The sequence below is a fragment of the Streptomyces sp. NPDC039609 genome (assembly GCF_055596705.1).
Window position 1 is genome coordinate 1 of the sequence record NZ_JBVIUJ010000022.1, and the last position, 55,586, is coordinate 55,586.

51 protein-coding genes and 1 tRNA gene are annotated in these 55,586 nt (G+C 71.3%); 23 read left to right on the forward strand and 29 right to left on the reverse strand.

What is annotated here, in order from left to right; translation table 11 throughout:
• On the reverse strand, window positions 1-200 hold a 200-nt coding region (locus ACZ561_RS38520; RefSeq protein ID WP_471004566.1), incomplete at its 3' end, for an acyl-CoA dehydrogenase family protein.
• 148 nt (window positions 201-348) lie between these two features.
• On the opposite strand from ACZ561_RS38520, the gene ACZ561_RS38525 reads away from it, so the two are divergent.
• Window positions 349-1,677, forward strand: a complete 1,329-nt coding sequence (locus ACZ561_RS38525) for a UDP-glucose dehydrogenase family protein (RefSeq protein WP_471004568.1) — start codon at window positions 349-351, stop codon at window positions 1,675-1,677.
• 423 nt (window positions 1,678-2,100) lie between these two features.
• Here the strand turns inward: ACZ561_RS38525 and ACZ561_RS38530 are convergent, their stop codons facing one another.
• From ACZ561_RS38530 to ACZ561_RS38540, 3 genes are read right to left on the reverse strand one after another with little or no spacing between them, the layout of a single operon-like run.
• On the reverse strand, window positions 2,101-3,273 hold the full coding sequence (locus ACZ561_RS38530) for a dipeptidase (protein WP_471004689.1): 1,173 nt from the start codon (window positions 3,271-3,273) through the stop codon (window positions 2,101-2,103).
• Window positions 3,274-3,311: 38 nt separating this feature from the next.
• Window positions 3,312-3,842, reverse strand: coding sequence for a 5-(carboxyamino)imidazole ribonucleotide mutase (gene purE, locus ACZ561_RS38535; protein WP_471004570.1), 531 nt, complete (start codon window positions 3,840-3,842; stop codon window positions 3,312-3,314).
• Complete coding sequence (locus ACZ561_RS38540) at window positions 3,839-4,957, reverse strand: 5-(carboxyamino)imidazole ribonucleotide synthase (RefSeq protein ID WP_471004691.1); 1,119 nt, start codon at window positions 4,955-4,957, stop codon at window positions 3,839-3,841. Before ACZ561_RS38540 ends, purE begins: the two co-directional genes overlap by 4 nt.
• A 184-nt stretch (window positions 4,958-5,141) precedes the next feature.
• Between ACZ561_RS38540 and ACZ561_RS38545 the strand changes: the two genes are divergently transcribed.
• The gene (locus ACZ561_RS38545; RefSeq protein ID WP_471004572.1) at window positions 5,142-5,663 is read left to right on the forward strand and encodes a GtrA family protein; all 522 of its coding nucleotides are present in this window, start codon (window positions 5,142-5,144) and stop codon (window positions 5,661-5,663) included.
• A gap of 134 nt (window positions 5,664-5,797) precedes the next feature.
• Here the strand turns inward: ACZ561_RS38545 and ACZ561_RS38550 are convergent, their stop codons facing one another.
• Both ACZ561_RS38550 and ACZ561_RS38555 read right to left on the reverse strand, forming a co-directional pair.
• Window positions 5,798-7,063, reverse strand: a complete 1,266-nt coding sequence (locus tag ACZ561_RS38550) for an ATP-binding protein (protein WP_471004574.1) — start codon at window positions 7,061-7,063, stop codon at window positions 5,798-5,800.
• A gap of 333 nt (window positions 7,064-7,396) precedes the next feature.
• Window positions 7,397-8,074, reverse strand: coding sequence for a response regulator transcription factor (locus tag ACZ561_RS38555; protein WP_376446148.1), 678 nt, complete (start codon window positions 8,072-8,074; stop codon window positions 7,397-7,399).
• Window positions 8,075-8,500: 426 nt separating this feature from the next.
• On the opposite strand from ACZ561_RS38555, the gene ACZ561_RS38560 reads away from it, so the two are divergent.
• Window positions 8,501-10,009 carry a peptide MFS transporter gene (locus tag ACZ561_RS38560; RefSeq protein ID WP_471004576.1) on the forward strand — a complete coding sequence of 503 codons (1,509 nt, stop codon included), beginning with the start codon at window positions 8,501-8,503 and terminating at the stop codon, window positions 10,007-10,009.
• Window positions 10,010-10,232: 223 nt separating this feature from the next.
• On the opposite strand, the gene ACZ561_RS38565 is transcribed toward ACZ561_RS38560, so the two are convergent.
• From ACZ561_RS38565 to ACZ561_RS38590, 6 genes are all read right to left on the reverse strand, one after another.
• Window positions 10,233-11,537, reverse strand: coding sequence for a hypothetical protein (locus tag ACZ561_RS38565; protein ID WP_471004578.1), 1,305 nt, complete (start codon window positions 11,535-11,537; stop codon window positions 10,233-10,235).
• A gap of 14 nt (window positions 11,538-11,551) precedes the next feature.
• Window positions 11,552-12,700, reverse strand: a complete 1,149-nt coding sequence (locus tag ACZ561_RS38570) for a hypothetical protein (protein WP_471004580.1) — start codon at window positions 12,698-12,700, stop codon at window positions 11,552-11,554.
• Window positions 12,697-13,575: a COG1470 family protein gene (locus ACZ561_RS38575; protein WP_471004582.1), complete on the reverse strand. Its 879-nt coding sequence runs from the start codon at window positions 13,573-13,575 to the stop codon at window positions 12,697-12,699. The genes ACZ561_RS38570 and ACZ561_RS38575 overlap by 4 nt, the downstream gene beginning before the upstream one ends.
• A complete protein-coding gene (locus ACZ561_RS38580; protein WP_471004584.1) occupies window positions 13,575-14,243 on the reverse strand; it encodes a peptidase in 669 nt (222 codons plus the stop codon). The genes ACZ561_RS38575 and ACZ561_RS38580 overlap by 1 nt, the downstream gene beginning before the upstream one ends.
• A 143-nt stretch (window positions 14,244-14,386) precedes the next feature.
• Window positions 14,387-14,860, reverse strand: coding sequence for an ATP-binding protein (locus ACZ561_RS38585; protein ID WP_376445285.1), 474 nt, complete (start codon window positions 14,858-14,860; stop codon window positions 14,387-14,389).
• Window positions 14,861-14,970: 110 nt separating this feature from the next.
• Window positions 14,971-15,339: an STAS domain-containing protein gene (locus ACZ561_RS38590; protein WP_329119816.1), complete on the reverse strand. Its 369-nt coding sequence runs from the start codon at window positions 15,337-15,339 to the stop codon at window positions 14,971-14,973.
• Between the two features lie 211 nt (window positions 15,340-15,550).
• Here ACZ561_RS38590 and ACZ561_RS38595 point away from each other — a divergent pair, with 211 nt between their 5' ends.
• From ACZ561_RS38595 to ACZ561_RS38605, 3 genes are all read left to right on the forward strand, one after another.
• On the forward strand, window positions 15,551-16,468 hold the full coding sequence (locus tag ACZ561_RS38595) for an RNA polymerase sigma factor SigF (protein WP_471004586.1): 918 nt from the start codon (window positions 15,551-15,553) through the stop codon (window positions 16,466-16,468).
• A gap of 122 nt (window positions 16,469-16,590) precedes the next feature.
• Window positions 16,591-17,814, forward strand: a complete 1,224-nt coding sequence (locus ACZ561_RS38600; RefSeq protein ID WP_471004588.1) for a DegT/DnrJ/EryC1/StrS family aminotransferase — start codon at window positions 16,591-16,593, stop codon at window positions 17,812-17,814.
• Window positions 17,807-19,864, forward strand: coding sequence for a lipopolysaccharide biosynthesis protein (locus tag ACZ561_RS38605; protein ID WP_471004590.1), 2,058 nt, complete (start codon window positions 17,807-17,809; stop codon window positions 19,862-19,864). The genes ACZ561_RS38600 and ACZ561_RS38605 overlap by 8 nt, the downstream gene beginning before the upstream one ends.
• 51 nt (window positions 19,865-19,915) lie before the next feature.
• On the opposite strand, the gene ACZ561_RS38610 is transcribed toward ACZ561_RS38605, so the two are convergent.
• The 7 genes from ACZ561_RS38610 to ACZ561_RS38640 all read right to left on the reverse strand — a co-directional run bounded on the left by ACZ561_RS38610 (window position 19,916) and on the right by ACZ561_RS38640 (window position 28,188).
• Window positions 19,916-21,343 carry a PQQ-binding-like beta-propeller repeat protein gene (locus ACZ561_RS38610; RefSeq protein ID WP_471004592.1) on the reverse strand — a complete coding sequence of 476 codons (1,428 nt, stop codon included), beginning with the start codon at window positions 21,341-21,343 and terminating at the stop codon, window positions 19,916-19,918.
• Window positions 21,344-21,430: 87 nt separating this feature from the next.
• On the reverse strand, window positions 21,431-22,492 hold the full coding sequence (locus ACZ561_RS38615; protein WP_471004594.1) for a glycoside hydrolase family 26 protein: 1,062 nt from the start codon (window positions 22,490-22,492) through the stop codon (window positions 21,431-21,433).
• Entirely contained in the window at window positions 22,489-22,905 is a 417-nt protein-coding gene (locus ACZ561_RS38620; RefSeq protein WP_471004596.1) for a hypothetical protein, read from the reverse strand. The genes ACZ561_RS38615 and ACZ561_RS38620 overlap by 4 nt, the downstream gene beginning before the upstream one ends.
• A 30-nt stretch (window positions 22,906-22,935) precedes the next feature.
• Entirely contained in the window at window positions 22,936-24,819 is a 1,884-nt protein-coding gene (locus ACZ561_RS38625; RefSeq protein WP_471004598.1) for a hypothetical protein, read from the reverse strand.
• 117 nt (window positions 24,820-24,936) lie between these two features.
• Window positions 24,937-25,743, reverse strand: a complete 807-nt coding sequence (locus ACZ561_RS38630; protein WP_471004600.1) for a polysaccharide deacetylase family protein — start codon at window positions 25,741-25,743, stop codon at window positions 24,937-24,939.
• Window positions 25,740-27,014: a glycosyltransferase gene (locus ACZ561_RS38635; RefSeq protein WP_471004602.1), complete on the reverse strand. Its 1,275-nt coding sequence runs from the start codon at window positions 27,012-27,014 to the stop codon at window positions 25,740-25,742. The genes ACZ561_RS38630 and ACZ561_RS38635 overlap by 4 nt, the downstream gene beginning before the upstream one ends.
• A 70-nt stretch (window positions 27,015-27,084) precedes the next feature.
• Window positions 27,085-28,188, reverse strand: coding sequence for a GNAT family N-acetyltransferase (locus ACZ561_RS38640; RefSeq protein ID WP_471004604.1), 1,104 nt, complete (start codon window positions 28,186-28,188; stop codon window positions 27,085-27,087).
• 272 nt (window positions 28,189-28,460) lie between these two features.
• Between ACZ561_RS38640 and ACZ561_RS38645 the strand changes: the two genes are divergently transcribed.
• Entirely contained in the window at window positions 28,461-29,108 is a 648-nt protein-coding gene (locus ACZ561_RS38645) for a phosphotransferase (protein WP_471004606.1), read from the forward strand.
• Here the strand turns inward: ACZ561_RS38645 and ACZ561_RS38650 are convergent.
• A complete protein-coding gene (locus ACZ561_RS38650) occupies window positions 29,089-30,117 on the reverse strand; it encodes a S66 family peptidase (protein ID WP_471004608.1) in 1,029 nt (342 codons plus the stop codon). The two genes, ACZ561_RS38645 and ACZ561_RS38650, sit on opposite strands and share 20 nt — an antisense overlap.
• Window positions 30,118-30,604: 487 nt before the next feature.
• Here ACZ561_RS38650 and ACZ561_RS38655 point away from each other — a divergent pair, with 487 nt between their 5' ends.
• Both ACZ561_RS38655 and ACZ561_RS38660 read left to right on the forward strand, forming a co-directional pair.
• The gene (locus tag ACZ561_RS38655; protein ID WP_471004610.1) at window positions 30,605-31,189 is read left to right on the forward strand and encodes an HD domain-containing protein; all 585 of its coding nucleotides are present in this window, start codon (window positions 30,605-30,607) and stop codon (window positions 31,187-31,189) included.
• A gap of 293 nt (window positions 31,190-31,482) precedes the next feature.
• A complete protein-coding gene (locus tag ACZ561_RS38660) occupies window positions 31,483-32,262 on the forward strand; it encodes a helix-turn-helix domain-containing protein (RefSeq protein ID WP_471004612.1) in 780 nt (259 codons plus the stop codon).
• 28 nt (window positions 32,263-32,290) lie between these two features.
• Here ACZ561_RS38660 and hutI read toward each other — a convergent pair whose 3' ends face one another.
• From hutI to hutU, 4 genes are read right to left on the reverse strand one after another with little or no spacing between them, the layout of a single operon-like run.
• Window positions 32,291-33,538 (reverse strand): imidazolonepropionase, encoded by a 1,248-nt coding sequence (gene hutI / locus ACZ561_RS38665; protein WP_471004614.1) that lies wholly within the window; start codon window positions 33,536-33,538, stop codon window positions 32,291-32,293.
• A gap of 26 nt (window positions 33,539-33,564) precedes the next feature.
• The gene (locus ACZ561_RS38670; RefSeq protein ID WP_471004616.1) at window positions 33,565-34,908 is read right to left on the reverse strand and encodes a formimidoylglutamate deiminase; all 1,344 of its coding nucleotides are present in this window, start codon (window positions 34,906-34,908) and stop codon (window positions 33,565-33,567) included.
• Window positions 34,899-36,089 (reverse strand): allantoate amidohydrolase, encoded by a 1,191-nt coding sequence (locus tag ACZ561_RS38675; protein ID WP_471004693.1) that lies wholly within the window; start codon window positions 36,087-36,089, stop codon window positions 34,899-34,901. The genes ACZ561_RS38670 and ACZ561_RS38675 overlap by 10 nt, the downstream gene beginning before the upstream one ends.
• 17 nt (window positions 36,090-36,106) lie before the next feature.
• Window positions 36,107-37,771 (reverse strand): urocanate hydratase, encoded by a 1,665-nt coding sequence (gene hutU, locus ACZ561_RS38680; RefSeq protein ID WP_471004618.1) that lies wholly within the window; start codon window positions 37,769-37,771, stop codon window positions 36,107-36,109.
• A 103-nt stretch (window positions 37,772-37,874) separates the two neighbouring features.
• Between hutU and ACZ561_RS38685 the strand changes: the two genes are divergently transcribed.
• The 6 genes from ACZ561_RS38685 (at window position 37,875) to ACZ561_RS38710 (ending at window position 42,195) form a co-directional block, all read left to right on the forward strand.
• A complete protein-coding gene (locus tag ACZ561_RS38685) occupies window positions 37,875-39,191 on the forward strand; it encodes a type III PLP-dependent enzyme domain-containing protein (RefSeq protein WP_471004620.1) in 1,317 nt (438 codons plus the stop codon).
• A gap of 55 nt (window positions 39,192-39,246) precedes the next feature.
• On the forward strand, window positions 39,247-39,711 hold the full coding sequence (locus ACZ561_RS38690) for an SRPBCC family protein (RefSeq protein ID WP_384523750.1): 465 nt from the start codon (window positions 39,247-39,249) through the stop codon (window positions 39,709-39,711).
• Window positions 39,712-40,196: 485 nt separating this feature from the next.
• Window positions 40,197-40,598, forward strand: a complete 402-nt coding sequence (locus ACZ561_RS38695) for a hypothetical protein (RefSeq protein ID WP_471004622.1) — start codon at window positions 40,197-40,199, stop codon at window positions 40,596-40,598.
• The gene (locus ACZ561_RS38700) at window positions 40,595-41,353 is read left to right on the forward strand and encodes a transcriptional regulator (RefSeq protein ID WP_471004624.1); all 759 of its coding nucleotides are present in this window, start codon (window positions 40,595-40,597) and stop codon (window positions 41,351-41,353) included. Before ACZ561_RS38695 ends, ACZ561_RS38700 begins: the two co-directional genes overlap by 4 nt.
• A 41-nt stretch (window positions 41,354-41,394) precedes the next feature.
• Entirely contained in the window at window positions 41,395-41,787 is a 393-nt protein-coding gene (locus tag ACZ561_RS38705; RefSeq protein ID WP_471004626.1) for a roadblock/LC7 domain-containing protein, read from the forward strand.
• Window positions 41,788-41,823: 36 nt separating this feature from the next.
• Window positions 41,824-42,195, forward strand: coding sequence for a hypothetical protein (locus ACZ561_RS38710; RefSeq protein ID WP_471004628.1), 372 nt, complete (start codon window positions 41,824-41,826; stop codon window positions 42,193-42,195).
• A gap of 28 nt (window positions 42,196-42,223) precedes the next feature.
• On the opposite strand, the gene ACZ561_RS38715 is transcribed toward ACZ561_RS38710, so the two are convergent.
• Entirely contained in the window at window positions 42,224-43,087 is an 864-nt protein-coding gene (locus tag ACZ561_RS38715) for a MurR/RpiR family transcriptional regulator (RefSeq protein ID WP_471004630.1), read from the reverse strand.
• Between the two features lie 96 nt (window positions 43,088-43,183).
• Here ACZ561_RS38715 and ACZ561_RS38720 point away from each other — a divergent pair, with 96 nt between their 5' ends.
• Entirely contained in the window at window positions 43,184-43,600 is a 417-nt protein-coding gene (locus tag ACZ561_RS38720; RefSeq protein ID WP_471004632.1) for a hypothetical protein, read from the forward strand.
• A gap of 252 nt (window positions 43,601-43,852) precedes the next feature.
• Here the strand turns inward: ACZ561_RS38720 and ACZ561_RS38725 are convergent, their stop codons facing one another.
• On the reverse strand, window positions 43,853-45,250 hold the full coding sequence (locus ACZ561_RS38725) for a cystathionine beta-synthase (protein WP_471004634.1): 1,398 nt from the start codon (window positions 45,248-45,250) through the stop codon (window positions 43,853-43,855).
• Window positions 45,251-45,369: 119 nt separating this feature from the next.
• On the opposite strand from ACZ561_RS38725, the gene ACZ561_RS38730 reads away from it, so the two are divergent.
• From ACZ561_RS38730 to ACZ561_RS38740, 3 genes are all read left to right on the forward strand, one after another.
• The gene (locus ACZ561_RS38730) at window positions 45,370-46,383 is read left to right on the forward strand and encodes an SGNH/GDSL hydrolase family protein (protein WP_471004695.1); all 1,014 of its coding nucleotides are present in this window, start codon (window positions 45,370-45,372) and stop codon (window positions 46,381-46,383) included.
• A gap of 310 nt (window positions 46,384-46,693) precedes the next feature.
• Window positions 46,694-47,914: an acetyl-CoA C-acetyltransferase gene (locus tag ACZ561_RS38735; RefSeq protein WP_471004636.1), complete on the forward strand. Its 1,221-nt coding sequence runs from the start codon at window positions 46,694-46,696 to the stop codon at window positions 47,912-47,914.
• A 444-nt stretch (window positions 47,915-48,358) separates the two neighbouring features.
• Window positions 48,359-49,201: a hypothetical protein gene (locus ACZ561_RS38740; protein ID WP_376445266.1), complete on the forward strand. Its 843-nt coding sequence runs from the start codon at window positions 48,359-48,361 to the stop codon at window positions 49,199-49,201.
• 14 nt (window positions 49,202-49,215) lie between these two features.
• Here the strand turns inward: ACZ561_RS38740 and ACZ561_RS38745 are convergent, their stop codons facing one another.
• Window positions 49,216-49,545 (reverse strand): hypothetical protein, encoded by a 330-nt coding sequence (locus tag ACZ561_RS38745; protein WP_471004638.1) that lies wholly within the window; start codon window positions 49,543-49,545, stop codon window positions 49,216-49,218.
• A 100-nt stretch (window positions 49,546-49,645) separates the two neighbouring features.
• Between ACZ561_RS38745 and ACZ561_RS38750 the strand changes: the two genes are divergently transcribed.
• Window positions 49,646-49,876 (forward strand): DUF4287 domain-containing protein, encoded by a 231-nt coding sequence (locus tag ACZ561_RS38750; protein WP_376445272.1) that lies wholly within the window; start codon window positions 49,646-49,648, stop codon window positions 49,874-49,876.
• 122 nt (window positions 49,877-49,998) lie between these two features.
• Window positions 49,999-50,562: a TetR/AcrR family transcriptional regulator gene (locus ACZ561_RS38755; RefSeq protein WP_471004640.1), complete on the forward strand. Its 564-nt coding sequence runs from the start codon at window positions 49,999-50,001 to the stop codon at window positions 50,560-50,562.
• A 71-nt stretch (window positions 50,563-50,633) separates the two neighbouring features.
• Here the strand turns inward: ACZ561_RS38755 and ACZ561_RS38760 are convergent, their stop codons facing one another.
• Both ACZ561_RS38760 and ACZ561_RS38765 read right to left on the reverse strand, forming a co-directional pair.
• The gene (locus tag ACZ561_RS38760; RefSeq protein ID WP_471004642.1) at window positions 50,634-51,512 is read right to left on the reverse strand and encodes a Bax inhibitor-1/YccA family protein; all 879 of its coding nucleotides are present in this window, start codon (window positions 51,510-51,512) and stop codon (window positions 50,634-50,636) included.
• A gap of 131 nt (window positions 51,513-51,643) precedes the next feature.
• Window positions 51,644-51,725: transfer RNA gene (locus ACZ561_RS38765), tRNA-Leu, on the reverse strand.
• Between the two features lie 398 nt (window positions 51,726-52,123).
• On the opposite strand from ACZ561_RS38765, the gene ACZ561_RS38770 reads away from it, so the two are divergent.
• Window positions 52,124-52,894, forward strand: a complete 771-nt coding sequence (locus tag ACZ561_RS38770) for an ABC transporter ATP-binding protein (RefSeq protein ID WP_471004644.1) — start codon at window positions 52,124-52,126, stop codon at window positions 52,892-52,894.
• Between the two features lie 160 nt (window positions 52,895-53,054).
• Window positions 53,055-55,586 (forward strand): ABC transporter permease, encoded by a 2,532-nt coding sequence (locus ACZ561_RS38775; protein ID WP_471004646.1) that lies wholly within the window; start codon window positions 53,055-53,057, stop codon window positions 55,584-55,586.

Sequence of the window (55,586 nt, forward strand, 5' to 3'; positions counted from 1 at the left end):
CCGTACGCCTCCGGCACGTGCACGGCCTGCAGGTCGGCCGCCACCAGCGCGTCCAGCGCCTCCTGGGGGAACCGGCCCTCCTCGTCGACCGCCGCAGCGAACGGCGTGATCTTCGCCTCCGCCAGCGCGCGGACCGTCTCCCGGAGCATCTCGTGCTCCTCGGACGGGCGATACAGGTCGAAATCAGCAGAACCCGCCATGCTCATTCGCTCCCACTCTTTGCTAACTACCGTTAAGTAACTCAAAGGGTAGGGCGTCACGGGGCACCGGACCAAGGCCCGGCCGAGGCAGGACCGAGGCCCGACTATGCTCGGGCAGGCATTCCGCCCGACGTCACTGGAGTCCCGTATGGCCCTCAAGATCACCGTGATCGGCACCGGCTACCTCGGCGCCACGCACGCAGCGGCCATGGCGGAACTCGGGTTCGAAGTGCTCGGCCTCGACGTCGTGCCCGAGAAGATCGAGCTGCTGGCCACCGGGCGCGTACCGATGTACGAGCCGGGTCTCGAGGAGCTGCTGGCCCGTCACGTCGCCGGGATCGAGGGGTCGACGGACCGACTGCGCTTCACCACCTCCTGGGAGGAGGTCGGCGCCTTCGGTGACGTCCACTTCGTCTGCGTGAACACTCCGCAGAAGCACGGCGAGTACGCGTGTGACATGAGCTACGTCGACGCCGCGTTCACCTCGCTCGCGGGCGTGGTGCAGGACGGCGCGCTCGTCGTCGGCAAGTCGACCGTGCCGGTCGGCTCGGCCGAGCGGCTCGCGGCGCTGCTGCCGGAGGGCGTCGAGCTGGCCTGGAACCCGGAGTTCCTCCGGGAGGGCTTCGCCGTCAAGGACACCCTGCACCCGGACCGGATCGTCGTCGGTGTGCGCGGCGAGCGGGCGGAGAAGCAGCTGCGCGAGGTGTACGCCGGGCCGGTCGCGGAGGGCTCGCCGTTCGTGGTGACGGACTTCCCGACGGCGGAGCTGGTGAAGACCGCTGCGAACTCCTTCCTCGCCACCAAGATCTCCTTCATCAACGCGATGGCCGAAGTGTGCGAGGCCGCCGGCGGTGACGTCGCGAAGCTTGCCGAGGCGATCGGCTACGACGAGCGGATCGGGTCCAAGTTCCTGCGGGCCGGGATCGGCTTCGGCGGTGGCTGTCTGCCGAAGGACATCCGCGCCTTCATGGCGCGAGCGGGCGAGCTGGGCGCGGACCAGGCGCTGACGTTCCTGCGGGAGATCGACTCGATCAACATGCGGCGGCGCGGCCAGATGGTCGAGATGGCACGTGAGGCGCTGGGCGGCGGTTCGTTCCTGGGCAAGCGGGTGGCGGTGCTCGGCGCCACGTTCAAGCCGGACTCCGACGACGTCCGTGACTCGCCCGCGCTGAACGTGGCCGGACAGATCCACCTCCAGGGCGGACAGGTCACGGTCTACGACCCCAAGGGCATCGAGAACGCTCGCCGCCTCTTCCCGACGCTGGGGTACGCGGACACGGCCCTGGCCGCCGTGCGCGGGGCGGATGTGGTGCTGCACCTGACGGAGTGGCGCGAGTTCCGCGACGAGCTCGACCCGGCGGAGCTGGGGGCGGCAGTGACCTCGCGGGTGATCCTGGACGGCCGCAACGCACTGGACGCGACGCGCTGGCGCGAGGCGGGCTGGACGTACCGCGCGATGGGCCGCCCGCGCGCCTGAGAACCTGCGCCGACGCCCGCGCGCCTGAGAGCGTGCGCCGGAGCCAGCCGACCGCGGGCCCGGGACAGATACGCGCGGTGCCCCCGACCCCAAGGTGCCCCGCCTCCCCCGTCGACCGGGGTGGCGGGGCACCGTCGTGTCAGGCCGCGCGGTGCGGGCGCGCGGTGCAGGCGCGCGGTGCAGGCGCGCGGTGCAGGCGCGCGGTGCAGGAGAGGAACTCGGTCTCGCGCAGCGCCCTGGTCGCGTCGGTGTGGGCCAGGGCGACCAGGTCCGGCGCTGGCCGGGCCGCGGCGGAGGAGCTCGGCGAAGATCGGTGCGTAACCGCTCGCCGGGTCCACGGCGCGGCGGAATGCTCCGTACGGGTGACCGCCGCCCGGGACGCGCGAAAGGCCCCGCCGAAGCGGGGCCTTCGATGATGCTCCGTCAGGAGGACGGGGAATCAAGCGAGTCGATCGTCGCGTTGGACGGCGTCCGGGTCTCCCGCAGCTCGCGCGAGACCGCCTCCGCGTCCCGCAGCGCGCGGACCGCGTTGGACCAGGTCAGCTTGGCGAGGTCGGCATGCGACCAGCCGCGGGCCAACAGCTCCGCGATCAGGTTCGGATAGCCCGCGACATCGTCGAGGCCGGCCGGGGTGAACGCCGTACCGTCGTAGTCGCCGCCGATGCCGATATGGTCGATGCCGGCGACCTCGCGCATGTGGTCGAGGTGGTCGGCGACGGTCGCCGCGGTGGCGATCGGGCGCGGGTTCTCCACCTCGAACGCCCGGTGGATCTTCATCGCCGCCGGCGTCGTGTCGAGGTGGTGCAGTCCGTGCGCCCGCATGTTCTCGTCGGCCCGGGCCGTCCACTCCACGGCCGCGGGGAGGATGAACTTCGGCACGAACGTCGCCATCGCCACTCCCCCGTTCGCGGGCAGCTGCGCCAGCACGTCGTCGGGGATGTTCCGCGGGTGGTCGCAGACCGCGCGCGAGGAGGAGTGCGAGAAGATCACCGGCGCGACGGCGGTGGCCAGCGCGTCCCGCATCGTCGTCGCGGCGACGTGCGAGAGGTCGACGAGCATCCCGACCCGGTTCATCTCCCGGACGACCTCGTGGCCGAAGGGGGAGAGACCGCCGACGCCCGGCTCGTCCGTCGCCGAGTCCGCCCACGCGGTGTTGTCGTTGTGGGTGAGCGTCATGTAGCGCACGCCCAGGGTGTGCAACGCGCGCAGCGTGGCGAGGGAGTTGTTGACGGAGTGGCCGCCCTCGGCGCCCTTCAGGGAGGCGATACGGCCCTCCTTCCGCGCCGACTCCATGTCGTCCGCGGTCAGGGCGGGGGCGAGATCCGCGGCGTACCGGTCGAGCAGCTGGTCGACGATGTCGATCTGCTCCAGGGTGGCGCTGACCGCGTCGTCACCGGTCAGCTCGCACGACACGTACACCGACCAGAACTGGGCGCCGACCCCGCCGGCCCGCAGCCGGGCCAGGTCGGTGTGGAGCGCGCCGGTCTGGTCGGCCGCGATGTCGAGCCGGTCCAGGTCGTAGCCCGCGTGCTTGCGCAGCGCCCACGGCAGGTCGTTGTGACCGTCGACGACAGGTGCGGAGGCCAGCAGCTCCATCGCCTCCGCCAGCCGGTCGGCCGCGTTCGCCGGGCGGCTCACTTGGCGAAGCCGAACGACTCCGAGCCCTCGACCTTGGCCCGCAGCCGCTTGCCCTTCTCGGTCGCCTGGTCGTTCAGCTCCTGCTGGAACTCCCGCATCCGGACCAGCAGTTCGGCGTCCTGCGTGGCGAGGATCCGGGCCGCGAGCAGACCGGCGTTGCGTGCCCCGCCGACGGAGACCGTGGCCACCGGCACACCGGCCGGCATCTGCACGATGGAGAGGAGCGAGTCCATGCCGTCGAGGTACTTCAGCGGGACCGGCACGCCGATGACCGGGAGCGGGGTCACCGAGGCGAGCATTCCCGGCAGATGGGCGGCGCCGCCGGCGCCCGCGATGATCGCCTTCAGACCGCGGTCGGCGGCCTCCTCGCCGTACGCGACCATCTCGCGCGGCATCCGGTGCGCGGAGACGACGTCGACCTCGTACGCGATCTCGAACTCGTCCAGGGCCTGCGCCGCGGCCTCCATGACGGGCCAGTCGGAGTCGGATCCCATGACGATGCCTACGACGGGGCTCACAGGGCTCATTCGGTGATCGTTCCTCGCAGATAGCCGGCGGCGTGACGGGCGCGCTCCAGCACGTCGTCCAGGTCGTCGCCGTAGGTGTTGACGTGCCCCACCTTGCGGCCGGGCTTCACGTCCTTGCCATACATGTGGATCTTGAGCTGCGGGTCCCGGGCCATGCAGTGCAGATAGGCGTAGTACATGTCCGGGTAGTCCCCGCCCAGCACATTGCACATGACCGTCCACGTGGCGCGCGGGCGCGGATCGCCCAGCGGCAGGTCGAGGACGGCCCGGACGTGGTTGGCGAACTGCGAGGTGATCGCGCCGTCCTGGGTCCAGTGGCCGGAGTTGTGGGGACGCATGGCGAGTTCGTTGACGAGGATCCGCCCGTCGGTGGTCTCGAAGAGCTCCACGGCCAGATGGCCGACGACGTCGAGCTCCTTGGCGATCCGCAGCGCCAGCTCCTGCGCCTGGCCGGCCAGCTCGGCCGACAGGTTCGGCGCGGGCGCGATCACCGTGTCGCAGACGCCGTCGACCTGCTGGGACTCGACGACCGGGTAGGCGACGGCCTGGCCGTGCGGGGAGCGGACGATGTTCGCGGCGAGCTCGCGCGCGAAGTCGACCTTCTCCTCGGCGAGCACCCGGACGCCCGCGAGGAACGGGTCCCGCGCGTCGGCCTCCGAACGGACGAACCAGACGCCCTTTCCGTCGTAGCCACCGCTCACGGTCTTGAGGATGATCGGGAAGCCGCCCACCTCCGCCGCGAAGGCCGCCGCGTCCGCCGGATCGGCGACGATGCGGTGGCGGGGGCTCGGCGCGCCGATCTCGTCGAGCTTCGCGCGCATCACCCCCTTGTCCTGGGCGTGCACCAGCGCGGCGAGCCCGGGACGGACGACGATGCCGTCCTCCTCCAGGGCTCGCAGATGCTCCGCGGGGACGTGCTCGTGATCGAAGGTGATCACGTCACAGCCGCGCGCGAAGTCACGCAGCGTAGCCAGGTCGCGATAGTCGCCGATGACGACCTCGCTCACCACCTGGGCCGCCGAGTCCTGCGGGGTGTCACTGAGCAGCTTGAACTTGATGCCGAGGGGGATACCCGCCTCGTGGGTCATACGGGCGAGCTGACCGCCACCGACCATGCCGACTACCGGGAACGTCACCCTCTTAGGGTATCCGCACCATGCGGGAACCCTTCCCCGCCTGTGCTTTACGACAGCCCGCCGGGGTTTCTCCGTGGTTTGCAATGTCCCCAGGCAGGTGCCAGACGCTCTGGTTAGCATGGCTGGGACGACGAAACCGAACGGACGGGGCTGAGCAATCACCATGAGTGAACCCAGCGCACTGCGTGTGCGGCTTGACCGGCTCACGCGTGAGTTCGCGAAGTTCGGTGCCGTCGGCGGTGTCGGCCTCCTGGTGGACCTCGGGGTCTTCAACCTCGTACGCCATCTCACGGAGGTCCCCGTCGTACGGGCGAGCATCATCGCCACCGTCGTCGCGATCGGCTTCAACTACCTGGGCTTCCGGTACTTCACCTACCGGGACCGCGACAAGAGCAGCCGGACGAAGGAGCTGACGCTCTTCCTGCTGTTCAGCGTCGCCGGCCTGGTGATCCAGAACGGCATCCTGTACGCGGCGACGTACGGATTCGGCTGGGACACCCCCCTTCAGAGCAACGTCTTCAAATTCCTTGGGATCGGCGTGGCGACGCTGTTCCGGTTCTGGTCGTACCGGACCTGGGTGTTCCGGACGCTGCCGGCGCGGGAGGCGGTCCAGACCGCCGAATCGTTCCTGGAGCAGGCGCCGCCGCAGCAGACGCCGAGGAAGCAGCCGGACCGGGTGCTGTAGGGCTCTTTGCCACCGGCCCGCTCGAACGGCCCCTCAGGGGCCCCCTGACGTCGCTCGGACGCCTCTCCGACGTCCCTCGGACGCCCTCCGGTCCCTACGGCGCCCTCTGACGCCCTCGGGAGCGCCCCGTTCGCCTAGCGGACCGGACGGTCCTGGTCCCGGCGGCTCCTGACCTCGCGGCCCAGGAAGAGCGCGAACACCGGAGGCTGCTGCTGGAGCAGCTCGAGCCGGCCTCCGTCCGCCTCCGCGAGGTCCCGGGCGACGGCGAGTCCGATGCCGGTGGAGTTACGGCCGCTGATGGTCCGCTCGAAGATCCGCGCGCCGAGATCGGCGGGGACGCCCGGGCCCTCGTCGGTGACCTCGATCACGGACTGGTTGCCGGTGACCCGGGTGCGCAGGGCGACAGTGCCACCGCCGTGCATGAGCGAGTTCTCGATCAGCGCGGCGAGCACCTGGGCCACGGCCCCGGGAGTGCCCACCGCGCGCATCCCCTGCTTGCCCGAATGGACGATGGCCCGGCCCGCGCTTCGGTAGGCGGGGCGCCACTCCTCGATCTGCTGCTTGATGACCTCGTCGAGGTCGAAGGCGATGGCGGAGCCCGTACGGGGGTCCCGCGAGTTGGTCAGCAGCCGCTCCACGACGTCGGTGAGCCGCTCCACCTGCGTGAGCGCGATCGTCGCCTCCTCCTTGACCGTGTCGAGGTCGTCGGCGACGGCGACCTCCTCCAGGCGCATGGAGAGCGCCGTGAGGGGTGTACGGAGCTGGTGCGAGGCGTCCGCGGCGAGCCGGCGCTCGGCGGTGAGCATCCGGGCGATCCGCTCGGCGGAGGCGTCCAGGACATCGGCGACCCGGTCCAGCTCGGGCACGCCGTACCGCTTGTGGCGCGGGCGGGGGTCGCCCGAGCCGAGGCGTTCGGCGGTCTCGGCGAGGTCGGTGAGCGGGGACGTCAGCCGGTTGGCCTGTCGTACGGCGAGCAGCACGGCGGCGATGACGGCCAGCAGGGCCACGGCGCCGATGATCAGGAGGGTGCGGCCCACTTCGGAGGTGATGGTGGAGCGGGACTCCTCGACGGTGACGGTCTCCCCGCGCTCGCCCTCGGCGGTACCGCGGATGACGCTGCCCTCGGGGCGGGCGCCGATCTCGATGGGGGCGCGGCCGGGGATCTCGATCAGGGCGTACCGCTTGGCGCCGCTCTGCTCGGCGAGGATGTCCGGGTTGACGGGCTCCCCGCCGATGAGCCGGCTGTCGACGATGGAGACCAGGCGCACGGCCTCGGAGTCCACGCTCTCCTGGGCGCTGGAGGAGATGGTCCGCGTCTCGACGATGACGAGGGACACCCCGAAGACGGCGATGACGACGAGGACGACGGCGAGCGTGGAGTTGATCAGACGGCGACGCACGGGGCGGTCCTCCGGGCGGGGGTGTGGGGCACGCCCCCGAGCCTACGGCGCGCGGGCTCTCGGCTCGCTCCTGCGGGGAAGCGCAGGCGCGTGCGGGAGAGCGCAGACTCCCGTCGGAGCGCGCAGGCTCCGGGAGCGCTCGGACTTTCGCCGGGGAAGCGCAGGCGCTTCCATCGGAGAGGTCCGGCGCCTGCCGGAGCGCGCAGGCCCCGGGGAAGCCAGGGCTCCCTGCCGGGGAAGCAGGCTCATGCCGGAGAAGCCCCGGCGCTCCCGCCGGAGCGCTCAAACTCCTGCCGGAGCCGCACGCCCCGCCGGGGCAGGGCCCCTTCCGGGCTAGCTCTTCTCGAAGCGGAAGCCGACGCCTCGGACCGTGGCGATGTAGCGGGGGTTCGCCGCGTCGTCGCCGAGCTTCTTGCGGAGCCAGGAGATGTGCATGTCGAGCGTCTTGGTCGACGACCACCAGGTGGTGTCCCAGACCTCACGCATCAGCTGGTCGCGGGTGACGACCCGGCCGGCGTCCCGGACGAGGACCCGGAGCAGGTCGAACTCCTTCGCCGTGAGCTGGAGCTCCTCGTCGCCCATCCAGGCACGGTGCGACTCGACGTCGATCCGGACGCCGTGCGTCGCGGGCGCGACGGCCGGCTCGGTGGCGCCGCGCCGGAGCAGGGCCCGGACACGGGCGAGGAGCTCGGCGAGGCGGAACGGCTTGGTGACGTAGTCGTCGGCGCCCGCGTCCAGCCCGACGACGGTGTCGACCTCGTCGGCGCGGGCGGTCAGCACCAGGATCGGAACCGTGTGGCCCTCGGCGCGCAGCCGCCGGGCGACCTCCAGGCCGTCCATGCCGGGCAGTCCGAGGTCGAGCACGACGAGATCGACTCCGCCCTGGAGTCCGGCGTCGAGGGCGGTGGGTCCGTCCTCCCGCACCTCGACCTCGTATCCCTCTCTCCGCAGCGCACGGGCCAGCGGTTCCGAGATGGATGCGTCGTCCTCGGCGAGCAGTACACGGGTCATGGGGTGATGGTAGTCCGCAGGGCGGACGCCCCGAGGCGTGATCCACAGGGCCGCGACCGCTCCTGCGGATCAAGGTGGGTAACCTGCACATGACCTTTGAATGAGGGTTGTTGGTTCCTAGATCACCTGTGATCCATCTCTCAAGTCCTTCCATATCCGGCACTGTCGTGTCGTATGGTGGCGAGGCATCAGTTGCGGTAATCGGGGACCTTTGGATCGCTTCGTGCGACAGAGGTCCTCTTTCTGCGTGAGGTCGGCTCCGGCAACCTCGATGACAGTGAACGACCTGTGGGCCGGGTCCTGAGACGCGATGCGGCGTCAGGGCGTGGATCCCGGCGGGGTGCGACCACTCCCCGCCGGTGCCGGCCTCCCCCACCGGGCGCACCACGCTCACAAGGCGCGCGTCCCGACAGAGCAAGGATCGACATGGCGTCCAGCCTGACGAAGGATTCCGCCGGAACCCCTGGTTCCGAGGAGAAGACCTTCTTCGGCCACCCCCGCGGCCTGGCCACTCTCTTCATGACCGAGATGTGGGAGCGCTTCTCCTGGTACGGAATGCGCGGCATCCTCGTCCTCTACCTGGTCGCGGGTGTACTCGACGGCCCCCTGGAGGGCCGTGAGGCGCTGGCCGCCTCCATCTACGGCGTGTACAACGCGGTCGTCTACATGGCCGCGATGCCCGGCGGCTGGGTGGCCGACCGACTCTGGGGCGCGCGCAAGGCCGTCCTCGTCGGCGGCATCGTCATCGCCCTGGGCCACTTCACCCTGGCGATCCCCTCGGACACGGCGTTCTTCGTCGGCCTCGCGCTCATCGCGGCCGGCACGGGTCTGCTGAAGCCGAACATCTCGGCCATGGTCGGCGGCCTCTACGAGGGCCAGCCGAGCGCCCGCCGTGACGCCGGCTTCACGCTCTTCTACATGGCGATCAACATCGGCGGCATGGCCGCTCCGCTGGTCGTCGGCTACCTGGGTGAGAACGTCAACTGGCACCTCGGCTTCGCCGTCGCCGGTCTCGGCATGACCCTCGCCGTCGCGCAGTACGTCGTCGGCTCCCGCCACCTCGGTGACGTGGGCAAGAACCCGGGCACCCCGGCGACGCCCGAGGAGAAGCGCAGCGCCCTGCGCAAGGTCCTGCTGTGGGGCGGACTGGCCGTCGGCGCCCTTCTGGTCGACATCGTGCTCGGCACGTACGACATCGAGCACGTCGTGAACGTCCTCGCGATCCTCGGCATCGTCGTACCGATCGTGTACTTCCTCGCGATGTACCGGAACCCGGCCCTCAGCGCCGCGGACAAGCCCAAGATCAAGGCCTTCGCCTGGTTCTTCGCCACCGCCGTGCTGTTCTGGATGATCTACGACCAGTCGGGCTCGCTCCTCACGCTCTTCGCGGACAACAAGACCGACCGTCTGATCGGCGGCTGGGAGTTCCCGGCCTCCTGGTACCAGTCGGTGAACCCGGCGATGGTCATCGTCCTCGCACCGGTCTTCGCCGCGCTGTGGGTCAAGCTCGCCAAGCGCAACCGTGAGCCCAGCGCCCCGATGAAGTTCGCCCTGGCGATGCTCCTCATCGGTGGCTCGTTCGCCATCATGGGTCTCGCGGGTGCCGCCGCGGCCAACAGCGAGACCGGCAAGGTCACCGTCTTCTGGCTGCTGAGCGTCTACCTCGTCCAGACCATCGGCGAGATGTGCCTCTCGCCGGTCGGCCTGTCGCTGTCGACGAAGCTGGCCCCGAAGCAGTTCGTCGGCCAGATCATGGGCCTGTGGTTCCTGGCGACCGCGACGGGCAACGCCCTGAACGGCTGGACCACCAAGCTCAACGAGCCGCTGGGCGACGCCATGTACTACTCCCTGTGGGCGGTCATCGCGGTCGCCGCGGGCCTCGCGTTCATGACGGCGGGCAAGAAGATCCGCGCCCTCATGGGCGACGTGAGCTGACGCCCGTTCACAGCACCATGGGTCTGGCCCGGTACGCGTTCCGCGTACCGGGCCAGACCCATGTCATGGGCGGAGTTCCCGCGCTACTTCGTCTGCGCGCTGAAGCCGCGGAGGAAGTTCTTCGTACCGCACCGGACGTTGGACTTCTGGCCCGGACCGACCCAGGGGCCGTAGAGCGTCCAGGTCATCACGTGCTCGCGGGCGCTAGCATCGCCTCGCCGCGTCAGCGCCGCAGCCGCGCCCACGGTGTGAACGTGAACACCGCGCCGCCGAGCAGGATCACCGTGCCCGCAACCAGGGCGAGGGCGCGCAGGGCGCCGTCGTCCTCGGCGCCCGTCTCGGCGAGGCCGCCGCCGGAGCCGGCCGAGCCGGAGCCGCCGCCGGACGCCGCGTCACCGCCGCCCGATGCGCCGCCCTCCTGCTTGGTGGTGTCGAGCTCCAGCGAGGCCTGGACGGCGCCCTTGACCTGACAGGGGATCACGATCGGCGAGCCGCCGAGCGAGACGTTGATGGTCAGGGTGCCGGGGCTGAGCGTGGCCTTGCCGCTCGCGCCGGGCTTGTACGTGCCCTTCATGTCCGGCAGGTCGACCGGCTTGCCCTGCTCCAGCGGGGCGGCGTTCGCGGGGCCGTCGACCTTGACCGTGCCGCTGTCCGCACCGCCGAGCTTGACCGCCATGGAGGGCTTGAGGGCTCCGGCGGGAAGCGGGGCGGGGCTGTCCATGACGCCCTTGGCGGTCTTGACCGTGAGGTCGTAGCTGCCGCCGTTCTTCTTGGCGTTGATGGTCACCTTGGAGGTGATGTTCGCCGGTCCGGGCGACTGGCAGGAGAACTGGACCGAGACCTCCTTGCCCGTGAAGTCGGTCTGCCCGCCGCCGCCTCCGGAGGTGCCTCCTGAGGTGCTGCTTCCGCCGGAGGTGCTGCCTCCTGAGGTGGTGCCACCCGACGTCGTGCCACCCGACGTCGTGCCACCGGACGTGGTGCCGCCCGAGGAGCTGCCGCCTCCGTCCGTCACCTTGATCGTCGCCCCGACCGCCACCGTCTCCTTCGGCGAACACTTCGTGTCCGTCGACATCGGCTTCGAGACGTTGATGTTGTACTTGTCCGGCGTCAGCGTGATCTCGCCCGCCTTCTCCAGCTTCAACTTGCCCTTCATGTCCGGCAGCACCATCGGGCTGTTCTTCGGGATCGGCGGGTTCTGCCGCGGTCCCTCCATGTTCAGCGTGCCGCTCGCCGCTCCGCCGACCTTGACGACACCGGTCGGCTTCACCGTGTCCTTCTCCAGGTCGAGGATGTCGGGGTTCTTGGACGCGGCCTCGACCGTCTTCCAGACGACCTCGACCTCGTCGCCGACCTTCGCCTCCGCCGGTGCGGTGATCTGCACCTTCGTGGTGCCCTGTACCGGCGGGAGGCCGGAGATGGACGGCGGAATGCACTCGGTCTTGTACGCGACCTCGGCGGCCTGAGCGGGGCTGGCGGCCAGCATGATCCCCGCGCCGCCGAGCATCAGCGCGACTCCCGCCGCGCTCATCCTCCGTTGCGTGCTCACTGATGTCCCTTCGTCGTCGGGCTGATCTCTGACGGTGCGGACGGTGCGGAGTCCGGGGTGAACCACGGCAGGACCGTGGTCGTGCTGGTGGGTTCGCCCCGCTCGGGGGCGGGGCCGTTTTCGGGTGTACGTACAAGGGCGCGGCGCCGGCGGTGCCCGGCGCGGGACCCGGCGGCGCCGCCCGGCCGGACGCGGTCCACGACCGCCATGCCGATCCGGAAGAGCGCGGCCGGGACGACCACGGCGAGCAGCAGCCAGAACAGCGACACGCCCCAGGGCCTGCCGACCCCCCACGGCTGGTCGACCAGGACCTTGCCGGCGTACTTCACCGACACCTCGTAGTCGCCGTGCGCGCCCGCCGACAGCTCGACGGGCAGCTTGATCTGGGCCTTTCTGCCGGGCTCGATCGTGCCGCGCCACTGCCGTTCCTCGTACTGCGGCGAGAAGACGCCATGGGCGGTGCCGACCTGGAAGACCGGGTCCTTGACGGGTGCCTGGCCGAGGTTGCCGACGGTGAAGACGATCTCGCGCCGGGCGGGTGCGCCGAACCAGACCAGGACCCCGCTGGAGCCTTCGAGGCGTACGGAGGCGAGGACGGCGAGCCTGCCGTCGCCGGTGGCCTCGGGCAGCGGGGCCGTCGGATGGCCGGCGACGGTGAAGGCGACGTCCACGACGTCCTGTTGACCGGTGACCCCGGCCACGTGCACGACGCACGGGCAGGGCTTGGGCGGCTCGGCCACCGGCATCTTCTGGCTGAAGGCGCCCTTGGCGTCGACGGTGGCGGCCCGGCCGAGGGTGTTGGCGCAGGAGTTGGTGCCACCGATGACACCCTTGCCGGGTGCGGACTGCCCGCACATCAGCAGCATGAGCAGCGCGCCCGGCTTCCAGCCGGTGCCGCTCACGGTGATCTCGCCGCCCTTGCCGCCCTCGGTCTGCGACAGGGCGACGGTGGGCCCGGGCGCGGCGGACGCCCGGGCGGCGGGCAGCAGAGCGAGCGCGAGCGTGGCGAGGACCAGCCCCACGACCGCCACCGCCCGAGGACGCACGCCGCGACCGGGGCCGAACGCGGCGCGCGCACGCGCCACCCCGGCCTCCGCCGCGAACAGAGCGCTCCCGTCCAGCCGCTCCGCACCGCTCGTACTCATCGGTCCGCTCCTGCCGTCGCGTCCACCAACTGGGGTTCCTCCACGGGGAATCCGGGACCTGCCGTGGTCCGGCCGACCCGGTCTGCCCGGCCGGCCCGGTCGCGGCGTCTTCGGGCCGCGAGGGCGGCCGCGCCGGCCGCCGCGAGCAGGGCGCACGCTCCGCCGGCGATCGCGCCCCCGGAGACGAAGACCCGCTCGGCACGGGCTGTCGCCGCCGGGGCACCCGGGGCGGTGGCTCGCACATGGAGCGTGATCGAGTCGAACGCGGGCGGGTCGGGCCAGGGTTCGCTGCGGGTGATGCGTTCGCCGGGGCCGAGGGTGAGCGGAAGGGCCCTGGAGGGGCGGTCGAGGACGGTGCCGTAGAGGCCGTCGGCGCGGAGGGAAAGGCTCGGGGCGAGCACCGTGTTGCCGCGGTTGACGAGGGTGTAGCGCACGGTGCCCGCGCCGTCGAGGCGTACGTTCTCGACGGTGAGCGCGGCCAGGCTCGGCCCGCCGACCCGCAGATGCACCGGCACCCGCACCTCGCGCCCGCCCGCCTCCGCGCTCACCGTTCCCCGGTGCTCGCCGGGGGTGGTGTCGGCCGTGACGGTGACGGCGAACGGCACGTCCGCCCGGGTCCGCGCCGGTACGGTCACCGTCCGCGCGGCGAAGGCGAGCGGGGTGCCCTGCCCGCTCAGCCGTACCGTGAGCGGCTTCGGGCCCGGGTTGGTCACGGAGAGGGTGTCCTCCAGGACGCTGCCGGCCGTGCCCTCCAGATAGACGTACGGCCGCCCTTCGGCCGCGCCCGCCGTCCATCCCGGCGGCGCGGGCGCCGCCGCCACCGCCCCGAGCAGCGCGGCGGCCGCGGTCGCCGTACCGGCCCACGCCCCCCGCATCAGCGTGCCGTGCGCCGCGTGAGCCAGAGCACGCCGGCCGCACCGGTCAGCAGCACCGTGCCGCCCAGGGTGGCGAGCGCCGTCGCGGAGTCGAGCGGCCCGGTCTTCGGCAGCTCGCCGCCGTTCGTGGACTGCGTCTCCCCGGAAGAGCCGCCGCCGGCTGCCGTCACATCGAGCTCGAGCGACGGCGCGGGGTTGTTCTTCGGGGTGCAGACCGCCGCGTCCATGCCGAGGGCGTGGACGGTGAGCACCCCTGCGGTGAAGGTGACCTTGCCGCTCTTCTTCGGCGTGTACGTGCCCGTCAACTGCCCGATCTTGATGGGGGTGTTGGGCGGGATGGCCGCCGTGTTCGGCGTGCCCTTGACCTTGATCGTGCCCGAGTCCGCGCCGCCGAGCTTCAGCTCGGCGCGCGGCGTCATCACACCCTTGGGCAGTTCGATGGGGCTGTCGGAGACGCCCTTCTCGAAGGACATGGTGATCGTGTAGCCGCTGCCGCTCTTGACGGCCTTGATGTCGACGGGCGAGACCGCGCCCTTGGGCCCGATCTTCGTCTCGCAGGCGTAGTTCACGTCGACGACGGCGGCCTGCGCGGCGGGGGCGGAGGCCAGCACCGCCGAGCCCGCCGCCGCCGCTGCCAGCGCGAAAGCTGTTCTCCTCCGGTACGGCACCTCAAGCACCCCTCACCGCGAAGTTACTGACGGCTTATCAGATTGGGCGTCAAGGTACGCCTGGGGCGTTGTAGAGGGAAGACAAAGGGAGGACCGAAGTGCGCGCCCGTCACCGGGCGCGCCACGGGCGTCGTACGGACGCACTAGGCGGGAGCCGCCAGTTCGGCCCAGACCGTCTTTCCGGGGGAGCCGGGCCGGCGCTCGATCCCCCAGTCCAGGCAGAGCCGCTGAACGATGAACATGCCGTGCCCGCCGGGCCGCCCGGCCCGGTGCGGGGTGCGTGGCGCGGGCTGCCCCGCGCCACGGTCGGCGACCTCGAGCCGCAGCACCTTGGCCCGCCTCAGCACGCGCAGCACCTCGGGGCCCTCGGCGTGCAGACAGGCGTTGGTGACCAGCTCGGAGACGACCAGCAGGACGTCCTCGGCGGCGGCCCTGGCGTCGGCGGTGGCGGCCGGCAGCCAGCCCCAGTCGTAGAGCGCCGTCCTCGTGAAATCGCGGGCGAGCGGAACGGTGCCGCTGGTGGCGCCGAGCGCGAGCGTACGCACGTCGAGATCGACGGCGCCCACGACGGGGTCCACCGACTCCTCGATCTCCCTGCCACCGGCAGCAGTGTCCATCAGCGCTTCACCTCACCGATTCAACCGACTCAACGGAATCAACCGATTCACCAGACAACGGACGAAACCGGGGCTCTCCTGCCCGGTCTTTTCCTGACGACACCCGTCGCTCAGTCGGACAGTGCCGCCGCGAGCGAGTCGTGCACGGTGAAGACGACGTCCGCACCGGTGATCTCGAAGACCCGGGCCACCACCGGCCGCATCCCCGCCAGATGGACCCCACCCCCTGCGGCGTCGGCCTTCAGCCGTGCTCCGAGGAGCACGTTGAGTCCGGTGGAGTCGCAGAAGTCGAGGCGCGAGCAGTCGACGACGAGCCGTGACCGGCCGGCGTCGAGCGCGTGGTCGAGTGGCGTACGCAACACGTCGGCCGTGTGGTGATCGAGCTCACCCACCGGGGTGAGGATCTCGGTCGCCCCCACGGTGCGGACCTCGACCCGCAGCCTCCCCGGCTGCGCGCTGCCGATGTTCTGGCGGTCCATGCCCGTGCCTCTTCTCGCTCTCGCGGATGCCGGTTGACGTGCCACGAACCATACAAGCGACGCGCCAAGGCTTGCACATGAACTCCACCACAAAGTGGAGCAAACCCGACAATTGACACTTGCAACCATGCGTGTCGAGCAGGTAGGCCTAGTAAGGCACATTCGAAACGGCCGGCTATGGAGGCGCCGCAAACCGCAGCAGGAAGAAACGATGGAGGAGACCATGTCACCCCGGCTCGACGCCCCGCGTACCCCCGACGCGCCGTCGGCAGATACAACTCCGCCCCCCACCCTCAGCCTTCCCCAGCAGCCCCACGGAGACCTGACCGAGGACCTTCCCGAGATCGGGCCCTTCGACCGGGTCGACCCGATCGACGCCCGGGCGCTCTCGAAGACGCTGTTCGCCCGGCTCGACGCCCTCGAAGAAGGCACGCACGAATACGCGTACGTCCGCAACACCCTGGTCGAGCTCAACCTCGCCCTGGTCAAGTTCGCCGCCTCCCGGTTCCGCTCCCGCAGCGAGCCGATGGAGGACATCATCCAGGTCGGCACGATCGGTCTCATCAAGGCCATCGACCGCTTCGAACTGGCCCGCGGCGTCGAGTTCCCCACCTTCGCGATGCCGACGATCGTCGGCGAGATCAAGCGCTTCTTCCGCGACACGTCGTGGTCGGTGCGCGTACCGCGCAGGCTTCAGGAGCTCCGCCTCGACCTCGCCAAGGCGGGTGACGAGCTGTCCCAGCGGCTCGACCGCGCGCCGACCGTCGGCGAACTCGCCGAGGAGCTCGACCTGAGCCGCGACGAGGTCGTCGAGGGCATGGCCGCCAGCAACGCGTACACCGCGAGTTCGCTGGACGCCCAGCCCGACGAGGACGACGGCGAGGGCGCGCTCGCCGACCGGATCGGCTACGAGGACCACGGCATCGAGGGCATCGAGTACGTGGAGTCCCTCAAGCCGATGATCGCCTCGCTGCCACCCCGCGACCGGCGCATCCTCTCCCTCCGCTTCGTCGCCGGCATGACCCAGTCGGAGATCGGCGAGGAGCTGGGCATCTCCCAGATGCACGTCTCCCGGCTGCTCTCCCGGACGCTGGGCAGGCTGCGCAAGGGGCTGACCCTGGAGGAGTGACCTTCACGCTCCCCGAAATGACGTGTGGAAAGGGCCCGTTCTTCACCGGACGGGCCCTTCCGCGTTATTGACGGACCACCCGGAATGGGACACATTGAGCCCGGGGTTCAGGGGGGAATCGCATGGTTTCTGCGTACGCGGAACTGGAAGAGCGGATGCGTGGCAGGCTCGGGGGCAGAGAGTGTCTCCATGTGCCGTCGTGCCGCTTCGGTCTCTATCTGGCGTTGCGTCACTGGTGCAGACCCGGCGGACGCGTGCTGATGTCCCCGGTCAACGACGACGTCATCTTCTTCGTGGTTCTCGCCGCCGGACTGCGTCCCGTCCAGGCGCCGCTCGACCCGCGCGACGGCTCGATCGACACGGCGGCCGTGCCCGATTCCGTATGGCGCGGACTCTCCGCCGTCCTGACCACCAATCTGTACGGGAATCCCGACCCGGCGCCCGAACTTCGGGCCCGTTGCGACGCCTTGGGAATCCCTCTCCTGGAGGACGCCGCCCACGCCATCGGCTCCGGGGTCGGCGGCAGACCGGTCGGCACCTGGGGCGAGGCGTCCGTGTTCAGCCTCTCCAAGCACACCGGCGCCAAGACCGGAGGCTTCCTCGCCCTCGCGGACCCCGCCCTGCGGGCAGAACTGGCCGCAGCGCGCGACGAGTTGCTGCACCCATCGCGTACGACCGCCGAACTCGCCTATCTCGTACGGCCGTACGCCGAGGCGACCGTACGCGGACTGCGCCTGGTCAGGGCGGCGCACGCCACGCTCCGGCTGCTCGGGCAGCAGGAGCGCGAGGAGATCCGGATGCCGCTGCGGGCCGGCGAGCTGAAGCAGGCCCTCGCCGCCGCGCCCGGGCTCGCGCCCTTCCACTCCTGGGTCCGCGTCGACATGCACGACTACCGCCTCGGTCCGGGGCCCGGCCGGCTGCGCCGCACCGGACGGCTCCTGGCCCGCCTCGACGCCACCCTCGCCACGCACCGGGCCGGCACGGAGCGGCTCCTCGCGAGCGAGTGGGGCGCGGGCACGGACCCGGGCACGGTCCAGCCGCTCTTCCGGGTGCCCCTGCTCGTCGAGGACCGGGACGCGGCCATCGCCGCCCTCGCCCGCCGCCGGATCGTCACCGGCTACCTCTACGACCCGCCGCTGGACACCTACGCGGGCGAGCTGTTCACCGACCCCTCCCCCGCCCCGGAGCCGGCGGCCTGGTTCGCCCGCCACGCCCTTCCGGTGGACCCGCGGCGGGCGGGCGAGGTGATCGAGGTGCTGCGCGCGGCGGGCGTCCGGCCGATCCGCCCCCCGGCCGGCCTCGCCGGACCGGACGACGCGCCGTCGCGGCGCGGCGACCGTGGCTGAGGCGGTCCGGCTGCACAAGCCGGAGGAGGGGGAGCGGGACCGAGAGCCGTCGGAGACCGACCCGCCCGAGACCGGCTCCGGTGGGGACTCCATGTTCCGCAACGCGTACGCCCTCATGCTGTCCACCGGCGTCTCGGCGGCGCTCGGGCTCGGCTTCTGGCTGGTCGCCGCCCGCTACTACACCGAGGAGGCCGTCGGGCAGGGCTCCGCCGCCATCGCCGCGCAGCGGCTGCTCGCCTCGATCACCGCGACCACGATGATCGGCGCCGTCGTCCGCTACGTGCCCCGGGCCGGCCGGACCACCGGCCTCCTGGTCCGCCGCATCTATCTGGTCAGCTCGGTCGTCGTCGCGCTGGCCTGCGGGGTCTTCCTGCTGACCATCGACTGGTGGGGCCCCTCGTACGCACCGCTCGGCACGCTCTCCGCCGGGCTCTTCTTCACCGCGTCCTGCGTCGGCTGGGCGCTGCTGACCCTCCAGGACGGGGTCCTCACCGGGCTCAGGCGCGCCTTCTGGGTGCCCGTGGGCAACGCCGGCTTCTCCATCGGCAAGCTGCTGCTGCTCGCCGCCTTCGCCACCACCATGCCGGTCCTCGGCGTCTTCGTCTCCTGGTCGGCGGCGATCGCCCTCTCCGTCGTCCCGCTCGGCTGGCTCGTCTTCAGCCGGCTCATCCCCCGGCAGGCCCGCGCCGACCGCGACCGCGAACCGCCCGCCATGCGCGAGATCGGCCGCTTCATGGCCGGGGACTCCGTCGGCGCGCTGTTCAGCCTCGCCATGATCAACCTGCTGCCGGTGATGGTCGCCGTCCGCTTCGACGCCGCCCACAACGCCTTCTTCTACACCGCGTACACCGTCGGCGGCACGATGGAGTTCATGGCCATCAACATGGCCTCCTCCCTCACCGCGCACGCCTCGCACAGCCCCGAGTCCCTCGCCGAGGGCGTCCGCGGCGCGCTGCGGCGCATGGCGCTGCTGCTCGTCCCCGTCGTGCTCGTGCTGGTCGTCTTCGCCCCGCAGATCCTCTCCCCGTTCGGCGCGGACTACGCCGACCACGGGACGATGGTGCTGCGGCTGCTCGCCGCCGCCGCGCTCCCCCGCGTCGCCGTCGAGCTGTACATCGGCGTGCTGCGCGTCCAGGGGCGTACGGGCGCGCTCGCCGTCCTCCAGGGCGCGATGTGCGTCCTCGTCCTGGGCAGCGCGGCGCTGCTCCTCGGCCCCGTCGGGATCTCCGGCGCCGGACTCGCCATGCTCGGTTCGATGACCCTGATGGCGGCGGCCTCCGCGCCCGGTCTGCGATCCGCGCTGAAGGGCGGGCGCAAGGAGGTCGAGTACGGCACGAACTGGGCCCGTCGCGCCGCCGAGCGGAGCGGTTACGAGGCGGAGTGGACGCGTGGGGGCGCGGCGGCGGACACGGTGACGCCCGCCTTCGGGCTGCCGGTGTACGTACCGCGTCCGGAGCCCGAGCCGGAGCGCGCGGCGGACCCTGGGGCCGCGGGGGACGACGGGCCCGCGACCTGGCTGTGGCTGCTCCTCGGCCTTGCCACCGGCCTCTTCTGGATCCCGCTCGCCGGTGCGGGCAGCCTGGGCCTGGACCACCTGTCCGGTACGCGGCTGATCACCGCGCTGCCCCCGGTCACCCTCACGGCGGGCATCCTGCTGATCGTGCTGCACGTGGCCGTGGTGTCGCTGCGCCGGATCCGTCCGCTGCTCGCCGCGACGATCCTGTTCGCCACCTTCCTCGCCCTGCACACCGCGCCGCCGCTGCTCGGCATCCATCCGGACGCGGCGGCGGGCCCGGGTACGGGCCTGGTCCCGGATCCCGCACTTCCGGTGCTGCCGATCGCGGCCCAGGGGCTGTGCCTGTTGCTGGTGGCGGTCCTGCTGCGGGTCCTCGGCGCCGGTGGGCGGATCACCCTCTGCGTGGTCTGGGTACTGGTCTGGACGGGCTGGGCGGCCCAGCACGCCTTCGCGGCGGCCCCGCTGCCCGTTCTGCTGGGGCTGTGCGGGGCCACCATGGCAGCGGTCGCGGTGCGCGGGCTCAGGCGCCGCTGACCGCGAGCGCCGCACCGCCCCGGAGCCGACCGGGCTCCGGGGCGGCAGGGATCACTGGCCGGCGGTGGGGAACACGAAGAAGCCGGCGTCGGTGCTGACGTAGCCGTAGCCGGACTGCTTGGAGAACAGCGGGACGTTGTCCGACGGCAGGTCCTTCACGAGGACGTTCTTCGTACGGGCGTCGACCGCGAGCACGGTGTCGTCGCTCTCCTCCGTCGTGCCGTACAGCACACCGCCGTTCGGGGAGAGGCGCAGCGGCGTCAGCAGCTTCTCGCCCTCCTTCTGCACCCAGACCTCCTTGCCGTCCGCGACCTGCCACACGGCGGTGCCCTTCTCGGTGGCGGCCGCGGCGAGCTGGTGGTCGGCGGAGAAGACCGACGAACCCTCCGTGTTGATCGTGTCGCCGGGGAAGTCCTCGTAGGCGTACCTCGTGGAGCCGCCGATCTGCTTGCCGCTCGCCAGGTCGTACGTCGCCGTGACCCACGTGTCGGTCAGGAAGGCACCCGCACCCCACGCGGTGAGGATCCGGCCGTCGCGGACGTCGAGGACGCGGATGCTGCCGCTGGTACGCACGCCCTTGTCGTCGAGCTCCACGCCCTTGGGCGGGGTGACGTCATCGCTGCTCCAGACCTTCGCTCCGGTGGCGAGGTCGGACATGACGAGCTCTTCCGGATCCGTCTCGTACGTGGATCCGTTGTTCACGTGGAAGGTGTACTTGCCGGTGATCAGTGGGGCGTGGCCCGAGCCGCCGTCGATGTCCTTGTTGCGGGGGTCGAACGAGCAGCTCGCCTCGAGCCCGCCGCAGGTGAGCTTGCGGGGCTGCCCGCCGCCGATCGGGGTGAGCTGCAGCGTCGCCTGGTCCGCCTGCTCGATCAGGTGGCCCTCGTGGATGTGGAAGGGGGTGTCGCCCTTGTGCTCGGCCTTGCCCAGCTCGGTGCCGTCGCTTCCGTAGACGGTGATCGTGGTGGTGGTGCCCTCCGCGCTCAGCCCGTCGGACTCCGTCGTGCTGGTGGTGCGGACCTCGAACGCCGGCACGCCGTCGCGCCAGGTCGTGGCGGCGACACGGTCGGCCGTCACCTTGAGGGTCTTCCGCACGGCTCCGGTCTTCACATCGCGGAACTCCAGGTCGACGGGGCCCGGTTGATCGGTGGAGTGGAGGAGGCCCGTCGTGCCGTCGAGCGGGTCGTCCTTGTAGCCCCCGCCCGCCGCGTACTCGCCCGCGCCGGTCTTGACGAAGAGGAAGGCGTCTCCGAGGTCGATGGCGTCGGCACGCGGCAGGCTCCACGCCTGCTTGCCGGCGAGGCCGGGTATCGCGGGGCCGCTGTAGACCGGACCTTCGGCCTTCGGGGCATCCTTCGGTGTCCCCGAGGCGCCCTTCTCCGGGGCCTTGCCGGCTTCCGGACCGTCGGAGGAGCCGCAGCCCGCGACGAGCCCGAGCGACAGGAAGAGACCTGCGGCCATCACTGTGTACTTGTTCATGTCCCCGTTGCTTTCCGCCTGTTACGCATCACTGGGGTGACTCGACGGATCGAACCGCGTGATCACCAGGCAGAAGCATAGGCTCCGCTACTGGCGTGGAACGCGCTGCCCGAAGTACGGATCCGAGCCCGCCGCCTTGTATCCCTCGAGCGCGGGGCCGGAGTTGACGGTCAGATCGCAGTTCGGCCCCGGTACGGCACGGTTCCAGTGGACGTACGCCCGGACCTTCGGCAGCTTCGGGGCCACCTCGGGGATCTCCTTGTACCAGTCGCGCTGACGCTCCGGCCGACGCGGATCGGGTGCGGTCGCGAACTCCGACAGCATGACGGGCTTGTTCGCGGAGACGTTCTCGCGGAGCCACTCGTAGCTCGGCCGCTGACTGGCTTCGAAGTCCAGCCAGTTGGGCGACTTGTGGCACTGGTAGTAGTTGTACTGGTCCATGCCGATCCAGTCGACGTACGCGTCTCCCGGGTAGAGCGCCTTCATCTGCTCCTTGTGGCCGAGATAGCCGGAGACGGTCCACACCCACACCACGTTGCGCACCCCCAGCTTCTCGAAGCGGTCGCGCAGATGGCGGTAGGCGGCGACGTACTCGGCCGGGGTCCCGGCGCCCTCCTTGATCCGGAAGTCGGTCTCCTGGTCGAAGGAGAAGAAGACCCGCTTGCCGTACGCCTTGATGCGCCGCGCCTGCGGGTCGATGATCGACTCGTCGTACATTCCGGAGGCGATGTTCTTCCAACCGAGCTGGTTCTCGCTCCAGTTGGCGTGGTGCTTCTCCTTCCAGACCGTGGACTCCCAGGCCAGCATCAGCAGCCGCTCGCGGCCCAGCTCCTGCTCGTCGGGGGTGAGGAGTTCGCCGTCGACCGGGTTCCCGGACATGTCGTGGTACGTGTAGACGAGGTCGAGCTTGCGCCCGATCTTCTTCTCGAAGGCGTACACCGGCCGGGTGAGCGAGCTGTCGCCGTCGTACGGGATGTAGGCGCCCCACCAGGCTCCGCAGGGCAGGACGAGGTCGGCGTCGGGGGCGCAGCGGTCGTCGCCGTCGGCGTTGGTGGCCCAGACGCCTATCCCGGCGGCGAGCGCGGCGACGGCGGCGAGGGCGATCGCGGTGTGGGCCCGTCGCTGCGGCTCGGCATGGCGTGCGCTCATCGCCCGCCACCGGGCTTTCGTTTGGCCCGGGCGCGGCTGCTCTCGCGCTCGGCGGCACCCCGCGTGGCGGCGGGCAGCGGGACGCCCGGCAGGACGGCGACGACGGTCACGAAGACGGCGAGGGCGACCAGGAACGCGGTGGTGGAAAAGGCCTCCACCAGGAACAGCGAGGTCGCGGCGAGCGTGGCGAGCGAGAGGCTGACGGGTGCGGCGAGCGCCAGCGCCTCGAGTCGGGCCCCCGGCCGCAGTCCGCCCGGCTGCGGGTGGAGCAGCGCGAGACCGGGCGCGAGGGCCACGAAGGCGAGGACGGGGATCCAGCGCAGCGGGGAGCCGCCCGGCAGCGCGGTCGCACCGAGCGCGAGCCAGCCGGAGGCCGCCAGGGCCACTCTGAGCTGGAGGTGGGCGTGGGCCATGGCGTACTCCAGGTGCTCGGGTGCGGTCGGTCAGGACGCGGTGGACGGCGGCCGGTACTCCAGGACGAGTCCGTGCTCGCTCTCCTCCACCACGCGGAAGAGCGGGGAGCGCTTGAGGTCCTCGCGGAGGGTCCGGAAGCTGCCGGGCGGCAGATAGCCCTCGCCGATGACGGCCTTCTCCTGGGTCGGGGTGAGGACGACGAACGCGGGACGGCCCTCGGGGATGCCCCGGGCGAGATAGCCGGCCGGGTCCTTCAGCATCTTCAGGTTCTCCGGCACTTCCTGCTCGGTGAAGAACCAGCGCTCGTAGTGGTCGTAGCGGTAGTAGGCGCCGGGGAAGGAGCCGGTGGTGGCGAGGATCAGCGCACCGTCCGGCGCCCGGTCGTAGGCCCGTCGGGTGAGGGCGAGTTCGGCCGGCGGGGCGTAGTGCATCCCCTCCTTGCCGTAGTAGGAGGGCAGGAAGCCGGCCAGTAGCGCGGTGACGGCGAGTGGCAGCGCGACGGCGGCGGTACGGCGTGCCCACACGGCTTTCCCGCCGACGGCGCCCGCCGCGGGGACGAGGGCGGCCGCGGCGAAGAACGCGGTGCCGGGCAGCCCGAAGAGATAGACGCGGAAGAGCATTTCGCCGCCGTAGTCGTTGACGGCGAACATGGGTACGGGAGCGGCGGCGGCGAGCAGCAGCGGCAGGGCGCTGCGGACGAGTCTGCGGCGCAGCAGAACGGCCGTGCCGGCGAGTGCGGCGAGCGCGAGCACCATCAGGATGTTGGCGGTGCCGACCAGCTCGGGGCCGGGCCCGGTGGGTTCCCCCGCGTATCCGGCACGGGAGTTGGAGAGCAGGTCGCCGGCCGAGTCCTTGAGGGTGCTCATGGTCTCCAGGAAGAGCACCCGTCCCATGGTGAGGTCCCAGGCCAGCATGATGAGGCCGGTGACGACGAGCAGTCCGATGTTCCGGTAGCGGCGGGTGAGGCAGAGCGCGAACAGGGTGGCGCACAGCATCACCGGTGTGAGCTGGTGCGAGGCGTTGATGGTCGCGATGAGCGGGGCGATGATCAGGACGCAGATCGCGCGCTGCTTGAGCGTCGTGGGCGGCGGCACGGCGGCCGCGGCCGGGTCGAGCGTGGTGCGGTCGCGCAGCCGTCCCGCCGAGCCGGGCCGGACGAAGTGCCGGACGACGACCGCGAAGACGGTCAGATAGAGCAGGTACGAGAAGCCCTGCGGGGAGAGGTAGTCCTGGCCGACCCAGTTGGCCAGCTGGAAGATCCATACCCCGGTCCACACCAGCCGCCAGTCGTCACTGAAGGTGCGGTAGATCAGCAGCAGGACGGGGAGGGTGAGTAGGCCGAGGGCGATCGGCGCCCAGTTGATGAACGAGGCCGCCGAGTCCACGCCGAAGGCCCGTACGAGCGCCGCGTCGAGCGAGAAGAACCCGGGCCACTGGTCGTACGCGGACATGCCGCCGGACAGCTCCCGCTGCGGATACACCGTGCCCTCGACGAGCAGCCGGCTGATCACGGCGTCGTGCTTGGACGCCCAGGCGTAACGCACGGAGTCGTAGAGGACCGCCGGCGGCGCCTTGAGGGCCGCGAGCATGGCGACGCTGTACGTGGCCGGCCACCACGGCGCGGTCCCGGCCCGCCGGAGCGTGACCAGGAAGCCGCAGGTCAGGACGGCGAGGGAGGCGTAGTACGCGAGCGGGAACCGGTCGAGGAGCCCGTAGTCGGCGATGTCGCGGAAACCGATCCGGGGCAGTGCGTACAGCCAGAGCGCCGCGGCCACGACCAGCGGCAGCACGCTGAAGACGGTCTGCGGGCTCGGGAGGGAGCGCGAACGGACCGGCGCCGTCTCGGGCGGCCGGGCGTCGGGAGGCGACGGCGCACTGCTTCCAGCGGCCGGTGCGGACACACGTTGCTGCACGGTGACACTCCCCCCACGAACCCCACGAACTGTCCCCTTCAGCGAAGTATAGGAACGGACTTCGCCTTTGTACGCGTATTCAACTCCCTTGCCCCATAAGGGAGTTGACGATCACCATCAGCCCGCGAACTCCGGCCCCCTGAGCAGCGCGCGGGCCCTGCGGTACATCCGCCAGCCGACCGTCGGCAGCGAGTCCGGATACGGCGCCGCCTTGGCTCCGCGCCCCTCCATCCAGTTCTCGATGTCGGCGACGGAGTGGCCGCGGCGCAGGATCAGCCGGGCGATCCGGTACCGCTCGTCGGACTCCGAGCTGAGGGCATGCCGGACGGCGACGGCCGAGACGTATCCGGCGGCGACGGCGGCCCGGCGCACGGCCGGGCTGTTGTAGCCATGCGGGTAGGCCAGGTGGCGGACCTCGTGCCCGAGCACGTCCTCCAGGACGGCCTTCGACTCGCGCAGCTCGCGCCTGAGGTCCCCCGGCCCCAGGGTGTCGAGCTGCGGGTGGGTGACCGTGTGGCCGCCGACCTCCATCCCGTACTGCTCGAGGCGCGGCGCCTGGCCCAGCGTCATCATGGGCGCGGGCGGCAGCAGGCACGCCCGGCCCGGGGTGATCGCCCCGGTGGTCAGATACGCGGTGGCGGGCAGTTCGCGCGCGGCGAGCGCCTCGGCGGTCGGCCCCGGCAGATCGGCGAAGCCGTCGTCGAAGGTGAGGACGACGGGACGGGGCGGCAGCGGGGCGCGGCGGGCGAAGTGGTCGGCGAGGGTGCCGACGGTGACGGGGGTCCGTCCGCTGTCGACGATCGCATCGAGCTGGGCCCCGAACTCCTTGGGTGTCACCGTGAATTCGGCGATCCAGGCGGGCGGGTCGTCCATGACCGCGTGGTACAGCAGAACGGGGATCCGGGTGTGGGCGGGCGCGCTCATCTCGCGCCTCGCATCCGGAGACGGGCCTTGGCGTAGCCGATGGGTCCGTAGATCATTCCGCGTCGCTCCAGTCGGGAGAGGCTGCGAGGCCAGGGGTGGGCGGGAACGCCGTGCTCGCCGGGGACGGTGTGCTCCCCGGGGGCGCCGTGGGCGTCGGCGGCTTCCCGGTGGGCGGTCATGTTCTTCGCGTAGACGAGCCCGCGGGGCAGCCGGGCGAGGAGCGCGGGCAGCAGCGACGGCCTGCGTACGAGGGTGGCGGTGAGGTACGCGGTGAGGCCGGCGCCGTAGCCGTACGCCTGGTTCCGCAGGTCCTGCCAGGTCTCGCGGTGGTGGTGCCACACCAGGGCCTCGGCGGTGTAGCGGAGCCGGAACCCGGCGGAGAGGACGGCGACGAAGGCGTACAGGTCGTCCCCACCGCGGGCGGCCGTGCCGGTGCCGGTGGCCGGGTCGAAGCCGCCGACGGCCTCGAGCGCCCGCGCCCGGAAGGCCATGTTGGCGCCGGATCCGAAGCTGCCCGCGGTGAACGGGAAGAGCGGTTCGTCGGCGGGCGGGCGCAGCGGGTCGTACAGCCGGGGCGCGAAGCCCTTGGCGAAGCCGCCGTGGGATTCGAGGAGGATCTGGGCCGGGGTCCGCAGCCGGGCGGGCAGGATGAGGCCGGTGACGCAGCCGAGCCGGGGGTCGGCCGCGAAGGGCGCGGTGAGGGCGGTCAGCCAGTGCGGATCGGCGACGACGTCGTCGTCGGTGAAGGCGACGATCTCCCCGCGGGCGTGGGCCAGGCCGGTGTTGTGGGCGACCGCGAGTCCGGGGGTGTCCTCGCGGACGTACCGGACGCGGTCGGCGTACTTCCGGGTGACGAGCTCCTCCGTCTCCCGCGTGGTGGGCGCGTTGTCGACGACGAGGAGCTCGTGGTCGGGGTGGTCCTGGTCGAGCAGGGAGTCGAGGGCGCGGGCGAGCTGGTCGGCGCGCTCGCGGGTGGCGACGACGACGGTGGCGCGCGGCGGTACGGCTTCGGGCGCTTCGGGCTCTGTCCTCTCGTCGTCCGGGCGGGCGAGCCCGGGCCGGGCGAGCGCCGCCAGCACCTCGGCGGCGTCTGCGCCTTCGGGGACGTGCCCGAGCACGGTGGCGGCGGGCCGGCCGCGGAGCCGTACGAGCGCGTAGACGTCACCGGCGACGGCGGGCGGTCCACCAGGAGCGGGCCGGAAGGAGAGGACGGGTCCGTCGGGCGAGTCGAGATCGAGGTCGACGACGGAGAGGGCCTGCGTGCGGTTCATTCGGGTTCCCCCGGCGGAGGTGAGGGCGGACGGCTCGGTGGATCGGCGTGGCTGCGCGGCGGGCCGCCGGTCATCCACCGGGCCGCAGGCGGGCGAGCCGGTTGAGGGTGCGGCGGCCGCGCGCGGCGAGCGCCGGCCGGTTCCGTACGAAGCTGTGGGCGCGGCGGGACGGCTCGCGGGACAGCCAGTAGAGCCCGGCGCGCACCCCCGTGCGGACCACCGACCCTTCGTACACGGTCAGTTCACCGGTCTTCAGGGCGTCCTTGTACTCGGCCGCGCCCCGGCCGAGGTCGAGCATCCCGATCCCGGCCGCCGCGGCGGCCTCCGCCATCCGCAGATGAAGGATCAGCCCGGGCGAGTACTTGGCGAACTCGGGGTCGTACGCGGGGAACCAGCAGGACAGGACGGTCGGCGAGCGCAGCCCGAAGTGGGCGGCGACCGGCCGCTCACCGGCGTACAGCACGGACAGGACGCCGGAGCAGCCGGGCGTGCGCAGCTCGTGCAGCCGCCGGACCAGGGTGTTGATCCACTCCTTGGCGAAGCGGTCGCGACGACCGGTCCTGCGGTACTGGGCGGACTTCCACTCCATAAGGGTGCGCAGGGCGTCCGGGTCGCGCTCGTCGAAGACGAACCGGGTGGCGCCCGCCTGCCGTCCGAGCCTGCGCTCCTTGGCGAGCGTGGTCTTGAGGAACTTCGGCGACTGGGCGCGCAACACGGCCTCGTACGCGGCGTAGCCCTCGCCGACGTCGATGACGGGCGAGGCGAAGGCCTCGGCGGCGGCCCCCTCGAACGTCGGCTGCGCGGCCTCCAGGTTGTCGAACTCCCAGGCGGAGAGCCGGCAGACGCGCAGCAGTGCGCGGGCCGACGGCCTCAGACCGGGCCGGAGGACGGCACCCTGACAGTCGGAGACCCCGAGCCCGATGGCCCGGCCGTGCCCGAACGGCCCCTTCTCGTAGGGGAAGAAGCCGACGGGCTCGCCGTCCTCCCGCCACACGGCCACCCGCGCCCGGGGCCGCACGGCGGCGACGGCCCGGGTGAACTCCGGCCCCATGAAGGGATTGTCGGGCGCCCCGGTCTTCCCGCGCAGCTCACGCCAGGCGTCGGTCTCGCGCGCGGTCAGTTCCCCCGGTTTCACGATCTTCAGGCTGGTGGCGGCCTGCGTACGCGATTGCATGCGGCCGGCCTGCGTGCGGACAGCACTTTTACGGACAGCGCTCAACTCTCCGACCCCCCGGTCTTCCCCCCTGAGTCCTGCCGGTACAGGACGGTACCGGTCGAAAACCCTCCGGGACAGGGCTACTCGGCCTTTCTGTGACCGATCCGTGAAGGAGTGTGCAGGAGGGTAATTGGTGGTGATCAAGAGACCAATGGGACATGTCAGCCGAGGAGTTGAAAGGCCTTCGGGGACGGACTCCGCATCATCCGGGCGACGCTAGGGTGCGGGGCATGGTGATAGGTACGGGACGGTCGGCGGACGTGTTCGCGCTGGACGACGAGTGGGTGCTGCGCCGCTACCGGGACGGCGAGGACGCGGCCCACGAGGCCGCGACCATGGAGCACCTGGCCGGTCACGGCTATCCGGTGCCGCGGGTCCGCTCCGTATCGGGCCCGGAGCTCGTCATGCGACGGCTGACCGGCCCTTCCCTGCTGGATGCCCTGCTCGCGGGCACGGTCACCCCCGAGTCGGCCGCGACGATCCTGGCCGAGCTGCTGCACCGCCTGCACACCGTCCCGTCCCCGGCGTCGGCCCCGCTGCTCCACCTCGACCTGCACCCGGGCAACGTGATGCTGACGCCCGAGGGGCCGTTCGTGATCGACTGGCGCACGGCGGAGGCGGGCGATCCGGCGCTGGACTGGGCGATGTCGGCCCTGATCCTGGCGGAGGTCGCGGTGACGCCGGTCCCGTACGCCGACGGCGCGCGAGCCGGGCTGGCCACCCTGCTGTCCCTCGCGGACACGGCCGAGCCCCTCCCGTTGGCGAAGGCCCGGGAACGCCGGGCGCTGGACCCGCACCTGGACGGGGCCGAGCGCGCCCGCCTGGGCGAGGCGGTGGCACTGGTGGCGGCGCTGGAGGTCAGTCCAGCGTCTGGATGACCTCGCTGCGCGTGGAGGTGTGCACGACACGGGCCCGCGCCCCGTTGACGAGGGGCAGGTACGGCGGGACGTGGCCGCACTCGACGTCGGCGACGATCGGCACGTTCAGGGAGCCGAGGGCGTCCATGACCGCTTCGTGCTGGGTGAGCGAGGGGGCGTCGGGCGCGGAGGTCCGGCCGACGAGAACGGCGTTGGCGCGGTCGAAGAATCCGGCGAGCCGCAGGCCGTGCAGGTTCCGGCAGATGGTGAGCGCTTCGTCGCCGCACGCCTCGACGTACACGATGAGCCCTTCCGGGGCGTGCTCCCGCGCGAAGGCCGACACGTCGAGATACGGCGAACCGGCGGCGTTGCACACGGTCTCGATGCAGCCCCCGATCAGACGCCCTTCGACATCCACGTCACCGCTGCCGTCCAGGCGGGTCCACCTGCCGGGCGTGTCGAGAGTGAACTCACTTGTCTCGGGGTGGTGTTGCCAGTCGTCCCAGCCCGCAGCCCGGTGCCGGCCCGGCGGGGTCTGGGTGAACGGCCGCCCCTGCGGCGCGGAGGCGATGTCGAGCCACGAGAGCAGCCCCTCGGGCGCCCGGTACGGGGTGTCCATGAGGTTGTTGCCGTGCAGGGTCGCCACCCCGGTGAGGAGGGTCAGCGGTGTCAGGAGGGTCGACATGTCCGAGTACCCGACGAGCCAGGTCGGCTCGGCGTCTCGCAGCCGATGCCAGTCGAGCAGAGGCAGCAGATCGATCGCGGTCTCCCCACCCCACGGCGGAACGACGGCCCTGATGTCGGGATCGGTCAACATCTCCATCAACTCGGCGGCCCGCCGCGCAGCAGGCGCACTGACATGCCCGGCACCGTCCATACAGGCCCCGACGACGACCTCGTATCCACGCGCTTCGACAGACCGGATCGCCACGTCCAGGCGCTTGCTCAGCTCCTTCGAGACTCCACTCGAAGGGGAGGTGACACCGATACGGTCACCGGGACGGAGGGGGCGCGGGTATCGAACAGCCATGCGCAGGATTCTGGCACCTCACGGCGGCGGAGCGACATCGAGTTCTGATGCTCCGCCACCCCGGACTTCAGCTGTGCGCCCGGCGGTCGCGCTCACGAGCCTCGCGGGAATCCTGCAGCCACTGGAGGGTGTCCAAGACGTCGAAGGGTCCGTCGGACCTGACAACCGGTCTCACAGGCCCGGCCACGGGATCGGTGTCACCGGACGTCGTCGCGCAGTACCCGCCGGCAGTGGCGACGCGACGGCGCATGACCGCTCTGTGGCCCGCCGCACGGTTCAGCCGGTCGAAGTCGTCGACAAGACAGACGACCACCCCCGGAGTGGCCGCCATTGCACGGCACAGTGCGCTGAACCGGGGCCGCGCATCGGCTGCGTGACCAGCTCCCGATGATGTTGGATGACACCGAGCCGTCGACGCGAGCGCGTCGGGAGCTCGAAGGCATCCGGTACGCAATCCGCCTCGCGGAGGCGTGAGAGGAGACGGACGGTGGCTGAAGACGACCTGTCCGCGGTGGCGCACTTCCTGTACGAGGCGGGGACGCTCAAGAACGCCCGCCGCACCGGATGGTGGATGGCCGGGGTCCGTGACCCGGAGAGCGTGGCGGAGCACTCCTGGCGTACGGCACTCATCGCCTCGGTCATCGCGAAGCTCGAAGGCGCGGATCCTGCGCGCGCCGCGTTCCTGGCGGTGTGGCACGACACGCAGGAGACACGGACCGGAGACGTGAACTACCTCGGCAAGAAGTACTCGACGGCCGCCGACCCCCGCGAGGTCACGGCCGACCAGACTGCCGGGATGCCCGAGGTCCTTGCCTCCGCGATCCGGGGTCTGGTCGACGAGTACGAGGCCAAGGAGTCGCCCGAGGCGATCTGCGCGCGGGATGCCGACAAGCTGGAGTGTCTGCTGCAGGGCATCGAGTACAAGGCACAGGGCTACGAGAACGCCCAGCGCTGGATCGACAACAGCCGAGGCCGGATCGTCACGAAGACGGCCGGCCGCCTGGCGGACGAGTTGCTGGAGCAGGACGGCCTGGACTGGCTGCGCGCCGTGCTCGGGGAGTCACGGGACTGAGCAGGCTCCCGGGCCACTCCGGGTGGCGGTTTCCACGACCCGGTTCGGGGCGAACCGGCGTTCCACGAAATCCCGTTGAAAGAATGAGGGAAAGAACCACTTCCACCCAAACCCGACAGCTCACCCCTTCGGGTGACTATGTGGCAGAACGACCGGACGGCACGGTACGGTCACGCCAACTTGCATATGCCGCAAAAGATTTCGGCCCCCGGCGGGACTGGCATCCCGGTCGAGGGCCTGATCACTCAGGAAGAAGAGCCTTCCCTATGACTGCGACGCAGTTTAGTACGTCCGTGACCGCGCGCGCTGGAGTGACGCACGTACGTCACCGTCACGACGAGAAGTTCACCGTCGTGGGCAACCATCTCGCCCAGCACAAGGACCTGTCCGCCTGCGCGATCGGCGTCGGCGTGTACATCCAGTCGCTGCCCGACGGCGCCCTCGTCGGCATCAAGATCCTCGCGCTCCGCTTCCGGGAGGGAGAGTCGCGCATCGCCGGGGCGCTGCGGGAGTTGGAGGCCGCCGGGTATCTGAAGCGGCAGGTGGTCCGGGGCCAGGACGCCAAGCTGGCCACGGTCACGACCTGGTACGAGAACCCTCACCCGGTCGACCCGGTCAAGCGTGCCCGGCCTGCTCGCCGTGAGCTCCGACCCGTGCCTGAGCCGGTGCCGGACGGTCCCGAGCTCACCGAGGAGTTGCGGCCCGCTGCCGGCCTGCTCGCAGGCCTACGACAGCGCGAGCCCCGGCTGCTGCTCTCCGAGAACGACGTGCGACGTCTCGCGCCCGACGTCCAGCGGTGGCTGGAGCGTGGCCTCACCCCCGCCGCCGTCACCCGGACCCTCGCCGCCGGGCTCCCCACCGGCACCATCCGCTGGCCCGCCAGACTCGTCGCCCACCGCCTCCGCGAGTGGCTCCCGCCGGAACTGCCTCCTGTGCCGGAGGCCCCGACGATCCTGCCGCTGCGGAACTGCGACCGCTGCGACCGGGCTTTCCGTGGCGCTGACGAGGAGCTCTGCCCCGGCTGCGCCAGGGGACCCGGTTCAGGTCACCCGGCAGCAGCCGTCTTGGAGTAGGGCGTGCGCCCGCCGGGGCCGGGCGCGATCAGACCACACGTACCCCGCGGCGCCAGACCTCGGTCACCAAGGGGACGCCCGGGCGGTAGGCCAGGTGGACGTGGGACGGGGCGTTCAGGATCGTCAGGTCGGCGGTGGCGCCCGGGGAGAGGCGGCCGATGTCCGTGCGGCGGAGGGCCGCCGCGCCGCCGGCCGTGGCCGACCAGACCGCTTCGTCCGGGGTCATTCCCATGTCCCGCACCGCGAGCGCGATGCAGAACGGTACGGACGAGGTGAAGGACGAGCCCGGGTTGCAGTCCGTCGACAGCGCCACCGTCGCGCCCGCGTCCAGGAGGCGGCGGGCGTTCGGCCACTCGGCGCGGGTGGAGAACTCCGCGCCCGGGAGGAGCGTCGCGACGGTGCTGCCCGAAGCCAGGGCGTCCACGTCCGCGTCCGTCAGGTGGGTGCAGTGGTCGGCGCTCGCCGCGTCCAGCTCCACCGCGAGCTGGACACCGGGGCCGTACGAGAGCTGGTTCGCGTGCACGCGCGGGTGCAGGCCCTTCGCCATGCCGGCGGTGAGGATCGCCCGCGCCTGGTCCCCGTCGAACGCGCCCTTCTCGCAGAAGACGTCGACCCACCGCGCGTACGGTGCGCAGGCGTCGAGCATCTCACCGGTCACCAGGGCCACGTAGGCGGCCGGGTCGTCGGCGTAGTCCGGGGAGACGATGTGGGCGCCCAGGTAGGTGACCTCGTCCGTGTGCGCGGCCGCGATGCGCAGCGCGCGGGCCTCGTCCTCGACCGTGAGGCCGTAGCCCGACTTGGTCTCGAAGGTCGTCGTGCCCTGGGTGAGGGCCTCACGCAGGTAGCGGGCGACGTTCGCCGACAGGGCCTCGTCGGAGGCCGCCCGCGTCGCCGCCACCGTCGTGCGGATGCCGCCCGCCGCGTACGCCTGGCCGGACATCCGCGCGTTGAACTCCGCCGTGCGGTCGCCCGCGAAGACGAGGTGCGAGTGGGAGTCCACGAAGCCGGGGATCACCGCCCGTCCACCGGCGTCGACCCGGTTGTCAGTGGCCGGTGCTTTGCTGGATTCACCGACCCAGACCACGCGGTCGCCGTCCACGACGACGGCCGCGTCCTGGATCAGGCCGAGAGGGGTTCCATCACCGAGAGAGGGGTCGTTGGTGACCAGACTGGCGATGTTGACGATGGCGGTGGCCGCCGTCGCCACGGCGCTGTTCGCACTCGTGGGCGCGGAGCTCGCCGCCGTGTTGTTCGTCGCCGCGGGGCCCGTGTTCATGGTGAGAGGTGTCTCCTTCAGGCGCTTCAGCCGCGCAGTGCGGCGATCGATTCGGCGAGGGCACGGGGCACGTCCGGCACGGTCTGGTGGACCCCGTCCCGTACGACATGGCGGCCGCCCACGATCGTGTGCCGCACATCCGCGGCCGACGCTGCGAATACCGCCGTCTCGGCTGCCAGACGCGGCACCGGTCCCGCTGTCCTGACCGAGTCCAGGGCGATCGTCGTGAAGTCGGCGAGCGCGCCCGGCTCCAGGGTGCCCGCCTCGTCCCATCCGAGCGACGCGTGACCGTCGGCGGTCGCGGCCCGCAGCAGGGCCGCCGCCGTCCAGTGGCCGCGCGTGCGGGAGCGGAGGCGCTCGTTCAGCTCCATCGCCCGGGCCTCCTCCAGGAGGTCGATCACGGCGTGGCTGTCGCTGCCCAGCGAGAGCGGGGAGCCCGCTTGCTGGAGGGCGACGGCCGGGCCGATGCCGTCCGCGAGGTCGCGTTCGGTGGTCGGGCACATGCAGGTGCCGGTCGTGGACGAGCCGATGAGCGCGATGTCCGCGTCCGTGAGGTGCGTGTTGTGGACACCGGTCGTCAGCGGGCCGAGCACGCCGTGGTCCGCGAGGAGCTGCGTGGGGGTGCGGCCGTGGGCCGCGAGGCAGGCTTCGTTCTCGGCCGTCTGCTCCGAGAGGTGGACGTGCAGCGGGGCGCCCCGCTCGCGCGCCCAGTCCGCCACGGTCGACAGCTGGTCGGCAGGGACCGCCCGTACGGAGTGGATCGCCGCCCCGATCCGTACGCCGTCCCCGCCCTCGCGCTCCTTGAGCAGCGAGACGCGCTCCGCCCAGGCCTCGGCCGTGCCGTCGGAGAAGCGGAGCTGGTGCTGGTCGGGCGCGGCGCCGAAGCCGGCGGAGAGGTAGGCCGTGTCGAGGAGGGTGATCCGGATGCCGGCCTCGGCGGCGGCCTCGATCAGGGCCTCGCCCATCGCGTTGGGGTCGGCGTAGGGGGTGCCGCCCGGCGCGTGGTGCAGGTAGTGGAACTCACCGACGGCGGTGATCCCGGCGAGCGCCATCTCGGCGTACACCGCCCGTGCGAGGGCGTGGTACGTCTCCGGGGTCAGCCGGGACGCCACCTGGTACATCACCTCGCGCCAGGTCCAGAACGTGCCGGAGCCGACCTGGACGGTGGAGCGCAGGGCGCGGTGGAAAGCGTGCGAGTGGGCGTTGGCGAGGCCGGGGACCGTCAGGCCGCGCAGGACGACGGCGCCGGGCGGCGGGGCGTCGATCCCCGTGCGTACCGCCGTGATCCGGCCGTCCGTCGCCTCGAGGGCCACGCCCGGCTCGACGTTCGTGTCGAGCCAGGCGTGCTCCAGCCAGTACGTCACCTGCACGCGAGACCCTCCAGTACGTCGGCGAGTGCGAGGACCCCGGCGACACAGTCGTCCTCGGCAGCGAATTCGGCCGGGGAGTGCGAGACGCCCGTGGGGTTCCGTACGAACAGCATGGCGGTCGGAATCGATTCGGACAAAATGCCCGCGTCGTGTCCTGCGCCCGTGCCGAGGACCGGCGTCTTCTCGCCGAGGATCCCGGCGAGCTCGTCCCGCAGCGCGTGGGCGAACTCCACGACCGGTGTGAAGGACTCCCGTACGACCGTGAGGTCGATGCCGTGCCGGTCCGCATAGTCGCGGGCTGCGGTCTCGACGCCGGCGACGACGGTGTCCAGGGCGCTCTGGTCGGCGGCGCGCGCGTCGAGCCAGCCGCGGACGAGGGAGGGGATGGCGTTGACGCCGTTCGGCTCGACCGCGATCTTGCCGAAGGTGGCGACGGCGCCCGCGAGTTCGGCCTCGCGACGGGCGGCGAGGACGGTCTCGGCGTAGGTGAGCATCGGGTCGCGACGGTCGACGAGCCGGGTGGTGCCGGCATGGTTGGCCTCGCCGGCGAAGTCGTACCGCCAGCGGCCGTGCGGCCAGATCGCGGAGGCGATACCGACGGAGTCGCCGGTCAGGTCCAGGGCGCGGCCCTGTTCGACGTGGAGCTCGACGAAGGCGCCGATGCGCGCGAGCCGCTCCGGGTCCGGGCCGATGGTCTCGGGGTCGTGACCCGCCGCCTCCATGGCCTGCGGGAGGCTGATGCCGTCGCCGTCGCGGAGCTCGTACGCCTGCTCCTTCGTCAGCCGGCCGGCGGTGAGACGGGAGCCGACGCAGGCGAGTCCGAAGCGGGCGCCCTCCTCGTCACCGAAGTTGGTGATCGCGAGGGGCCGCTTGAACACGACGCCACGGGAGCGCAGTTCGTCGAGCGCGGCGAAGGAGGAGACGACGCCGAGCGGGCCGTCGAAGGCTCCACCGTCCGGTACGGAGTCCAGGTGCGAGCCGGTGACGACCGCGTCCCCGGCCGCCGGGTCGCCGAGCCAGGCCCACTGGTTGCCGTTGCGGTCGACCTCGTAGTTCAGCCTGCGGGCCTCGGCCTGCATCTGGAACCAGAGCCGGCAGTCGGCGTCGGCGGCGGTCCAGGCGTAGCGGCGGTAGCCGCCGGAGGCGGCGCTGCGGCCGATGGGCCGCAGCGACCGCCACATGGCGTGGAAACTCGCACTCACGCGGAGTCACCCTCGCGCATCGGGACGCGTACGCCCTTCTCGTCGGCGACCCGCTCCGCGATGTCGTAGCCCGCGTCGACGTGGCGGATGACGCCCATGCCCGGGTCGTTCGTCAGGACGCGGCGGATCTTCTCGCCCGCGAGAGCCGTGCCGTCCGCGACCGAGACCTGGCCCGCGTGGATGGAGCGGCCCATGCCGACGCCACCGCCGTGGTGGATGGAGACCCAGGACGCGCCGGAGGCGACGTTGACCATGGCGTTCAGGAGGGGCCAGTCGGCGATCGCGTCGGAGCCGTCGAGCATGGCCTCGGTCTCGCGGTACGGGGAGGCCACCGAGCCGCAGTCGAGGTGGTCGCGGCCGATCGCGAGGGGCGCGGCGAGGGTGCCGTTGCCGACCATGTCGTTGAACATGTCGCCCGCCTTGTCGCGCTCGCCCTGGCCGAGCCAGCAGATGCGGGCGGGCAGGCCCTGGAAGTGGACGCGCTCGCCGGCCATCTTGATCCAGCGGTGGAGGGACTCGTTCTCCGGGAAGAGCTCCAGGATCGCCTTGTCCGTCTTGTGGATGTCCGAGGCCTCGCCGGAGAGGGCGGCCCAGCGGAACGGGCCCTTGCCCTCGCAGAACAGCGGGCGGATGTACGCCGGTACGAAGCCGGGGAAGGCGAACGCGCGGTCGTAGCCGGCCAGCTGGGCCTCGCCGCGGATGGAGTTGCCGTAGTCGAAGACCTCGGCGCCGGCGTCCATGAAGCCGACCATGGCCTCGACGTGCTTGGCCATCGACTCGCGGGCGCGGGTCGTGAAGCCGGCCGGGTCCTTGGCCGCGTACGTCGCCATGTCGTCGAAGTCGACGCCCACCGGCAGATACGAGAGCGGGTCGTGGGCCGAGGTCTGGTCGGTCACGATGTCGATCGGGGCGCCCTCGGCGAGCATCTGCGGCAGCAGCTCCGCCGCGTTGCCGAGCAGGCCGATGGAGAGCGGCCGACGGGCGTCACGGGCCTCGGTCGCGAGCGCCAGGGCGTGGGCGAGGTTGTCCGCCTTCACGTCGAGGTAGCGGTGCTCGATGCGGCGCTCGATGGCGCGCGGGTCGACGTCGATGCAGATCGCGACGCCGTCGTTCATCGTCACGGCGAGCGGCTGGGCGCCGCCCATGCCTCCGAGGCCGGCGGTCAGGGTGATCGTGCCGGCCAGGGTGCCGTCGAACTTCTTCGCGGCGACGGCGGCGAAGGTCTCGTAGGTGCCCTGGAGGATGCCCTGGGTGCCGATGTAGATCCACGAGCCGGCCGTCATCTGGCCGTACATGGTCAGGCCCAGCTGCTCCAGGCGCCGGAACTCCTCCCAGTTCGCCCAGTCGCCGACCAGGTTGGAGTTGGCGATGAGAACACGCGGGGCCCACTCGTGGGTCTGCATGACGCCGACCGGGCGGCCGGACTGGACGAGCATCGTCTCGTCCTGCTTGAGGGTGCGCAGCGTGCGCACCATCGCGTCGAAGGAGCGCCAGTCGCGCGCGGCCTTGCCGGTGCCGCCGTAGACGACGAGCTTGTCGGGGTGTTCGGCGACCTCGGGGTCCAGGTTGTTCTGCAGCATCCGGAGGGCGGCCTCCTGCTGCCATCCCAGGGCGCTCAGTTCCGTACCGCGCGGGGCCCGTACGGGGCGGGGTCCTGACATGGGGAAGCCTCCTCCGATGTGAATCAGTTATTCACATCCTGGACTGCTGAATACTTGTAGTCAACAGCTGCGGTGCCACCCGTCCCGGTGGTCCCATGGACACATGGCTTCCCACCGTCGCGATCAGGCCGTCCGAGCCGCCGTCGAACAAGGCCTCCTCTCCCCCACCGAACCCGTCGTCGCCCTCCTCGACACCGCCGGGATCCGCGCCTCCGCCGCCGCCCTCGTCTCCGCCTTCGCCGCCGTCACCGACGCTCCCGTCCTGCACGCCTTCGCCGTGAAGGCCTGCCCGCTCGTACCCGTCCTGCGCCTGCTCTACGACTGCGGGCTCGGGGTCGAGGTCGCGAGCCCCGGCGAGCTGGCCCTCGCCCGCGCGGCCGGAGTCCCGCCCTCCCGTACGGTGCTCGACTCGCCCGCCAAGACGCCCGCCGAGCTGCGTCACGCCCTGGCGCTCGGGATCGCCGTCAACGCCGACAACCTCCAGGAACTGGCCAGGATCGACGCGCTCATCGCCTCCGCACCGACCTCGAGCCCGCTCGGACTGCGGATCAACCCGCAGATCGGGGCGGGTCTGATCGGCGCGCTCTCCACCGCGACCGCCACCTCCAAGTTCGGGGTCGCGCTGCGCGACGTGGGCGCCCGGGAGGCCGTGGTCCAGGCGTACCTCGACCGGCCCTGGATGCGCCGGGTGCACACGCACACCGGCTCGCAGGGCGTTCCGCTCGCCTTGATGGCCGAGGGGGTCGCGGCGGCCTACGACCTGGCCGAGGAGATCAACGCCAAGGCCGGACGGCAGCAGATCGACACCGTCGACATCGGCGGCGGACTGCCGGTGAACTTCGCCTCCGACGACGAGACGCCGACCTACGCGGAGTACGCCGAGCTGCTCGCCGCCACCGCCCCCGGCCTGCTCGACGGGCGCTACGGGCTCGTCACCGAGTTCGGGCGCTCACTGCTCGCCAAGCACGGCACGGTCCTGGCCCGTGTCGAGTACACCAAGACCTCGGGCGCCCGCCCCATCGCGGTCACCCACGCCGGGGTCCAGCTCGCCACCCGTACCGTCTACGACCCCGTCTCGTGGCCGCTGCGCCTCCTCGCGTACGACTCCGACGGCCGGCCCCGCGAGGGGGAGGAGACCGTCCAGGACGTGGCCGGACCCGCCTGTTTCGCCGGGGATCTGCTCGCCACCGCACGCCCGCTGCCCCTGTTGCGGCCGGACGACATCGTCGCGGTGCCGGACACCGGCGCGTACTACTTCGCCCACCACTACGCGTACAACAGCCTGCCCCGGCCCGCTGTCCACGGCTTCACGGTGGGCGACGAGGGGCGGGTGGCGTTCGCGACCGTGCGCGGGGCGCAGACGCTCGACGAGATCGTCGCCGAGGCGGGTGGGGACCGGACGGAGGCCCTGCTGCCGTAGCACTGCGGGCGTAGCACTGCGGGCGCTTGTCCGACCCCGGTGGTTCGATGGAGCCATGGCTACCAAGAGCGTCGTCGTCGAACGCCGGATCGCGGCGTCTCCCGGGCCCGTCTGGGAGGCGCTGACGGACCTGAAGGACATGGAGCGGGTCCTGAGCGGTGTGGAGCGGGTCGAGGTGCTGACGGAGGGCGCCTTCGGCGTGGGCACCCGCTGGCGCGAGACCCGGCGGATGATGGGCAAGGAGGCCACGGAGGAGATGACCGTGACCGAGGCCGAGCCGCCGGACCGCTATGTGACGGTGGCCGACTCGCACGGAATGCACTACGTCTCGGAGATCGCGCTGCGGCCGGACGGGACGGGTGCGACGACGGTACGGATGACGTTCTCGGCGAGCCCGGCCGAGGGCAGCCGCATGGGGTTCCTCGCCAAGCTGCTGAGCGGCCTCGGCGCCAAGGCGGTGAGCCGGGCACTCGCGAAGGACCTGGACGACGTGGCGGCGTCGGTGGAGCGCCGCCACTGACACCGGCCGGTCCGTACGGCGGTCCGCCCCTCACACCGGTCCGCCACCGACGCCGGCCTGTCCCTGGCACCGGTCCGCCACCGACTCCGGCCTGCCCCTGGCACCGGTCCGCCACCGACTCCGGCCTGCCCCTGGCACCGGCCCGCCCCCGACACCGGCCCGCCCCGGACAGTCGTCCGACGCCGGCCTTCGTCCGGCGTGCCCGCTCGCGGACCGCTCGCGGACCGCTCGGCGGGCGTGTACGTCCGGGCCGGTGCGCTGCTCGCCATCGGGATCGGGCTGTGTGCGCGCGACAAGGTCGTCCTCCGCGTACGCGGGGAGGACCGGGCAAGGCAAGGACCGGGGAGCCGACCGTCGAGGGCGAATTCAAGCAAGCCGACGGCATGTTCCGATGGAAAATGCCAGAACTCCTGCCCCCGACCGGAACGTTGAGTAACGTCTCCGTCACTGCCGTACCCGCACGCCGCATCGGGAGGGGAACCCGCGTGCCCGGAATCGACGAGTGCCTGCTGGAGGCCATGAGCCTGCCGGGCGCACGCGGGGCCTGGCTGGTCGACTGGACCAGCGGACTCGCCCTCGGCACGGCGGGCGACTCGCCGGTCGGCGACCACGAGACGACCGCGGCGGAGGCGGCCGAACTGGCGCGGGCGGCAGCGGAGTACGACTCCTTCGCCCACGGCCCCCTGCACGACGAAACGTTACCCAAAGGGCCGCCCGTCGAGGACCTGATCGTCACGGCCCGCGGCGGCTACCACGTCCTCCGCTTCGTCGAGACGGCCTTCGACAGCAGCGTCTTTCTGCACCTGTGGATCGACCGCGACACCGGAAACCTCGCCCTCGCCCGGATCCGGCTGCGCGACCTCGCCGAAAGGCTGGTCCTCGGATGACCGTCTCGCCGATGCTCACCCGCCTCTCCGCCGAGCGCGCCACCGGAGCCCTGCTGCGCGACCACGGCACCCTCTACCTCGTCGACGGCCGCGTCGTGCACGCCGAGAGCCCCGCAGCCCCGGGCCTCGACGTCCTGCTGACGGCCGGCGGACGGCTGCCCCGCGAAGGCTGGGACGAGGCCGTCAACCGGGCCGGGGCGCGCCGTGAGGTCGGCCGGTTCCTGGTGGACAGCGGCCGACTGCACGACGGTGAACTCCAGATATGCCACCTCGGGGCCGTCTTCGACGCGGCGTTCTTCGCGCTCGCCCCCGCCAGCGGCCCCACCCGCTTCCGCTACGGAGTCGCCCACTGGTTCGGGCCGGTGCGGCCGGTCTCCACCGAGGCCGTCGAGCGCGAGACCGTACGCCGCCGTGAACTGCTGGACAGCGTCTGGCCGTACGGGGCCGTGGACACCGCCCCGGTCGTGCCCCGCGCCGCCGCCCCCGGACAGGCGGTGAGTCTGCGTCAGCGGGCCCTGCTGGCCGCCGCCGACGGAGCCCGTACCCCGGCGGACATCGCTCGGCTGCTCGGCCGCCCGGCCTTCCACACACTGCTCGACATCCGCCGCCTCGCGGCCGCCGGCCTCGTCGAGACCCCGCTCGAACCCTTACCGGCCGCCCAACCCGCCGTCCCCACCTGGGTCGGCGAGGTCGCGGTCGATCCGGACATCGCCCTGCTGCGCCGGCTCCGTGACGCCCTGGAGGCAAGCCTGTGATGAGGCGTGCCCTGCGCATGCGCGCCGAGAGGAGACAACTGATGTCGGCAGAGGCCGAGGTGCTCGGCGAGCTGAGACGGCTGCGGGCCCGACTGCCCCAGCTCACCGGGGCGCTCGCGGCGAGCGCCGACGGCCTGGTCCTGGCCCAGGACACGGTCGACACCGAGGCCGAGGCGGTGGCCGCACTCACGGCCGCGGCGCTCGGCGTCGGGCAGCGGCTGACCGATTCCACGGGCCAGGGCGGCTTCCGCGAGCTGCTGGTGCGCGGCGAGAACGGCTATGTCGCCACGTACGCGGCCGGCGGATCCGCCGTCCTCACCCTGCTCGCCGAACCCCGGATCAATGTGGGGCGGCTCCACCTGGAGGCGCGGCGGTCGAGTGCCCGGATAGGCGACCTGGTCGACGAGGCCCTGGAACGCAAAGACCTGAACTGATCCCAACCACAGATGCGAAAAGGAAGTGCGACACCCATGGCGAACACCGAGACGTCTCTGAAGGAAACCATGGCCATCGAGGGCGCCATCGGCGCCGCGCTGGTCGACTACACCAGCGGTATGGCCCTCGGCACGATCGGCAGCAGCAAGGATCTCGACCTCAATGTGGCCGCCGCGGGCAACACGGACGTGGTCCGCGCCAAGGTCAGGACGATGGAGATGCTCGGCCTCAAGGACGAGATCGAGGACATCCTGATCACGCTCGGCGGCCAGTACCACCTGCTCCGGCTGCTCAAGGGGCGCGGCGCCAACGGTCTGTTCCTGTACCTGGCGCTGGACAAGGACCGCGCGAACCTGGCGATGGCCCGCCACCAGCTGAAGCGGATCGAGGCCGAGCTGGAGGTCTGACCCCCGGAGCCGGGATCGGCCCGCTCCCCTACTCCACGAACAGTCCCCGCTCCGCCGCCTTCGCGTCGAACTCCTCGAGCCGCGCCTGGGCGTCCGGCAGCTCGTCCGCCATCGCCTCCAGGAGCACCCGGCCGAGCAGCATCGGAGCGCAGGCCGTGTCGAAGGCGAGCCCGGTGCCGACGGCGGCGGGGATCAGCAGGTCGCTGTGGGCGGCGACGGGCGCGAACGCCGATTCGGCGACCGTCACGACGGTCAGGCCGGCCGCCCGCGCGTACTCCAGGGTCTCCACGACCTCCCTGGGGTGGCGCGGCAGCGCGAAGCAGAGCAGTGCCGTCGCCCCGGCCCGTACGGCCGCGTCGACGCGGTCCGTGAGCATCGAGCCGCCCTCGTCGAGGAGGCGGATGTCGGGGTGGACCTTGGCGGCGAAGTACGCGAAGCCGCGGGCCTGGGAGGAGGCCGCGCGCAGGCCGAGGACGGGCAGCGGCCGGGAGGCGGCGAGCAGCCGCCCGGCGCGCTCGACGGGCGCGGGGTCGGCGAGCAGTTCGGCGAGATGGCGGAGGTTCTCGATCTCGGCGAGGACGGCCTGCTGGTACTCGTTGTGCTCGCTCGTCTCCCCCGCGGGCTTCCGCTCCGGGGCGACCTCGCGCAGATGGCGGCGCAGCGCGGGGTAGCCGTCGAAGCCGAGGGCGACGGCGAAGCGGGTGACGGAGGGCTGGCTGACGCCGGCGAGCTCGGCCAGCTCCACGCTGGACAGGAACGGCACGTCGCCGGCCCGGCGCACCATGCAGTGCGCGATGCGCCGCTGTGTCGGTGTCAGCCGGTGCCCTTCGAAGAGCGCCTGAAGCCGTCCGGCCGGGCTGTCACTCACGCCGTCCCCCTTTTGCCTATTCATCCTCCTCGAACTCTGCATGAGGATATGCAGCAGGGCAAGAAAAAGCGGGGGATAGCCCTACTGACGTGAAGGTCCGGGCTCTCTACCGTGGCGAGCATGGATACGCGCGACCCTGACCGGACCAACGAGCTCAAGAGCGAGCTGGACGCCACCCTGCACGCCCGGCGGGAGCTGGGCACCGAGTACGAGGCCGCTCTGATCGAGTCGTTCCTCGGCAAGGTGGAGCAGAGCCTGGACGCCACGGTCGACCGCCAGGTGCGGCGCCGACTGGCCGAGCAGCAGGTGGCGGCCGCCCGCGGGGTCCGGCCGCCGGGTTCGGGCGCGGAGGGCTTCGGCGAGCGCTACGGCTTCGGGATCATCTCGCTGGTCCTGGCGATCCCGCTCTCCGCGATCGCCGCCAGCCAGGCGAACCTGGAGGGTCTGATCGTGGCCTGGCTGGGCATCGTGGGCGTGAACTTCGTCCACGCGTTCCGGGGCCGGCTGCCGAAGCGCGGCGACACCGAGGACTTCTAGCGGAACGAAGTGGCGCGGGGACCGCCGCACCCCCGTTGCCGGGGGGCGGGACGACGGCGGTCCCCGCGGGGGACACGGGCCCGGGTCAGGGCCGGTCTCCGCGTCCGGCGGCGTCTTCAGGAGTCCGGGAGCCGCTCCGTAGTCCTTGACGCCGACAACGACCAATGTGCCGGACGCGTGTTAAGCGGGTGCTGCGGGTACGTGTCGCGCTCGTACCGTTTGCGCGAACGCCCGCTCGACTCGCGGTTCGAGCTACTTCGCGGAGCCCTTGGCCCCGCCGTTCGCCAGGAAGGCGAGCAGGTCCTGACGGCTCACCACACCCGTCGGCTTGCCCTCGACCAGCACGATCGCCGCGTCCGCCTCACCGAGCACGGACATCAGGTCGGCGACCGGCTCGCCGGAGCCGACCTGCGGCAGCGGGGCGCTCATGTGACGCTCCAACGGGTCCTCCAGGGAGGCCCGCTTGGTGAACAGCGCGTCGAGGAGCTCGCGTTCGACGACCGAGCCGACGACCTCAGCGGCCATGACGTCCGGGTGACCGGCGCCCGGCTTGACGATCGGCATCTGGGAGACGCCGTACTCCCGCAGCACCTCGATGGCCTGACCGACCGTCTCCTCCGGGTGCATGTGGACGAGGGAGGGCAGTCCGCCCTCCTTGTGACGCAGCACGTCGGCGACGGTGGCGGAGGAGGTGTCCTCCAGGAAGCCGTAGTCGGCCATCCACTCGTCGTTGAAGATCTTGGAGAGGTAGCCGCGGCCTGAGTCCGGAAGGATCACGACCACGATGTCGTCCGGGCCGAGGTCCTTGGCTACCTCGAGCGCCGCGACGACCGCCATGCCGCAGGAGCCGCCCACCAGGAGGCCCTCCTCCTTGGCGAGGCGGCGGGTCATCTGGAAGGAGTCCTTGTCGGAGACGGCGACGATCCGGTCGGTGCCGTCACGGTCGTAGGCGGTGGGCCAGAAGTCCTCGCCGACGCCCTCGACGAGGTACGGCCGGCCGGAACCGCCGGAGTAGACCGAGCCCTCGGGGTCGGCGCCGACGATCTGGACCGTGCCGCCGCTGACCTCCTTCAGGTACTTGCCGGTGCCGGAGATGGTGCCGCCGGTACCGATGCCCGCGACGAAGTGGGTGATCTTCCCGTCCGTCTGCTCCCACAGCTCGGGACCGGTGGTCTCGTAGTGCGAGCGGGGGTTGTTCGGGTTGGAGTACTGGTCGGGCTTCCAGGCACCGGGGGTCTCACGCACGAGCCGGTCCGAGACGTTGTAGTACGAGTCGGGGTGCTCGGGGTCCACCGCGGTGGGGCAGACCACGACCTCGGCGCCGTACGCCCGCAGCACGTTGATCTTGTCCGTGGACACCTTGTCGGGGCAGACGAAGATGCACTTGTAGCCCTTCTGCTGGGCCACGATGGCGAGCCCGACGCCGGTGTTGCCGGACGTGGGCTCGACGATGGTTCCGCCGGGCTTGAGAGCACCGCTCTCCTCGGCCGCCTCGATCATGCGCAGGGCGATGCGGTCCTTGACCGAGCCGCCCGGGTTGAAGTACTCGACCTTGGCCAGGACGGTGGCCTGCAGGCCCTCTGTCACATTGTTGAGCTTCACCAGCGGGGTGTTGCCGACGAGGCTGATCATCGAGTCGTGGAATTGCACCGTAATCTCCGGGGTCTCCGTAATGGTGCAGCCAGCGTATGCGTAGTCGGAGCGGGTTACGGGGCAGTTAGATCCTGAACGGCTTGAAGGAGGTGACTGCCCCCATGTCGAGGGCGAGGGTGGCACGGCGGATCGCGGCGGGCGCGGCGTACGGCGGTGGGAGCATCGGGCTGCTCGGTGCGGCGGCGGTGGGTGTGCTTCTGGCCGAGGTGCAGCTGGCGAAGAGGACGGTCGGGGGTGGGGTGGCGCCGCTGCCACCGGGGGCGGACGGGCTGTACGGCCGCTCCTTCGAGACCACGGACCCGGCCTCGCCCCCGCTGCGACTGGCCCTTCTGGGTGATTCGACGGCGGCGGGTCAGGGGGTGCGCCGGGTCGGCCAGACGCCGGGGGCGCTCCTGGCGTCGGGGCTCGCGGCGGTGGCGGAGCGCCCGGTGATCCTGCGGAACGTGGCGCTGCCGGGAGCGCGCTCGGACGACCTGGAGCGTCAGGTGTCGCTGTTGCTGGCGGCTCCTGCGGGGCCGCCGGACGTGTGCGTGATCATGATCGGGGCGAACGACGTCACGCACCGGATGTCGGCGACGGAATCGGTGCGGCTTCTCGCGGCGGCTGTGCGGCGGCTGCGGACGGCCGGGGCGGAGGTGGTCGTCGGGACCTGCCCGGACCTGGGGACGATCGAGCCGGTGTACCAGCCGCTGCGGTGGCTGGCGCGGCGGGTGTCGCGGCAGCTGGCGGCGGCACAGACGATCGTGGTGGTGGAGCAGGGCGGGCGGACGGTGTCGCTGGGGGACCTGCTGGGTCCCGAGTTCGCGGCGAATCCGCGCGAGATGTTCGGGGCGGACAACTACCACCCGTCGGCGGAGGGGTACGCGACGGCGGCGATGGCCGTGTTGCCGACGGTGTGCGCGGTGCTGGGCGTGTGGCCGGAAACGGACCGCCTGGAGCCGGACCGTCACGAGAACATGCTGCCGGTGGCGAAGGCGGCGGCGGAGGCGGCGAAGGAGGCGGGCACGGAGGTCACGGGGGCGCGGGCGCCGTGGGCGCTGCTCAAGCACCGCCGGCGCCGTCGCCTCGCGGAGCCGCCACCGGCCACGCCGGAACCGACCCCGTCCCCGGAGGAGGCCCACCGCCCCTGACGACGACTCCGGGCTACGGGGCAGTTCCCTCCGCCCCCCGTGTGGGCAATCGTCCCGCTGGGGGCTGGGGGAAGGCGGGCAGCGCCCCAGCGGAACAGTTGCCCGCAACGGAGCGCCGGGGGTGTGACCCGGCAGCGCCCCCGGCGGGACAATTGGCTTCGACGGTGGGGCGAGAGTGCGCGCCGCACGCGCGAACTGAGCGCTCGCTTAGAAAAGAGGTCCGCGTCACACCGTCTGGGCGGTGACCCGTGCCGTACGTGCAGGTAGCTTCGCTTTCAGTCCGTCCACCCCGCATCCCCCTGGAGCCGTGATGCCCGAAGCCGTCATCGTCTCGACCGCCCGCTCCCCGATCGGCCGGGCCTTCAAGGGCTCCCTGAAGGACCTGCGGCCCGACGACCTCACCGCGACCATCATCCAGGCCGCGCTCGCCAAGGTCCCCGAGCTGGACCCGCGGGACATCGACGACCTGATGCTCGGCTGTGGTCTCCCCGGTGGCGAGCAGGGCAACAACCTGGGCCGGATCGTCGCCGTCCAGATGGGGATGGACCACCTCCCCGGCTGCACGATCACCCGTTACTGCTCCTCCTCCCTCCAGACCTCCCGCATGGCGCTGCACGCCATCAAGGCCGGCGAGGGCGACGTCTTCATCTCGGCCGGTGTCGAGATGGTCTCCAGCTTCGCGAAGGGCAACTCGGACTCCCTGCCCGACACGCACAACCCGCTCTTCGCCGAGGCCGAGGCCCGTACCGCCGCCGTCGCCGCCTCCGAGGGCTCCTCCTGGCACGACCCGCGCGAGGACGGCCTCGTCCCGGACGCGTACATCGCCATGGGTCAGACCGCCGAGAACCTGGCCCGCCTCAAGGGCATCAGCCGCCAGGAGATGGACGAGTTCGGCGTACGGTCGCAGAACCTCGCCGAGCAGGCCATCAAGAACGGCTTCTGGGAGCGCGAGATCACCCCGGTGACGACCCCGGACGGCACCGTCGTCTCCGCCGACGACGGCCCGCGCGCCGGCGTCACCCTGGAGGGCGTGCAGGGCCTCAAGCCCGTCTTCCGCCCCGACGGCCTGGTCACCGCCGCCAACTGCTGCCCGCTCAACGACGGCGCCGCCGCGCTCGTGATCATGTCGGACACGAAGGCCCGCGAGCTCGGCCTGACGCCGCTCGCCCGCATCGTCTCCACCGGCGTCTCGGGCCTCTCCCCCGAGATCATGGGCCTCGGCCCGGTCGAGGCGTCCAAGCAGGCCCTCAAGCGCGCCGGCCTGACCATCGACGACATCGACCTCGCCGAGATCAACGAGGCCTTCGCCGCCCAGGTCATCCCGTCCTACCAGGACCTGGGTCTGGACCTGGACAAGGTGAACGTCAACGGTGGCGCCATCGCCGTCGGCCACCCCTTCGGCATGACCGGCGCCCGCATCACCGGCACGCTGATCAACAGCCTCCAGTTCCACGACAAGCAGTTCGGTCTGGAGACCATGTGCGTCGGCGGTGGCCAGGGCATGGCCATGGTCATCGAGCGGCTGAGCTGAGCCGTAGCGGAGGGTAGGGGTCGCCTGAGGAACGAAGGCGGGACCTGCCCGCAGCGGTGGCGAAGCTCAGCGCGACCGCGGAAACGAGCGGCTGAGCTGAGCCGTAGCGGAGGGTAGAGGTCGCCTGAGGAACGAAGGCGGGACCTGCCCGCAGCGGTGGCGAAGCTCAGCGCGACCAAGGAAACGAGCGCCTGAGCTAAGCCCAGAAGACGCCTCGGCTAACCCCGTCGCGTCCTAGCCGTGACCGAATCTCCCCCAGGATGTGACCTACGTCCCGGGGGAGAGTCATTCCCGCAGGTCACACCCGCATCGGGACTAAACACCTGGCCCAAATACCTGTCCATTTCGTGACGTAATGCACTGACAGGGGGCGCACTCCCACGACAAGCTGATGTAGGAAGTCGGGGGGATCGACTCGGAATCGGGAGTACGTCAGTGAGCGCCATGTCTCTTGCCCTGCTGGTGACCACGGCCGCCGCCACGGCCGTGGGCGCCGCCGCCCTGCACGCTGCCCACGGTCTCCGTAAGCAGGTCACCGCTCTGCGTAGCGAACTCGCCACCGCCCACGGGGTGTCCGTACCCCCGGCACGCCAGACGCCCGCGTCCGAGATACGGGCCGCGGTCGCCGAGGCGCTGGCCGAGGAGCGCGAGCGCGAGCTCGCCGAGGCCCGGGCGTTCTGGGCTGCACAGGAGGCCCGTGACGCGGCCGACGCCCCGTCGCTCCTCGGCGGCCTGGGCGGATCTGCCGAGGACGGCCCCTTCTACGTGCCGCGCCAGGCCGATTTCGCGGGCCTGGAGGCCATGGCCCTGGAGGCGATGGAGGCCGAGGCCGCCGCGCTGGACGGCCCCGGCGTCGACAGCGTCCTGGACGAGTTCCCCGAGCTGAACGAGTACGCCGAGGACTCTCCGGAGCTCGCGGCGGCCCGTCGCCGCCACCCCTCGCACCCGGACTTCGTGCCGGTCCAGACGCCCGTTGTCACCGACCACGAGCGCACGGTGGCCCGCCTCGAGGAGCTCGCCGACACGCGCACCGCGCTGACCGACGTGCGCCCCGGGCCGCTCGGCACGCTGGACGTGTACGTCTTCGCCGACGGCACCACGCTCTGCATGACCCCCGGTCACCGGGAGACCGCGGAGCGTCTCGCGGACGCCCTGCGCACCGGCCGTACGCCGGTCCTGCTCGGCGGTTCGGGTGTCTCGGGCGCGTACGCCCTGACGTTCTCCTTCGGGGACGCGGACGACGAGAACGTCTACATCCTCGCCGACCGCGTGATCGCCTCGCTGTAGCCCTCCAGGGGCCGTCAGAGCCCCGACCGCTCAGCGGCCTCCCGCACCAGCCTCACGGCCTCGCCCAGTTCCCGTTCCAGGGAGCCGGCCGGGGCCGTTCGCAGAATCTCCGCCAGATCGTTTCCGGCCACGACAAGTTGGTCGGCGACCGAGAACACGCCGGCGTCCGGGATGATCCGCCCGGCGGCCACCGGCTCCTCGATCCGCTGCGCCAGGAGCGCCAACTCCCTGGCCAGTTCAAGCCCTTCGGCTGCCGCGCCACGCTGGAGACGGCTCTGCGGGGCGGCCCGCAGCCGGTCGGCGAACCGTTCGACGACGGCGGTCAGTTCACTCGTATCAAGCACGGCGCGACCCTACGCGCCCTCCGGGGACTGTTGCCAACGGCCCTTCACTCAGGCACGGTGACGGGAAGGAGCACACGGCAACACGCGTCCGGAGGCGCCGATGTCCCACGCATTCTCCGAAGAGACCCATCGCAACCTGCTCGCCCGCATCCCTCACTGCACCGGTCGTGAAATCTCCGACTGGCTTCGCACCGTCGAGGAAGGCCCCTCCCTCATCCGCTTCGAGGAGAAGGTGAGCTGGCTCCGGGGCGAGCACGACCTCGCGTACGGCCACGCGAAGGCGATCATCCACGAGTACGACCTTCGGCGAGCGGCCCGCCGGCTGCTCTGACACCCCGCACGGGGCCCGCCCGTGCGGGCCCCCGTCGGCCCGCCCCGACAGGGAGAACCATCGTTCCCCTTGCCCTGTAGAGTGAGAGAACGATGATTCTCTACTGATGGGGTGATCGGGCGATGGACACGGAATCCGCCGAGCTGCGGCTCCTGGAAGCCGCCGAGGCGCTCTTCGACGAGCGGGGCGTGCAGGCGGTCGGCATGGACGCCATCCGCACCGCGTCCGGCGTCTCCCTCAAGCGTCTCTACCAGCTCTATCCGTCCAAGGACCATCTGGTCTGGGCCGTCCTCAACCGCCGCGACGCGGCTGTGCGGGAGGCCATCGCCGCCCACGGAACGAGTCACGCGGGCACCCCGTACGAGCGCGCCCTGGCGGTCTTCGACTACCTCGGCGACTGGTTCGCCGACCCCGGCTTCCGGGGCTGTGCCTTCATCAACACCTTCGGCGAGATGGGCGGCATCTCGGCGGACGTCGCCGACATCGCCCGCGGACACAAGCAGGCCCTGCGGGGCTACTTCGCCGAGCAGACGAACGCCCTCGGTGCGCCGTCCGAGCTCGCCGATCAGCTGGCGCTGCTCGCCAACGGCGCCATGGCCGTCGCCGGCATCAACGGCTCCCCCGAGCCGGCCACCCAGGCGAAGGAGGCGGCCCGGGTGCTCCTGGACGCCGCGCTCAAGGGCTGAGAACGCCGAGAACGCGGAAGGGCCCGCCCGGCGGAAGCCGGACGGGCCCTTCGTCACACACGAGCGGTGCGTCAGTCGTCGCCCTGCAGGATCGACAGCAGGCGCAGCATCTCCAGGTAGATCCACACGAGGGTCAGGGTGAGGCCGAAGGCCGCCAGCCAGGACTCCTCACGGGGGGCGCCGTACGTCACGCCGTCCTCGACCTGCTTGAAGTCGAGAGCGAGGAAGCAGGCACCGAGGATGATGCCGATGACACCGAAGAGGATGCCGAGGCCGCCGCTGCGGAAGCCCAGGCCGTCACCGGCGCCGTCGAAGAGCGAGAAGACCGCGTTGACCAGCATCAGCAGGACGAAGCCGATCGCGGCCGCCATCACGAAGCCGTAGAAGCGGCGGGTCACGCGGATCCAGCGCATCTTGTAGGCGATCAGCACACCGGCGAAGACCGCCATCGTGCCGAGGACCGCCTGCGCGACCACACCGGGCGAGATGTAGGTCGAGACAGTGGCCGAGATGACGCCGAGGAAGACACCCTCGAACGCCGCGTAGGCCAGGATCAGCGCGGGCGAGGCCTTGCGCTTGAAGGACTGCACCATCGCCAGGACGAAGGCCACCAGGGCGGCCCCGATGGCGATGCCGTAGGACTTGCCGAGGTTCGCCTCGTCGACGGGCAGCAGGAACCACGCCAGGGCGGCGGTGACCACGACCGTGCCGAGCGTCATGGCCGTACGGCTCACGACGTCGTCGATCGTCATCACATCGCCGCGCGTCTGCGGGGCGCCGAGCTGGGTGTCCTGCGCGTACGGGTTGGTCGCGTACGGGTTCGTCGCGCCATCGGCGTACGGGTTGGTTCCGACGGCGCCCCCGGCCTGCGGCTGCTGCGCGTTGAAACCGGCGTAGCCGTTGTCGCGGCTGAACCCCCGTCGCGAGAAGACCGGGTTGCTGCTCCTCATCTCACTCCTCCATGGCCGCACTGCGCGGCCTTGCGTCAAGAGTAATGCGGAAGCAAAGGAAACTCCCTAGTGCTCGGGGAGGATCTTTCCGAGATCGTTAGAGAGACCCGGCGGTCCAGGAGGGTGAGCTGTGCCCGGAACCGGACTCGAACCGGTACGGCCCGAAGGCCAGCGAGGTTTAAGCTCGCCGTGTCTGCATTCCACCACCCGGGCTTGGCGCGCGGCTCTGCGTTGGCACATGAGCCTATCCGGACGCTTACCCCGTTCAGCGGAACGCTGGCCCGATGTTGTCTTATTTTATTGACGTCTGAGGGTGTGTCAGTGCAGGTAGGGGCCGTCTGACGAAGTGTGACAGGGGTCGCAGGCGCAAAGACGCGTACGCCGGAATGACGAAAACTCGCCGCATCTATGTCACATCGCCCTCGGGGCACCGGCCGGCTCCACACTCCGAGGGCGTCTCAGGGGTCCTGTCATACCTCAGGAGGAGGGGCGGGCCCCCCGGTCCGACTCCAGGCTGCCCCAGGAACGGGCACGTGGACGGACGCTCCGGGCCTCAACGCTCGACACGATGGAGTGGTTCCCGAACATCCGCAGTGACAGGAGTCCCTCTCGTGACCACCACCCCCACCGTGTCCCGCGCCACCGCGGTGGCCGCCCGCGCCACGGATCTCTCGAAGGTCTACGGACAGGGCGAGACCCAGGTGGTCGCCCTCGACCAGGTCACCGTGGACTTCCGCCAGGGCGAGTTCACCGCGATCATGGGCCCCTCCGGCTCCGGCAAGTCCACCCTGATGCACTGTGTCGCCGGCCTGGACTCCTTCTCCTCCGGCTCGGTCCGCCTCGGCGAGACCGAGCTGAGCACCCTGAAGGACAAGCAGCTCACGCAGCTGCGCCGGGACAAGATCGGCTTCATCTTCCAGGCGTTCAACCTGCTGCCGACACTGACGGCCCTGGAGAACATCACGCTGCCGATGGACATCGCCGGCCGTAAGCCCGACAAGCAGTGGGTGGAGAAGGTCATCGACATGATCGGCCTGTCCGGCCGGCTGAGCCACCGCCCCGCGCAGCTCTCCGGAGGCCAGCAGCAGCGCGTCGCCGTGGCCCGCGCGCTGGCCTCCCGCCCCGAGATCATCTTCGGTGACGAGCCGACCGGAAACCTGGACTCGCGCTCGGGCGCCGAAGTGCTGGGCTTCCTGCGCAATTCGGTACGGGAGCTGGGCCAGACGGTCGTCATGGTCACCCACGACCCGGTCGCCGCGTCCTACGCGGACCGGGTGATCTTCCTCGCGGACGGCCGGATCGTCGACGAGATGATCGCCCCGACGGCGGACGGCGTGCTGGACCGCATGAAGGCCTTCGACTCGAAGGGCCGCACGAGCTGAGGCGGCGGCGCCTCGCCGCGCCGTCCCGGGGCCCCGCCCCGGAGCCCCGCCCACGCGGGGACCGTGACGGCGCCCGGCAGCGAGCCGGCTGCGCCCCGTCCTCCCCGCCCTCTCACTTCCCGGCCCGCCGCAGGCGCCGGCCCCACTCCAGGACACACATATGTTCCGTACCGCCTTGCGCAACGTGCTCGCGCACAAGGCCCGGCTGCTGATGACCGTGCTCGCCGTCATGCTCGGCGTGGCCTTCGTCTCCGGCACCCTGGTCTTCACCGACACCCTCTCCCAGGCCTTCCGCAACCAGTCGGCCAAGAGCTACGACGACGTCGCCGTCGCCGTCAGCATGTACCCGAGCCCCGAGGAAGCGGCCAAGACGCCCGGCCTCTCGCAGGACGTCATCGACCGCATCGGCAAGCTGAACGGTGTCGCCTCCGTCTCCGGGCGGGTCGACGGCTTCGCCGGCGTGCCCGACAAGGACGGCAAGCTGATCGGCGTCGGCTGGTCCAACAAGGGCACCAACTTCGCCCCCGGCGCCGACGGCAAGGACCGGGCGTACGACTTCACCCAGGGCGCCGGCCCGGTGCAGGACAGCCAGATCGCGCTCGACCAGGCCACCGCGGCCAAGGGCGGCTACAAGGTCGGCGACACCGTCCGCGTCGCCACCAACGGCCCGGTGAAGGAGTACACCCTCTCCGGTGTGTTCACCACCGAGGACGGCGCGGTCAGCGCCGGCGGCAGCCTGGTCCTCTTCGACAACTCCGTCGCCCAGAAGCAGTACGTGAAGCCGGGCTTCTACCGGGACGCCACCGTCGTCGCCACCCCGGGCACGGACGCCGACAAGCTCCTCGACGAGGTCCTGAAGGTCGTCCCGAAGGCCGCCACGGCCCAGACCGGCCAGGCGCTCGCCGACCAGCAGGCCAAGGACATCGAGGCGGGGCTCGGCGCGCTGAAGCAGGTCCTGCTCGGCTTCGCCGGCATCGCCCTCTTCGTCGGCGTGTTCCTGATCGCGAACACCTTCACCATGCTGGTGGCCCAGCGCACCAAGGAACTCGCGCTGATGCGCGCCGTCGGTGCCTCGCGCAAGCAGATCACCCGCTCCGTCCTCGCCGAGGCCGGTCTGGTCGGCCTGATCGCCTCGGTGGTCGGCTACGGCCTGGGCATCGCGCTCGCCGTCGGACTGCGTGCGGGCATGAACGCCTTCGACCTGAAGGTGCCGGACGGCCCGCTGGTCCTCGGCACCACCCCGCTCATCGCCGCGCTCGCCGTCGGCATCCTGATCACCATGTTCGCCGCCTGGCTGCCCGGCCGCCGCGCCGCGAAGATCCCGCCGGTCGCCGCCATGAGCAGTGTCCACGCGGCTGCCACCACGAAGTCGCTGGTGGTCCGCAACTCGATCGGCGCCGCGCTCACCGCGCTCGGTGCGGTCCTGATCGTGCTCGGCGCCGGCAAGGGCGGCGACGACGGCCGGATGTTCATCGCGGGGGGAGCCTTCGTCACCCTCATCGGTGTGATCGTGCTGATCCCGCTGCTCTCCCGCCCGGTGATCGCCGTGATCCGCCCGCTCTTCGTCGGCCTCTTCGGGGTCTCCGGCAAGCTCGCCGGCCTCAACGCGGTCCGCAACCCGCGCCGTACCGGCGCCACCGCCTCCGCGCTCGCCATCGGGCTGACCCTGGTCACCGGCCTGTCCGTGCTCGGTACCACGGTCGGCACGGCGCTGGACAAGATGACGACGGAGCAGATCCGCGCCGACTACATGATCTCCATGGCGAGCGGCGAGGGCATGAACAAGGACGCGCTCGCCGCGATCGAGAAGGCCCCGGGTGCCACCGCCGTCTCCCCGCAGCTCGCCGGCTGGTTCTCGCTGAAGGGCAAGGACGTCTCGGCCTCCGGTGTCACCCCGGGCGACATCGAGCGGCTCATCAAGCTCGACACCGTGAAGGGCTCGCTCGACTCGCTCGGCGAGGGGAAGATCGCGGTCGCCGAGAAGACCGCGACCAAGCAGGGCTGGAAGGTCGGCGACACGCTGCCGGTCGAGTTCGGCGACAAGAAGAAGGGCAAGCTGACGGTCGGCGCGATCTACGAGGACAGCGAGTTCGTCTCGCCCGTCCTGATCGACGCGGAGATCGTCACCGCCCACGAGCAGCAGTCCTACATCCCGCAGATCTTCGTCTCGATGGACGGCGGCGCCTCCGCGGCCAACGAGAAGGCGCTCGCGAAGGCCATGGGCGACAACCCGGCCATCACCGTCATGGACCAGAAGGACATCCGTGACACGTTCGGCGGCACGATCAACATGCTTCTGAACATCATGTACGGCCTGCTGGCGATGGCCCTGCTCATCGCGATCCTGGGCGTCGTCAACACCCTGGCCATGTCCGTCTTCGAGCGGCAGCAGGAGATCGGCATGCTGCGGGCGATCGGCCTGGACCGACGCCGCGTCAAGCGGATGGTCCGTCTGGAGGCCGTGGTCATCTCGCTCTTCGGCGCCGTGGTCGGCATCGGTCTCGGCTCGTTCCTCGGCTGGGCGATCGGCGAGACGATGAAGAGCAGCCTGCCGGGCTACGCGCTGGTCCTGCCCTGGGACCGGATCGGGATCTTCCTGGTCCTGGCCGGACTGGTCGGCGTGCTGGCCGCCATGTGGCCGGCCCGCAGCGCGGCGAAGCTGAACATGCTGGCCGCCATCAAGACCGAGTAA

Excerpts from the sequence above, each read along its gene's own strand:
- ACZ561_RS38650 (WP_471004608.1), bottom strand. The coding sequence starts at position 30,117 with ATGGCTGTTCGATACCCGCGCCCCCTCCGTCCCGGTGACCGTATCGGT.
- ACZ561_RS38575 (WP_471004582.1), bottom strand. The coding sequence starts at position 13,575 with ATGCGGGGGGCGTGGGCCGGTACGGCGACCGCGGCCGCCGCGCTGCTC.
- ACZ561_RS38540 (WP_471004691.1), bottom strand. The coding sequence starts at position 4,957 with ATGGTCGGTGGCGGTCAGCTCGCCCGTATGACCCACGAGGCGGGTATC.
- ACZ561_RS38720 (WP_471004632.1), top strand. The coding sequence starts at position 43,184 with ATGGATACGCGCGACCCTGACCGGACCAACGAGCTCAAGAGCGAGCTG.
- ACZ561_RS38750 (WP_376445272.1), top strand. The coding sequence starts at position 49,646 with ATGTCCCACGCATTCTCCGAAGAGACCCATCGCAACCTGCTCGCCCGC.
- ACZ561_RS38740 (WP_376445266.1), top strand. The coding sequence starts at position 48,359 with ATGTCTCTTGCCCTGCTGGTGACCACGGCCGCCGCCACGGCCGTGGGC.
- ACZ561_RS38560 (WP_471004576.1), top strand. The coding sequence starts at position 8,501 with ATGGCGTCCAGCCTGACGAAGGATTCCGCCGGAACCCCTGGTTCCGAG.
- ACZ561_RS38645 (WP_471004606.1), top strand. The coding sequence starts at position 28,461 with ATGGTGATAGGTACGGGACGGTCGGCGGACGTGTTCGCGCTGGACGAC.
- ACZ561_RS38600 (WP_471004588.1), top strand. The coding sequence starts at position 16,591 with ATGGTTTCTGCGTACGCGGAACTGGAAGAGCGGATGCGTGGCAGGCTC.
- purE (WP_471004570.1), bottom strand. The coding sequence starts at position 3,842 with ATGAGCCCTGTGAGCCCCGTCGTAGGCATCGTCATGGGATCCGACTCC.
- ACZ561_RS38610 (WP_471004592.1), bottom strand. The coding sequence starts at position 21,343 with ATGAACAAGTACACAGTGATGGCCGCAGGTCTCTTCCTGTCGCTCGGG.
- ACZ561_RS38705 (WP_471004626.1), top strand. The coding sequence starts at position 41,395 with ATGTCGGCAGAGGCCGAGGTGCTCGGCGAGCTGAGACGGCTGCGGGCC.
- ACZ561_RS38775 (WP_471004646.1), top strand. The coding sequence starts at position 53,055 with ATGTTCCGTACCGCCTTGCGCAACGTGCTCGCGCACAAGGCCCGGCTG.
- ACZ561_RS38630 (WP_471004600.1), bottom strand. The coding sequence starts at position 25,743 with ATGAGCGCGCCCGCCCACACCCGGATCCCCGTTCTGCTGTACCACGCG.
- ACZ561_RS38700 (WP_471004624.1), top strand. The coding sequence starts at position 40,595 with ATGACCGTCTCGCCGATGCTCACCCGCCTCTCCGCCGAGCGCGCCACC.
- ACZ561_RS38590 (WP_329119816.1), bottom strand. The coding sequence starts at position 15,339 with ATGGACCGCCAGAACATCGGCAGCGCGCAGCCGGGGAGGCTGCGGGTC.
- ACZ561_RS38615 (WP_471004594.1), bottom strand. The coding sequence starts at position 22,492 with ATGAGCGCACGCCATGCCGAGCCGCAGCGACGGGCCCACACCGCGATC.
- ACZ561_RS38555 (WP_376446148.1), bottom strand. The coding sequence starts at position 8,074 with ATGACCCGTGTACTGCTCGCCGAGGACGACGCATCCATCTCGGAACCG.
- ACZ561_RS38585 (WP_376445285.1), bottom strand. The coding sequence starts at position 14,860 with ATGGACACTGCTGCCGGTGGCAGGGAGATCGAGGAGTCGGTGGACCCC.
- ACZ561_RS38715 (WP_471004630.1), bottom strand. The coding sequence starts at position 43,087 with ATGAATAGGCAAAAGGGGGACGGCGTGAGTGACAGCCCGGCCGGACGG.
- ACZ561_RS38565 (WP_471004578.1), bottom strand. The coding sequence starts at position 11,537 with ATGAGCGCGGCGGGAGTCGCGCTGATGCTCGGCGGCGCGGGGATCATG.
- ACZ561_RS38620 (WP_471004596.1), bottom strand. The coding sequence starts at position 22,905 with ATGGCCCACGCCCACCTCCAGCTCAGAGTGGCCCTGGCGGCCTCCGGC.
- ACZ561_RS38710 (WP_471004628.1), top strand. The coding sequence starts at position 41,824 with ATGGCGAACACCGAGACGTCTCTGAAGGAAACCATGGCCATCGAGGGC.
- ACZ561_RS38570 (WP_471004580.1), bottom strand. The coding sequence starts at position 12,700 with ATGAGTACGAGCGGTGCGGAGCGGCTGGACGGGAGCGCTCTGTTCGCG.
- ACZ561_RS38530 (WP_471004689.1), bottom strand. The coding sequence starts at position 3,273 with ATGGAGCTGCTGGCCTCCGCACCTGTCGTCGACGGTCACAACGACCTG.
- ACZ561_RS38690 (WP_384523750.1), top strand. The coding sequence starts at position 39,247 with ATGGCTACCAAGAGCGTCGTCGTCGAACGCCGGATCGCGGCGTCTCCC.
- hutI (WP_471004614.1), bottom strand. The coding sequence starts at position 33,538 with ATGAACACGGGCCCCGCGGCGACGAACAACACGGCGGCGAGCTCCGCG.
- ACZ561_RS38545 (WP_471004572.1), top strand. The coding sequence starts at position 5,142 with ATGAGTGAACCCAGCGCACTGCGTGTGCGGCTTGACCGGCTCACGCGT.
- ACZ561_RS38595 (WP_471004586.1), top strand. The coding sequence starts at position 15,551 with ATGGAGGAGACCATGTCACCCCGGCTCGACGCCCCGCGTACCCCCGAC.
- ACZ561_RS38525 (WP_471004568.1), top strand. The coding sequence starts at position 349 with ATGGCCCTCAAGATCACCGTGATCGGCACCGGCTACCTCGGCGCCACG.
- ACZ561_RS38735 (WP_471004636.1), top strand. The coding sequence starts at position 46,694 with ATGCCCGAAGCCGTCATCGTCTCGACCGCCCGCTCCCCGATCGGCCGG.
- ACZ561_RS38755 (WP_471004640.1), top strand. The coding sequence starts at position 49,999 with ATGGACACGGAATCCGCCGAGCTGCGGCTCCTGGAAGCCGCCGAGGCG.
- hutU (WP_471004618.1), bottom strand. The coding sequence starts at position 37,771 with ATGTCAGGACCCCGCCCCGTACGGGCCCCGCGCGGTACGGAACTGAGC.
- ACZ561_RS38640 (WP_471004604.1), bottom strand. The coding sequence starts at position 28,188 with ATGCAATCGCGTACGCAGGCCGCCACCAGCCTGAAGATCGTGAAACCG.
- ACZ561_RS38760 (WP_471004642.1), bottom strand. The coding sequence starts at position 51,512 with ATGAGGAGCAGCAACCCGGTCTTCTCGCGACGGGGGTTCAGCCGCGAC.
- ACZ561_RS38685 (WP_471004620.1), top strand. The coding sequence starts at position 37,875 with ATGGCTTCCCACCGTCGCGATCAGGCCGTCCGAGCCGCCGTCGAACAA.
- ACZ561_RS38675 (WP_471004693.1), bottom strand. The coding sequence starts at position 36,089 with ATGTGGCGGTCGCTGCGGCCCATCGGCCGCAGCGCCGCCTCCGGCGGC.
- ACZ561_RS38635 (WP_471004602.1), bottom strand. The coding sequence starts at position 27,014 with ATGAACCGCACGCAGGCCCTCTCCGTCGTCGACCTCGATCTCGACTCG.